47 protein-coding genes (2 of these 47 cut by a window edge) are annotated in these 57,158 nt (G+C 72.6%); 21 read left to right on the forward strand and 26 right to left on the reverse strand.

Annotation, left to right across the window (positions count from 1 at the left end):
• Positions 1-2,705 carry the 5' portion of a BTAD domain-containing putative transcriptional regulator gene (locus ABZ471_RS12040; protein ID WP_359065182.1) on the reverse strand. Its footprint begins 1,318 nt before the window's first position, so the window shows 2,705 of its 4,023 coding nt (coding positions 1-2,705); its start codon is at positions 2,703-2,705; the stop codon falls past the left edge of the window.
• A gap of 504 nt (positions 2,706-3,209) precedes the next feature.
• On the opposite strand from ABZ471_RS12040, the gene ABZ471_RS12045 reads away from it, so the two are divergent.
• Together ABZ471_RS12045 and ABZ471_RS12050 are read left to right on the forward strand one after the other, a co-directional pair.
• The gene (locus ABZ471_RS12045) at positions 3,210-5,258 is read left to right on the forward strand and encodes a phosphocholine-specific phospholipase C (RefSeq protein WP_359065184.1); all 2,049 of its coding nucleotides are present in this window, start codon (positions 3,210-3,212) and stop codon (positions 5,256-5,258) included.
• A gap of 66 nt (positions 5,259-5,324) precedes the next feature.
• Entirely contained in the window at positions 5,325-6,179 is an 855-nt protein-coding gene (locus tag ABZ471_RS12050; RefSeq protein ID WP_359065186.1) for a phospholipid scramblase-related protein, read from the forward strand.
• Positions 6,180-6,271: 92 nt separating this feature from the next.
• On the opposite strand, the gene ABZ471_RS12055 is transcribed toward ABZ471_RS12050, so the two are convergent.
• A complete protein-coding gene (locus tag ABZ471_RS12055) occupies positions 6,272-7,243 on the reverse strand; it encodes a hypothetical protein (RefSeq protein ID WP_359065188.1) in 972 nt (323 codons plus the stop codon).
• Entirely contained in the window at positions 7,240-8,034 is a 795-nt protein-coding gene (locus ABZ471_RS12060) for a phosphatase PAP2 family protein (protein WP_359065190.1), read from the reverse strand. The genes ABZ471_RS12055 and ABZ471_RS12060 overlap by 4 nt, the downstream gene beginning before the upstream one ends.
• A 240-nt stretch (positions 8,035-8,274) precedes the next feature.
• On the opposite strand from ABZ471_RS12060, the gene ABZ471_RS12065 reads away from it, so the two are divergent.
• The gene (locus ABZ471_RS12065; protein ID WP_359065192.1) at positions 8,275-8,889 is read left to right on the forward strand and encodes a TetR/AcrR family transcriptional regulator; all 615 of its coding nucleotides are present in this window, start codon (positions 8,275-8,277) and stop codon (positions 8,887-8,889) included.
• Positions 8,890-9,089: 200 nt separating this feature from the next.
• Here ABZ471_RS12065 and ABZ471_RS12070 read toward each other — a convergent pair whose 3' ends face one another.
• The 3 genes from ABZ471_RS12070 to ABZ471_RS12080 all read right to left on the reverse strand — a co-directional run bounded on the left by ABZ471_RS12070 (position 9,090) and on the right by ABZ471_RS12080 (position 12,798).
• Complete coding sequence (locus ABZ471_RS12070; RefSeq protein ID WP_359065194.1) at positions 9,090-10,145, reverse strand: DUF2510 domain-containing protein; 1,056 nt, start codon at positions 10,143-10,145, stop codon at positions 9,090-9,092.
• Between the two features lie 127 nt (positions 10,146-10,272).
• Complete coding sequence (locus ABZ471_RS12075; protein ID WP_359065196.1) at positions 10,273-11,424, reverse strand: anhydro-N-acetylmuramic acid kinase; 1,152 nt, start codon at positions 11,422-11,424, stop codon at positions 10,273-10,275.
• 3 nt (positions 11,425-11,427) lie between these two features.
• Positions 11,428-12,798: an MFS transporter gene (locus ABZ471_RS12080; RefSeq protein ID WP_359065198.1), complete on the reverse strand. Its 1,371-nt coding sequence runs from the start codon at positions 12,796-12,798 to the stop codon at positions 11,428-11,430.
• A gap of 181 nt (positions 12,799-12,979) precedes the next feature.
• Here ABZ471_RS12080 and ABZ471_RS12085 point away from each other — a divergent pair, with 181 nt between their 5' ends.
• Positions 12,980-15,664 carry an AAA family ATPase gene (locus ABZ471_RS12085; RefSeq protein ID WP_359065200.1) on the forward strand — a complete coding sequence of 895 codons (2,685 nt, stop codon included), beginning with the start codon at positions 12,980-12,982 and terminating at the stop codon, positions 15,662-15,664.
• Positions 15,665-15,836: 172 nt separating this feature from the next.
• Here ABZ471_RS12085 and pcaD read toward each other — a convergent pair whose 3' ends face one another.
• The 6 genes from pcaD to ABZ471_RS12115 all read right to left on the reverse strand — a co-directional run bounded on the left by pcaD (position 15,837) and on the right by ABZ471_RS12115 (position 21,210).
• Positions 15,837-17,015: a 3-oxoadipate enol-lactonase gene (gene pcaD, locus ABZ471_RS12090; RefSeq protein ID WP_359065203.1), complete on the reverse strand. Its 1,179-nt coding sequence runs from the start codon at positions 17,013-17,015 to the stop codon at positions 15,837-15,839.
• Positions 17,012-18,352 carry a 3-carboxy-cis,cis-muconate cycloisomerase gene (gene pcaB / locus ABZ471_RS12095; RefSeq protein ID WP_359065205.1) on the reverse strand — a complete coding sequence of 447 codons (1,341 nt, stop codon included), beginning with the start codon at positions 18,350-18,352 and terminating at the stop codon, positions 17,012-17,014. The genes pcaD and pcaB overlap by 4 nt, the downstream gene beginning before the upstream one ends.
• Positions 18,349-18,951, reverse strand: coding sequence for a protocatechuate 3,4-dioxygenase subunit alpha (gene pcaG / locus ABZ471_RS12100; RefSeq protein ID WP_359065207.1), 603 nt, complete (start codon positions 18,949-18,951; stop codon positions 18,349-18,351). The genes pcaB and pcaG overlap by 4 nt, the downstream gene beginning before the upstream one ends.
• Before the next feature lie 8 nt (positions 18,952-18,959).
• A complete protein-coding gene (gene pcaH, locus ABZ471_RS12105; RefSeq protein WP_359065209.1) occupies positions 18,960-19,733 on the reverse strand; it encodes a protocatechuate 3,4-dioxygenase subunit beta in 774 nt (257 codons plus the stop codon).
• Positions 19,734-19,810: 77 nt separating this feature from the next.
• Positions 19,811-20,455 (reverse strand): CoA transferase subunit B, encoded by a 645-nt coding sequence (locus ABZ471_RS12110; RefSeq protein WP_359065211.1) that lies wholly within the window; start codon positions 20,453-20,455, stop codon positions 19,811-19,813.
• Entirely contained in the window at positions 20,455-21,210 is a 756-nt protein-coding gene (locus ABZ471_RS12115) for a CoA transferase subunit A (RefSeq protein WP_359065213.1), read from the reverse strand. The genes ABZ471_RS12110 and ABZ471_RS12115 overlap by 1 nt, the downstream gene beginning before the upstream one ends.
• A gap of 186 nt (positions 21,211-21,396) precedes the next feature.
• Here ABZ471_RS12115 and ABZ471_RS12120 point away from each other — a divergent pair, with 186 nt between their 5' ends.
• On the forward strand, positions 21,397-21,864 hold the full coding sequence (locus ABZ471_RS12120) for a MarR family transcriptional regulator (protein ID WP_359065318.1): 468 nt from the start codon (positions 21,397-21,399) through the stop codon (positions 21,862-21,864).
• 12 nt (positions 21,865-21,876) lie between these two features.
• Here the strand turns inward: ABZ471_RS12120 and ABZ471_RS12125 are convergent, their stop codons facing one another.
• A complete protein-coding gene (locus ABZ471_RS12125) occupies positions 21,877-22,779 on the reverse strand; it encodes a DUF3048 domain-containing protein (RefSeq protein ID WP_359065320.1) in 903 nt (300 codons plus the stop codon).
• Positions 22,780-23,082: 303 nt separating this feature from the next.
• Here ABZ471_RS12125 and ABZ471_RS12130 point away from each other — a divergent pair, with 303 nt between their 5' ends.
• On the forward strand, positions 23,083-24,042 hold the full coding sequence (locus ABZ471_RS12130; protein ID WP_359065215.1) for a hypothetical protein: 960 nt from the start codon (positions 23,083-23,085) through the stop codon (positions 24,040-24,042).
• Here the strand turns inward: ABZ471_RS12130 and ABZ471_RS12135 are convergent.
• Positions 24,039-25,118: an ATP-dependent DNA ligase gene (locus ABZ471_RS12135; protein ID WP_359065217.1), complete on the reverse strand. Its 1,080-nt coding sequence runs from the start codon at positions 25,116-25,118 to the stop codon at positions 24,039-24,041. The genes ABZ471_RS12130 and ABZ471_RS12135 overlap by 4 nt on opposite strands.
• A gap of 74 nt (positions 25,119-25,192) precedes the next feature.
• On the opposite strand from ABZ471_RS12135, the gene ligD reads away from it, so the two are divergent.
• Positions 25,193-26,212 carry a non-homologous end-joining DNA ligase gene (gene ligD, locus ABZ471_RS12140; protein WP_359065219.1) on the forward strand — a complete coding sequence of 340 codons (1,020 nt, stop codon included), beginning with the start codon at positions 25,193-25,195 and terminating at the stop codon, positions 26,210-26,212.
• A gap of 133 nt (positions 26,213-26,345) precedes the next feature.
• On the forward strand, positions 26,346-27,395 hold the full coding sequence (locus tag ABZ471_RS12145; protein WP_359065221.1) for a LacI family DNA-binding transcriptional regulator: 1,050 nt from the start codon (positions 26,346-26,348) through the stop codon (positions 27,393-27,395).
• Positions 27,396-27,453: 58 nt separating this feature from the next.
• Here the strand turns inward: ABZ471_RS12145 and ABZ471_RS12150 are convergent, their stop codons facing one another.
• Positions 27,454-28,245: a VOC family protein gene (locus ABZ471_RS12150; protein ID WP_359065223.1), complete on the reverse strand. Its 792-nt coding sequence runs from the start codon at positions 28,243-28,245 to the stop codon at positions 27,454-27,456.
• Between the two features lie 333 nt (positions 28,246-28,578).
• Here ABZ471_RS12150 and ABZ471_RS12155 point away from each other — a divergent pair, with 333 nt between their 5' ends.
• Positions 28,579-28,824, forward strand: coding sequence for a WhiB family transcriptional regulator (locus tag ABZ471_RS12155; RefSeq protein ID WP_359065225.1), 246 nt, complete (start codon positions 28,579-28,581; stop codon positions 28,822-28,824).
• A 101-nt stretch (positions 28,825-28,925) separates the two neighbouring features.
• Here the strand turns inward: ABZ471_RS12155 and ABZ471_RS12160 are convergent, their stop codons facing one another.
• The 3 genes from ABZ471_RS12160 to ABZ471_RS12170 all read right to left on the reverse strand — a co-directional run bounded on the left by ABZ471_RS12160 (position 28,926) and on the right by ABZ471_RS12170 (position 32,725).
• Positions 28,926-29,900, reverse strand: coding sequence for an acyl-ACP desaturase (locus ABZ471_RS12160; RefSeq protein ID WP_359065227.1), 975 nt, complete (start codon positions 29,898-29,900; stop codon positions 28,926-28,928).
• 229 nt (positions 29,901-30,129) lie between these two features.
• Positions 30,130-30,906, reverse strand: a complete 777-nt coding sequence (gene ddaH, locus ABZ471_RS12165) for a dimethylargininase (protein WP_359065229.1) — start codon at positions 30,904-30,906, stop codon at positions 30,130-30,132.
• Positions 30,907-31,087: 181 nt separating this feature from the next.
• Positions 31,088-32,725 carry an ABC-F family ATP-binding cassette domain-containing protein gene (locus ABZ471_RS12170; protein WP_359065231.1) on the reverse strand — a complete coding sequence of 546 codons (1,638 nt, stop codon included), beginning with the start codon at positions 32,723-32,725 and terminating at the stop codon, positions 31,088-31,090.
• Between the two features lie 333 nt (positions 32,726-33,058).
• Between ABZ471_RS12170 and ABZ471_RS12175 the strand changes: the two genes are divergently transcribed.
• Positions 33,059-33,892 (forward strand): isocitrate lyase/phosphoenolpyruvate mutase family protein, encoded by an 834-nt coding sequence (locus ABZ471_RS12175; RefSeq protein WP_359065233.1) that lies wholly within the window; start codon positions 33,059-33,061, stop codon positions 33,890-33,892.
• Between the two features lie 38 nt (positions 33,893-33,930).
• On the opposite strand, the gene ABZ471_RS12180 is transcribed toward ABZ471_RS12175, so the two are convergent.
• Positions 33,931-34,347, reverse strand: a complete 417-nt coding sequence (locus tag ABZ471_RS12180; protein WP_359065235.1) for an SsgA family sporulation/cell division regulator — start codon at positions 34,345-34,347, stop codon at positions 33,931-33,933.
• 186 nt (positions 34,348-34,533) lie between these two features.
• Between ABZ471_RS12180 and ABZ471_RS12185 the strand changes: the two genes are divergently transcribed.
• On the forward strand, positions 34,534-35,637 hold the full coding sequence (locus ABZ471_RS12185; RefSeq protein WP_359065237.1) for an oxidoreductase: 1,104 nt from the start codon (positions 34,534-34,536) through the stop codon (positions 35,635-35,637).
• A 60-nt stretch (positions 35,638-35,697) separates the two neighbouring features.
• The gene (locus tag ABZ471_RS12190; RefSeq protein WP_359065239.1) at positions 35,698-36,024 is read left to right on the forward strand and encodes a plasmid stabilization protein; all 327 of its coding nucleotides are present in this window, start codon (positions 35,698-35,700) and stop codon (positions 36,022-36,024) included.
• A gap of 16 nt (positions 36,025-36,040) precedes the next feature.
• On the opposite strand, the gene ABZ471_RS12195 is transcribed toward ABZ471_RS12190, so the two are convergent.
• Complete coding sequence (locus tag ABZ471_RS12195) at positions 36,041-36,337, reverse strand: YciI family protein (RefSeq protein ID WP_359065241.1); 297 nt, start codon at positions 36,335-36,337, stop codon at positions 36,041-36,043.
• A gap of 61 nt (positions 36,338-36,398) precedes the next feature.
• Here ABZ471_RS12195 and ABZ471_RS12200 point away from each other — a divergent pair, with 61 nt between their 5' ends.
• Positions 36,399-37,106, forward strand: coding sequence for an endonuclease V (locus tag ABZ471_RS12200; RefSeq protein ID WP_359065243.1), 708 nt, complete (start codon positions 36,399-36,401; stop codon positions 37,104-37,106).
• On the opposite strand, the gene ABZ471_RS12205 is transcribed toward ABZ471_RS12200, so the two are convergent.
• Positions 37,070-37,258 (reverse strand): hypothetical protein, encoded by a 189-nt coding sequence (locus ABZ471_RS12205; RefSeq protein ID WP_359065246.1) that lies wholly within the window; start codon positions 37,256-37,258, stop codon positions 37,070-37,072. The two genes, ABZ471_RS12200 and ABZ471_RS12205, sit on opposite strands and share 37 nt — an antisense overlap.
• A gap of 182 nt (positions 37,259-37,440) precedes the next feature.
• On the reverse strand, positions 37,441-38,619 hold the full coding sequence (locus ABZ471_RS12210; protein ID WP_359065248.1) for a saccharopine dehydrogenase NADP-binding domain-containing protein: 1,179 nt from the start codon (positions 38,617-38,619) through the stop codon (positions 37,441-37,443).
• A gap of 211 nt (positions 38,620-38,830) precedes the next feature.
• Between ABZ471_RS12210 and ABZ471_RS12215 the strand changes: the two genes are divergently transcribed.
• The 3 genes from ABZ471_RS12215 (at position 38,831) to ABZ471_RS12225 (ending at position 43,529) form a co-directional block, all read left to right on the forward strand.
• On the forward strand, positions 38,831-40,006 hold the full coding sequence (locus ABZ471_RS12215) for a CaiB/BaiF CoA-transferase family protein (protein ID WP_359065250.1): 1,176 nt from the start codon (positions 38,831-38,833) through the stop codon (positions 40,004-40,006).
• Positions 40,007-40,080: 74 nt separating this feature from the next.
• On the forward strand, positions 40,081-41,295 hold the full coding sequence (locus tag ABZ471_RS12220) for an acetyl-CoA C-acetyltransferase (protein ID WP_359065252.1): 1,215 nt from the start codon (positions 40,081-40,083) through the stop codon (positions 41,293-41,295).
• Positions 41,296-41,345: 50 nt separating this feature from the next.
• A complete protein-coding gene (locus tag ABZ471_RS12225; RefSeq protein ID WP_359065254.1) occupies positions 41,346-43,529 on the forward strand; it encodes a 3-hydroxyacyl-CoA dehydrogenase NAD-binding domain-containing protein in 2,184 nt (727 codons plus the stop codon).
• Here the strand turns inward: ABZ471_RS12225 and ABZ471_RS12230 are convergent.
• Positions 43,515-44,222: a MerR family transcriptional regulator gene (locus ABZ471_RS12230; protein WP_359065256.1), complete on the reverse strand. Its 708-nt coding sequence runs from the start codon at positions 44,220-44,222 to the stop codon at positions 43,515-43,517. The genes ABZ471_RS12225 and ABZ471_RS12230 overlap by 15 nt on opposite strands.
• Before the next feature lie 245 nt (positions 44,223-44,467).
• Between ABZ471_RS12230 and ABZ471_RS12235 the strand changes: the two genes are divergently transcribed.
• Both ABZ471_RS12235 and ABZ471_RS12240 read left to right on the forward strand, forming a co-directional pair.
• The gene (locus ABZ471_RS12235) at positions 44,468-45,934 is read left to right on the forward strand and encodes an amino acid permease (RefSeq protein WP_359065258.1); all 1,467 of its coding nucleotides are present in this window, start codon (positions 44,468-44,470) and stop codon (positions 45,932-45,934) included.
• Between the two features lie 201 nt (positions 45,935-46,135).
• Positions 46,136-47,053, forward strand: a complete 918-nt coding sequence (locus ABZ471_RS12240; protein WP_359065260.1) for a PfkB family carbohydrate kinase — start codon at positions 46,136-46,138, stop codon at positions 47,051-47,053.
• Between the two features lie 12 nt (positions 47,054-47,065).
• Here ABZ471_RS12240 and ABZ471_RS12245 read toward each other — a convergent pair whose 3' ends face one another.
• Positions 47,066-48,562 carry a M1 family metallopeptidase gene (locus ABZ471_RS12245; RefSeq protein WP_359065262.1) on the reverse strand — a complete coding sequence of 499 codons (1,497 nt, stop codon included), beginning with the start codon at positions 48,560-48,562 and terminating at the stop codon, positions 47,066-47,068.
• 172 nt (positions 48,563-48,734) lie between these two features.
• On the opposite strand from ABZ471_RS12245, the gene ABZ471_RS12250 reads away from it, so the two are divergent.
• On the forward strand, positions 48,735-50,699 hold the full coding sequence (locus tag ABZ471_RS12250; RefSeq protein WP_359065264.1) for a Xaa-Pro dipeptidyl-peptidase: 1,965 nt from the start codon (positions 48,735-48,737) through the stop codon (positions 50,697-50,699).
• Between the two features lie 89 nt (positions 50,700-50,788).
• On the opposite strand, the gene ABZ471_RS12255 is transcribed toward ABZ471_RS12250, so the two are convergent.
• Complete coding sequence (locus tag ABZ471_RS12255) at positions 50,789-51,697, reverse strand: FAD-dependent oxidoreductase (protein ID WP_359065322.1); 909 nt, start codon at positions 51,695-51,697, stop codon at positions 50,789-50,791.
• Positions 51,698-51,787: 90 nt separating this feature from the next.
• Here ABZ471_RS12255 and ABZ471_RS12260 point away from each other — a divergent pair, with 90 nt between their 5' ends.
• On the forward strand, positions 51,788-52,816 hold the full coding sequence (locus tag ABZ471_RS12260) for an oxidoreductase (RefSeq protein ID WP_359065266.1): 1,029 nt from the start codon (positions 51,788-51,790) through the stop codon (positions 52,814-52,816).
• A gap of 74 nt (positions 52,817-52,890) precedes the next feature.
• On the forward strand, positions 52,891-54,531 hold the full coding sequence (locus ABZ471_RS12265; protein ID WP_359065268.1) for an ABC-F family ATP-binding cassette domain-containing protein: 1,641 nt from the start codon (positions 52,891-52,893) through the stop codon (positions 54,529-54,531).
• A 305-nt stretch (positions 54,532-54,836) separates the two neighbouring features.
• On the opposite strand, the gene ABZ471_RS12270 is transcribed toward ABZ471_RS12265, so the two are convergent.
• On the reverse strand, positions 54,837-57,158 hold the 3' portion of the coding sequence (locus ABZ471_RS12270; protein WP_359065270.1) for a Tex family protein. Its footprint extends 135 nt past the window's final position; only the last 2,322 of its 2,457 coding nucleotides appear in the window; its start codon lies beyond the right edge, outside the window; the stop codon is at positions 54,837-54,839.

The following is a 57,158-nucleotide window of genomic DNA, read 5'->3' on the forward strand; positions in this document are numbered from 1 at the left end:
ACGCCGATCACATCGATGAAGTGGCAGTCCACCAGCCGCTCGACGGCCTCCTCGGCCTCGTCCGCGCCGATGTCGAGCAGCGGTGCGGCGATCCAGGCGGCGAAGTCGGGCAGGTCCAGCAGGGCCAGCCGGCGCAGCGCCTGTCGCTCCTGCGGATCGAGGTCGGCGTAACCGAGTTCGAGGCTGGAGCGCAACTCCAGGTCTCCCGCGCTGAGTTCGTTGAGCCGGCGCCGCTCGTCGCGCAGCCGGCCGGCGAGCCGGCCCGGCGCCCAGTGCGGGCGGGCGGCGAGCCGCGCGCCGGCGATGCGCACCGCGAGCGGCAGCCGGCCGCACAGCGCGACGATCTCCGCGGCCCGCTCCGGCTCGGCGCTCGTCCGCTCCGGTCCGGCCACCCGCCGCAGCAGTTCGAGCGCGTCCTCCTCGCCGGGCACGGTCAGGTCCAGGTGGGCCGCGCCCTCCAGCGCCACCAGCCGCCGTCGGCTGGTGACCAGCACGGCGGAGCCGGCGCCGGGCGGCAGCAGCGGTCGTACGTGTGCCTCGCCGGCCGCGTTGTCGAGGATCAGCAGGACCCGGCGGTGCCCGACGTGGGTGCGGTACAGGCCGGTCAGCTCCGCCAGGCTGCCGGGCAGCGTCTCCGGCTCGGCACCCATGGCCCGCAGCAGCCGGGCGAGGGCGTCGGCGGGCTGCAGCGGGGTGGCGTCGGCGGCCCGCAGGTCCAGGAACAGCCGTCCGTCCGGGAAGAGTTCGGCGGTACGGTGGCCGACGTGGACGGCGAGCGCGGTCTTGCCCGAGCCCGAACGCCCTGAGATCACTCCGATCGGCGGCGCGGTCCGCCCGGCGGCACCGGCGCCCTCCAACAACCCGGCCGCCCAGGCGATCTGCTCGGACCGGCCCACGAAGTCGGCGATGTCGGGCGGGAGATGGGAGGGGACCGGGGGTGTGCGCGGGGGCGGGACGGTGAGGGTGCGGGAGTGCAGACGGTCGGTCGGCCCGCTCTGCGGTGGCGCGCCGGATCCGGCGCGCGGACGGGTGCCGGGCCCGGCTTGGGGGTGGACGTCGTACGGGGCCGGTGCCGTGCCCTCGGCGGTCTTCGGACGGGCGGCGGAGGGGGCGTGGCCGTGCGGGCCGGGGCCGCCCGGGGGCCGGGCGCCGGAAGCGGCCTCTGCGCGGCCGTCGGACGCGGCGCCCGCCTCGGGCCGGGGTCCCTCGGCCAGCAGCCCGACCCCCGGCACGGCTCCCGCGCCACCGCCGGAGCGCCGGCCCGGACGAGGCCCTGTCCGCGCCGCGTCCGCCTCCGGCTCGGTCTGCCGGTCGGCTTCCCTGCCCGTCTGTCGGTCGGGGGCCCGGCCCGCGTCTGCGGCCTGTTCGGTGTGCCGGTCGGGACCCTGGCCTGCGTCCGTCATGGGTTCGGTCCGCCAGGGGAGGCCCCCGCCCACGTCCGCCGTCGGTCCGGCCTGCCGTTGGGGGACCCTGCCCGCGTCCGCCGTCGGCTCGGTCTGCCGGTCGGAGCCCGTGTGCGTCTGCCGGTTGGGGCCCTGGCCCGCTCTCGCCGTCTGTTCGGTGTGTCGGTCGGGGGCCGGGCCTGCGCCCGCCGTCGGCTGGGTCTGCCGGTCGGGGCGTCTGCCCGTCTGCCGGTTGGGGTCCTGGCTCGGGTCCGCCGTCGGCCCGGTGTGCCGGTCGGAGCCCGTGTCCGTCTGCCGGTCGGGGCCCTGACCTCCGTCTGCTGCCTGTTGGGTGTGCCGTTCGGGGCCCTGGCCTGCGTCCGCCTCCGGCTCGGCCTGCCGTTCGGGGCCCCTGCCCGTCTGCCGGTTGGGGCCCTGGCCCACTCTCGCCGCCGGCCCGGTGTGCCAGTTGGGACCCCGGTCCGCCCCCGTCCCCGCCCGGGTCCGCCGGTGGAGGCTCCGGTCCGCGCCCGGCAGGCTCCGGGCCTTGGGCGCTGAGGGTGTGTCCAGAGCGGTGGTGGGGTCGTCGCTGAGCGCGGCCCGGTGCAGTGCGCGCAGCTGTGGGCCGGGGTCGATGCCCAGTTCGTCGCGCAGGACCGCGCGGCCCTCCCGGTAGGTGCGCAGGGCGTCGGAGACGCGGCCGGTGCGCAGGAGGGCGGTCATCAGCTGGCCGCGCGGCCGCTCGCGCAGCGGGTGGGCGGCGACGTGCGCCAGCAGCGGGGCGATCGTCTCGTCCTCGCGGCCCAGTTCGAGCCGCAGCCCGAAGGACTCCTCCAGGGCGACCAGCCGCAGCTCCGCCAACCGGGCCGACTCGATCCGCGCGAAGGTCTGGCCGAGCCCTTCCAGCGCTTCCTGCCCCCGCCACACGCCCAGCGCCTTGCCGAGGACGTCCACCGCCCGAGCCGGGTGTCCGGCAGCGGTCTCGGCCCGGGCGGCCGTGAGGAGTTGCTCGAATCGGCGGGCGTCGACCTGGGCCGGGTCGAGGTCGGCGACGTAGCCGGGCGGGCGGGTGCGGATGACCTCGGCCGAGCCGATCCGGGCCAGCGCGCGGCGCACCGCGGAGACATGTGTGGCGACCAGCGCGCCCGCCGTCGCCGGGGCCCGCTCGTCCCAGACGAGGTCCACGAGCCGCTCGGTGGAGACCACTTCACCGAGGTGCACGACCAGGGCACCGAGCACGGCGAGGGGCCTGGAACCGCCGAGCGGAGCGCGCCGGCCGCCCTCCCACGCCTCCACCGGCCCGAGCAGACGTACCTCGAACATGGATGGCACCCCGATCGCCGTACCGTCCGCCCCCTCGCGGATGGTGACAACGATATCCGTGCACGCCGTCCGGGCATGCCGAAAGCCGGGCCGTCCTGTCCGGATCCGGCCCCTGCGCCCGAACGGCCGGAACCCTCCTGGACGCCCGGCGCCCGGAACGGAGTCCCAGTCCGTGTCCGGCGGGGAAGCGCGGGCCGCTGCTCCTCCTTCCGTCCGGCAGTTGGCCGGATCTCGCGGCCGCGGGCCGTGCCGCCCGTACCGGAGACGGGACATCGGGGGCTCTCGTATGACTGCCGGCGGGTCAACCGGCCGCGGAATCCGCAGCGGTGAGGACACGGGCAAAGGCGGCATGAGCCCCACCCCCCGGCGTACCGACGACTTTCACATCCGCGCCATCAGACCCTTCCCTGACGTTTGCTGCTCTTGGAACACTCGCTGCGCGCAGATTCCGTCATCCGACGGCATCGCGTACGTCAGGAACGCAGGACGAGAGGACCCTCACTCATGACCGAAGTGAACCGGCGGCGATTCCTTCAGCTCGCGGGCGCCACGACGGCGTTCACCGCGCTGTCCAGCAGTATCCAGCGCGCTGCCGCGCTGCCCGCCCTCCACCGCACGGGTTCGGTCGAGGACGTCGAGCACATCGTCGTCCTGATGCAGGAGAACCGTTCGTTCGACCACTACTTCGGTTCGCTCCGGGGCGTGCGGGGCTTCGGCGACCCGCGTCCGGTGACGCAGAACGGCAGGTCCGTCTGGAAGCAGTCCGACGGCACGAAGGACATCCTCCCCTTCCACCCGGACGCCGACGACCTGGGCCTGGCGTTCATCCAGGACCTCCCGCACGGCTGGAACGACGGGCACGCCGCGTTCAACGGCGGCAAGTACGACAAGTGGGTACCCGCCAAGTCGTCGACGACGATGGCGTACCTGACGCGCGAGGACATCCCCTTCCACTACGCGCTCGCCGACGCCTTCACCATCTGCGACGCCTACCACTGTTCCTTCATAGGCTCCACCGACCCGAACCGCTACTACATGTGGACGGGCCACACCGGCAACGACGGCAAGGGCGGCGGCCCGGTCCTCGGCAACGACGAGAAGGGCTACTCCTGGACGACGTACCCGGAGCGCCTGGAGCAGGCCGGCGTCTCCTGGAAGATCTACCAGGACGTCGGCGACGGGCTGGACGCGAACGGCGGCTGGGGCTGGATCAACGACGCCTACCGCGGCAACTACGGCGACAACTCGCTGCTCTACTTCAACCAGTACCGGAACGCCAAGCCCGGCGACCCGCTCTACGACAAGGCCCGCACCGGCACCGACGCGCGCAAGGGCGAGGGCTTCTTCGACCGGCTCAAGGCGGACGTCGAGGCGGGCACGCTGCCCCAGGTCTCCTGGATCGTCGCCCCCGAGGCCTTCACCGAGCACCCCAACTGGCCCGCCAACTACGGCGCCTGGTACGTCGCCCAGGTCCTGGACGCGCTCACCTCGAACCCCGAGGTGTGGGGCAAGACGGCACTGTTCATCACCTACGACGAGAACGACGGCTTCTTCGACCACGTGATCCCGCCCTTCCCGCCGGCCTCCGCCGCCCAGGGCAGGTCCACCGTGGACCCCGCGCTCGACCTGTTCAAGGGCGACGCCGGCCACCCCGCCGGCCCCTACGGGCTCGGCCAGCGGGTGCCGATGCTGGTCGTCTCGCCGTGGAGCAAGGGCGGTTACGTCTGCTCCGAGACCTTCGACCACACCTCGATCATCCGGTTCGTCGAGCGTCGCTTCGGTGTCCAGGAGCCGAACATCTCGCCCTGGCGCCGTGCGGTCTGCGGCGACCTGACCGCCGCCTTCGACTTCTCCCGCAAGGACACCGCGCCGGTCACGCTGCCGTCCACGGCCGGCTACCAGCCGCCGGACCACAACCGGCACCCCGACTACGTGCCCGTCCCGCCGGCCAGCCCCGCCCTGCCCGGGCAGGAGCGCGGCTGCCGCCCCACCCGTCCGCTGAAGTACGCCCCGGTGGTGGACGGTGCGGCGGACACGGCGGCCGGGAAGTTCACGCTCTCCTTCGCCTCCGGCGCGCAGGCGGGTGCCGCGTTCCTGGTCACCTCGAACAACCGCACCGACGGCCCCTGGCCCTACACCACCGAGGCCGGCAAGACCCTCTCCGACACCTGGAACTCGGCCTACTCCGGCGGCTCGTACGACCTCGCCGTGCACGGCCCGAACGGCTTCCTGCGCCTCTTCAAGGGCCGCAGCAAGGTCGCCGGACCCGAGGTCACGGCCCGGTACGTCGGCGACGACGTCGAGCTGACCTTCACCAACAAGGGCTCCGGCACGGCGCAGCTGAAGCTCGTGAACCGCTACGGCGGCAGCCCGGTCGGTGTCACCGTGCGGCCCGGCGCCACCGTGAAGCAGACCGTCGGGCTCACGGCGAGCAAGCGCTGGTACGACCTCACGGTCACCTCGGACGGCGACCCGGCCTTCCTGCGCGGCTTCGCCGGCCACGTCGAGAACGGGCGCGCCGGCGTCAGTGACCCGGCCATCATCACGGGGTGAACGGGCGATGAACACCGCTCCGTGCGGACTGGTCAGGTACCGGTCACATCAGGGTAGTGTGCCCCGGTGACCACGCAATCGAACACCCCTGCAGGCTGGTACCCCGATCCGCACGGGGCTGCCCAGACGCTCCGTTACTGGGACGGCGCGCAGTGGACCGACCACACGAACCCGGCCCAGCAGGCCGCCGGGCAGGTTCCGCAGCAGCAGGCCGCTCCCCAGCAGCCGGCCGCACACATCCCGCAGCAGCAGGCCGCCGACCCCAAGGTGCAGCGCCAGGTGCAGCAGCAGGCGGGCGTCGCGGCCGGCGGTGCCGGCGGCGGCACCCTGTTCACCGAGCCGGTCCTGGTCGTGAACCAGAAGGCCAAGCTGATCGAGCTGACCAACGAGTACAAGGTCATGGACCAGGGCGGCCGCGAGATCGGCTCGGTCGTCCAGGTCGGCCAGAGCGCGCTGAAGAAGATCCTGCGCTTCGTCTCCAGCCTCGACCAGTTCATGACGCACAAGCTGGAGATCCGCGACGCCTACGGTCAGCCGCAGCTGGTGATGACCCGGCCCGCGAAGATCTTCAAGTCCCGGGTCATCGTGACCCGACCGGACGGCTCGCCGGTCGGTGAGATCGTGCAGAAGAACATGATCGGGAAGATCAACTTCGCGATGAACGCGAACGGCCAGCAGGTCGGCGCGATCAAGGCGGAGAACTGGCGGGCGTGGAACTTCGCGATCGTCGACCACGCGGACAACGAGGTGGCCCGGATCACCAAGACCTGGGAAGGCCTCGCCAAGACGCTGTTCACGACGGCGGACAACTACGTCCTGCAGATCCACTACCAGCTGCCCGAGCCGCTGCTGAGCCTCGTGGTGGCGACGGCCCTGACCGTCGACACCGCCCTCAAGCAGGACTCGCGGGGCTGGGGCTGAGCAAGGCCCCGACGGCCCTTTCGAGGACGTACGGCCACGGCGGCCGGTGCATGCGGAGAGTCCGCGCGCACCGGCCGCCGACTTTTGTCCGCTCAGAGCGCGGTGAGATGCCCGGGCTGTTCCGGCTGCCGTGGCACCAGCGCCGGTTCCGCCGCGGCCGTGCCCGGCTCCAGCGCCAGGACGGCGGCGACGGGGTGCTCGTCGTGCTTGTCGTGCTCGTCGAGCCCGTCGGCGCGGCCGGGTCCGGGCGTCGCCCGGGTCAGCAGGACCACACCCCAGGCGGCCAGGCCCGCCCCGGCCAGCGCCAGCAGCACGCCGCCGGTGCCGCCCTGCAGCCCCTGCCCGAGCAGGGTCAGGCCGATGAGCGCGGCGGCGACCGGGTTGGCCAGGGTGACCACGGCCAGCGGGGCGCCGAGGCCGCCGCGGTAGGCCGTCTGCGACAGCAGCAGCCCGCCGGTGGCGAACGCGGCGACCAGGACGGCGACCACGACCACCTCGACGCTCGGCGCCGGACCGGTGCGGTCCGTGGCCGCCACCGTCACCGTCTGGGTGAGTGCGGAGGCGACACCCGAGGCGAAGCCGGCGGCGGTCGCGTGCCTGAGGCCCGGCCGGGCGCCGGGCCGGGAGAGCAGGCCGATCAGGGTGGCGGTCGTACCGGCGACCGCCAGTGCCTCGGTCAGGCTCAGCACCCGAGCGGGCGCCGGGCCCGAGGCGGTGACCAGCAGCGCGCCGAGACCCAGCAGCGTGAGCGCCGTACCGCGCCACTCCACCGCGCTGACCCGCCGCCCCGCCGCCCGTGCCCCGAGCGGCACGGCCGCGACCAGGGTGAGCGCGCCCAGCGGCTGGACGAGGGTCAGCGGACCGTACTTGAGGGCCACCACGTGCAGCAGCGCGGCACCCGCGTTCAGGCCGACGGCCGACCACCAGGCGCCGGTGCCGAGCAGCCGCACCAGGCCCGCGCCGGAGCCGCGGGAGGCGAGGCGTTCCTGCGCGACGGCGGCCGTGGCGTAGGCGACGGCCGAGACCAGTGACAGGCCGACGGCGATCAGGGCGGCGGCGCTCATCGGCCCGCCCCCACCAGGACGGACTCCTTCGGGTCGAGCCGTCGCGCGCCGCGTCCCGCCGTGCTGGAGGTGCGCCGTGGCGGAGGGACGACCGCGAGGGCGATGGCGAGCATGGCGGTCGCCACGATCGCGTCGAGCCAGTAGTGGTTCGCCGTGCCCACGATCACCAGCAGGGTGATCAGCGGATGCAGCAGCCACAGCCGGCGCCAGCGCGACCGGGTGGCCGCGATCAGGCCGATCGCCACCATCAGAGCCCACCCGAAGTGCAGCGACGGCATCGCGGCGAACTGGTTGGAGAGGTGGTCGCTGGAGGGCGGGCCGTAGACGGAGGGGCCGTAGATCCGGGCGGTGTCCACGAGGCCGGTGCCGGTCAGCATCCGCGGCGGGGCCAGCGGGAACGTGAACGGCAGCACCAGTGCGGCGGTGGTCACCGCGGCCAGCACCCGGCGGGCCCACACGTAGTGCGCGGGCCGCCTGACGTACAGCCACACCAGGAAGGCCAGCGTGGCCGGGAAGTGGACGGTCGCGTAGTAGGTGTTCGCCAGGTGTACGAGGGTGTCGCCGTGCAGCAGTGCGGACTGCACGGCGGTCTCGTCGGGAAGATGCACGGCACGCTCGAAGTTCCACACACGGCGGGCGTTGCCGAAGGCGTCCGCGGTATGGCCGGTGGCCAGCTGCCGCCCGAGCTTGTAGACGAGGAACAGCCCTGCGACGAGCAGGAACTCACGGAGGAGCGGCGGGCGCGTTATCGCGTCCGGCTCCGCTTCTGCAGGCTCGGTTCGGGCATTCATCCCCCGGCCCCTTCGGTGACGGTCGTGCGTGTGCTGGTGCGTGCCGAGACCGGGCCGAGGCCCGGAACTCATCGATACGTCATCGTACCGATACGCCAGTGTACCGATACGCTTGGGTACCGGTACACTGGCGTATCGATTGATGTGCGCCACACTGGAGACAGGTTCCGCGGCCGCGCTCGAGCGCGGCTTCAGCGGGCCTGGTACGAGAGCCGCTTGACGAGTGAGGAGAAGTCACGCATGACGTCGCAGGCCGCGGACGGACCGGACACGGTCGCCGCTTCGAGCCGCTCCAAGATCACGCCTGAGCGTGAGCGGGAGTTCTTCGACGCCGTGCTGGAGCAGATCCGCGAGTGCGGCTACGACTCCGTGACCATGGAGGGCGTCGCCGCCAGCACCCGGTGCAGCAAGTCCACGCTCTACCGGCAGTGGAAGACCAAGCCCCAGTTCGTCGCGGCCGCGCTGCGCGCCAACCGCAAGGTGCGCTTCGTCGGCATCGACACCGGGTCGCTTCCCGAGGACCTGCGCCAGGCGGCGCGGGCCGCGGGCGACTGGTCCAGCAAGGACGCCCGGCTCATGCAGGCGCTCGGCCACGCGGTCACCGCCGACCACGAGCTGGCCCAGGCGCTGCGCGAGGCGTTGGTCCTGCCCGAGATCGCCGCGCTCCAGGAGATGCTGGCCCGGGGCGTGGCCCGGGGCGAGGTGCCGGCCGACCACCCGGCGCTGGAGTACATCCCCGCGATGATGTTCGGCGTCCTGCGCGTCCGCCCGGTGCTGACCGGCCAGAACGCCGACGCCGCCTATCTCGTCCGTTTCGTGGAGGCCACGGTGCTGCCCGCGCTCGGACTGACCTGAGAACCCAGGCCGCCGTTCACGGGATGACTGAACGGTGACCTGCTCGCGCCGCACCGTGGGGACGGGGGCGGCGCGCACCCCCCGGCCGGGTGGGGCTCCTCTTGAGCGGAGGGGCGCCCCACCCGGCCGACTTCTGTCTCCGGAGGTCTTCGGACCTCGGAGGTCTGCGGGCGCCGACGGTCGTCGGACGCCGGCGGTCGTCAGACGTTCTGGCCGTTCCCGCCGCCCGACGAGACCTTGATGCCCTTGAGGATCTCGTCGATGACGGACACCTTCTGCCCGACGTCCACGCCGAAGCGCACCACGACGATCTGCTTGGCGTCGTTGGGCGAGGGAAACGCCACCGACTCGACGTAGCCGTCCGCGCCCTTGCTGGTGACCGCCTTCCAGCGCACCAGGTAGCCCTTCTGCCCGGCCACCGTCACGGCCCGGGAGGCCAGCACCTCGTGCGAGGTGATGCTGCCGTAGGTGGAACCGCCGTAGGACTGCTTGGCGTTGGCCGCGATGTCCGCCTCGGCGACCGCCTCGGCCGTGTCGCCTTTCGTGCCGAGCACGAGAGCGGGCGCCGTGTAGGCGCCGCCCGCGGTGCAGGTCTGGGTGCTGCTGCCGGGGCACTTGTAGGAGTCGTCGGAGGTCACCTGGACACCGACGCTGATCGTCTGCCCGGTCCAGCCGTCCGGCACGGGCAGGCTGATCCCGTTCACCGGATCCGGCACCGTGCCGCCCCCCTCGACCTTGGGCGCCGCGGACTGCCCCGGGGACGGCGACCCGCCCGGGCCACCGGACCCGCCCGATCCGCCCGAGCCACCGGACCCGCCCGATCCGCCGCCGGGGCCGCCGTTCCGGCCGCCGTTCCGGTCGCCCTGCCCTTGCTGCGAACCGGCGCGGTCGCCGTCGCCGCCGCCCTTGGCGAGGGCGTACACGCCGACCCCGATGCTCACCAGGACCGCGACCGCCACCGCGACGGCTATGCCCGTACGCAGACCGCGCCGGGGCGCGGCCGGCGGCTGGGCCGGATACGCCGGATAACCCGGGTACGCCGAGTACCCCGCGTACCCCGGGGGAGCCGGCTGTGCGGCACCGGCGGGCTGCGCGGCGTCGGCCGGCTGCTGCGCCGGGGAACCCCACGTGGCGGCCGTCCCGGCGGGGCGGGTCTGGTCCGTCCAGGCCTTGCCGTCCCACCAGCGCTCGGTGGGCGGACCGTCATGCGTCTGCCCGGGGTCGGGGTACCACCCGGGAGGAGTCACCTGCGTCATGCCCCCACCGTATGAGGCATCGGTGAAAGCGGGATGAGAGGATCCGTCGCCAACCGGGCGGACCGGACATTTTCACCGAGGATTTCTGTGCTGCGTCCGTCACCCGGTGCCCACCCGGCGGGCTTCCTCACCCCTCCACCGCCAGGCGCACCGGCCCGCCCCGCGGGGCGGACGGCAGGCGCAGGCCCGCCCGCCCCGGTGTCACCGACCCCAGCACGCTCGGGTGGCCGGCGCCCGTGCTGCGGGGGTCGGTGCCGGGGAGGCCGTGGGCGGTGAGGAAACCGAGGACCGCGAAGGCGTACGCCTCCTTCGCGGCGGCGGGCAGACCGAGCCCGTCCGAGGTGCGTACGGCGGTCTGCGGAAGCAGCTGCCGGAGCCGGGACATGAGCTGCGGGTTGCGGGTGCCACCGCCGGAGGCGACCACCTCCGTGGCGCCGACGGACCGTACCGCGTCGGCGACCGTCCGGGCCGTCAGCAGGGTGAGCGTCGCCAGCACGTCCTCCGCGGACAGGCCGTCCGTCCCGGCTGCCCGCAGATACCCGGAGTGGAACAGCTCCTTCCCGGTCGTCTTGGGCGGCACCAGCGCGTAGTACGGATCCGCGAGGAGCCGGTCCAGCAGCGGCAGGTCCGGCCGGCCCCGCGCGGCCAGCGCCCCGTCGACGTCGTGGGTGAGCCGCCCGCCGCTGAACTCCCGGGCCGCCGCGTCGAGCAGCGCGCACCCCGGCCCGGTGTCGAAGGCCGTCCCGTCCGGCGCCGTCAGGTTGGCGATGCCGCCGATGTTCAGCGCGACCGGCGTGCCCGGCCTGCTCCGCAGCCACAGCAGGTCGACCATGCTCACCAGGGGCGCGCCCTGCCCGCCCGCGGCCACGTCCCGGGCCCGGAAGTCGGCGACCACCGGCAGCCCGGTCGCCTCGGCGATCCACGCGGGCTGCCCCAGCTGGAGCGTGCCGTGCACCCGGCCGCCGTCGGCCCAGTGGTAGACGGTCTGCCCGTGCGAGGCCACCAACTCACCCTGCCCGCCGCACAGTTCACGGTCGGCCCGGACCGCGGCCGCGGCGAACGCCTGCCCGATGCGGGTGTCGAGCCGGCACACCTCGGCGAGCGGGACGGCGGCCGGCGGCAGCGCCGCGGCGAGCGCCTCGCGCAGCCTGTCGTCGTACGGCGTGCTCACCATCCCCAGCGGTTTCAGCAGCAGCGTGTCGCCGTCGAGGCACAGATCCGCGGCGGCCGCGTCGACCGCGTCGTGCGACGTCCCCGACATCATCCCGATCACTCGCATCGCTCAACTCACCATCCTCGAAGACCGTTTGAGAAGCGCCAGCGCACTCACCGCGCACACCGCGGCCGCGTAGTAGGCGGGCACGTCCACGTTCCCTGTCCGCCGCACGGCCTCGGTGATGATCAGCCCCGCGCAGCCGGAGAACACCGCGTTCGACAGGGAGTAGGCCAGCCCGAGGCCCGTCCAGCGCACCCGCGCCGGGAACATCTCGGCGAGCAGCGCGGGCCCGGGCCCGGCCATCAGCCCCACCACCGCGCCCGCGGCACACGTGGCCACGCCCTTGACCACGGCCGAAGCTCCGGCGTCCTGAAGCAGATGGAACAACGGCACCGCCAGCGCGGCCACCAGCACCGCGCCCGCCAGCATCACCGGCCGCCGCCCGACCCGGTCGCTGAGCAGCCCCGCCGGAAGGATCGCCGCCGCGAACCCGACGTTGGCCGGCACGGTGGCGATCAGCGCCTGCCGGACGTCCGCGTGCAGCGAGGCCTGGAGGTACGAGGGGAGGACGACCAGGAACGTGTAGCCGGCCGCCGACCAGCCCATGACCCGCCCCGCGGCCAGCAGCACCGCCGACGCGACCACCCCGGCACCGCCCGGGCGGGCAGCGGCCTTGTCCCGAACCCGCGACCCGGATGATTGCCCCGGCTCCCGCGACCGGGACGATTCCTCCCGCTCCCGGAACTCCGGTGATTCTTCCAGCCCGACCCGCAGCCACAGCGCCACCAGCCCCAGCGGCAACGCCAGCACAAAGGGCAACCGCCATCCCCAGTGGGCCAGTTGGGCCTCGGTGAGCACGGTGGCCGTCGCCGCCGCGACCCCCGCACCGCCCAGCAGACCCAGGGCCACCGTGAACGACTGCCACGCGCCGTACAGTCCGCGCCGTCCCGGTGGCGCGAACTCCGTCATCAGCGCCACCGCCCCGCCGAACTCCCCGCCCGCCGACAAACCCTGAAGCGCCCTCAGGAACGTCAGCAGCCAGGGTGCCAGTGCACCTGCCGTGGCGTACGTCGGCAGCGTGCCGATCAGCGTCGTCGCGGCCGTCATCAGCACGATCACCCCGATCAGCACCGGCCGCCGCCCGATCCGGTCGCCCAGCCGGCCGAACAGGGCCGCGCCGACGGGCCGGAAGAAGAAGGCCAGCGCGAAGGAGGCGTACGTCCGCACCAGCCCCTCGGCCGCGCCCCCGCCGACCGGGGTGAAGAACCGCTCGGCGAGGACCGTGGCCAGATAGCCGTAGACACCGAACTCGTACCACTCCACGAGGTTGCCCACCGACCCCGCCGCCACCGCCCGCACCGTCGGCGGCGCCGGGGCGCGAGCCGCCGTACCGCCGCGGGATCCACGATCACTGCCGTTTCCGAAAATCAGCTTCATTCCAGGCCCTGTTGACGCTCCGTCGGCTCTTCACCGGCTGGTCGGACCGGGTGCGCGTCGCCCGGCCGTCTTCACTTTCACCCGGCGGGGCAACACCTGCCCGGACCGGCCACCACACATCCCATCGGACGGCTACGCTCGGGGTCTGTACGTCATTCGGGCGACCTGGGGAGGTAACGGGATGACGGAGGGACGGCCGCCGGCGGCTGCCACGGCTTCCCTGTGGGAGCGGGACGCGGAGATCGCCACCGTCACACGGGCGCTCGACGTCCTGTGCGCCGACCGGTCTTCCGCGGGCAGCCTCCTGGTGTTCCGGGGCGAGGCCGGACTCGGCAAGACCGCACTGATGAACGAGACACGCCGCATCGCCGAGCGCCGCGGCTGCGCCGTGTGGTCCGCCCGCGGCGGCGAGACCCTGAAATCCGTGCCGTTCAACGTGGTGCGGCAACTGCTGCAGCCCGCGCTGGTCACCCTGCTGCCGGAGGAGGCCCGCGAGTACCTCGGCGACTGGTACGACATCGCCGGCCCCGCCCTCGGGATAGTCGACCCGGGAGAGGGCAGCGTCGACCCGCAGTACGTCTGCGACGGACTCGTCGCGGCCGTGCGCCGGCTCGCCCGCCGCGAGTGGCCGCTCGTCCTGCTCGTCGACGACGCCCACTGGGCCGACCAGGAGACCCTGCGCTGGCTCGCTGCGTTCGCCGAACGCCTGGACGACCTGTCCGTGCTCGTCGTGGTCGCCCGCCGGCCCGGCGAGGTGAGCGGCGACAGCGCCCGCCACCTCGACGCGGTGGCCGCCGCGGCCGGCCGCCCCGTCAACAACCTCAGCGCCCTCACCCCGGAGGCCACCGCCGGACTCACCCGTGCCACGGTCGGCCGGCACTCCGACGACCCGTTCTGCCGCGAGGTCTGGGCGGTCACCGGCGGCAACCCGTACGACACCGTCGAACTCCTCGCCAAGGTGCAGGACAGCGAAGTCCAGCCGGTCGAGGCCCGGGCCTCCGAACTGCGCGCCCTGAACCGCGCCGCCCGCGGCGGCGGCCTCGTCGATCGCCTCAAAGGGCTCGGCATCGAGGCCACCCGGTTCGCCTGGGCCGCCGCCATCCTCGGCACCGGCATCTCCGTCGACCTCGTCGCACGGCTCTCCAGCATGGACACCGACATCGCCGAGCGCTGCGCCGAACTGCTGGTCAACGCCCGCATCCTCACCGAACCCGACCCGGCGGCCGGCGCCGAGACCGAGGAGGGCGAGCTGGAGTTCGTCCACCCGCTGATCGCCTCCGCCGTCTACAACTCCATCCCGCCCGGCGTGTGCACCGCCATGCACGGTGTCGCCGCGCAGATCCTCACCGAGACGGGACACGGCGCCGCCGAGGCTTCCCGGCACCTGCTGAAGGTGCACCCGGACGACGACGAGGAACTCGTCGGGCAGCTGCGCGAGGCGGCCCGCGAACACCTGGCCGTCGGCGCACCCGACGCCGCCCGCCGCTGCCTGGAACGCGCCCTGGAGGAGCCGCCCCGGCCCGAGGTCCACGCGCACGTTCTCTACGAACTGGGCCACGCCACCCTGCTCACCGCACCCGCCGTCACCATCGAGCACCTGCAGCGCGCGCTCGCCATGCCCGGCCTCGACGGTGGCCAGCGCGTCGACGCCGTGGTCCGGCTCTCCCAGGCACTGCTCCACAACGACCAGCTGGAGGAGGCCGTCCGCACGGTCGAGGCCGAGGCCGCCCGGCACGAGGCGGGGCCGGTCCGGCTGCGACTGCAGGCCGTGCAGTTCATGTGGGAGGGCATCCACGGCGAGACCGTCTCCCAGGAACGCTCCCGGCGCCTGGCCGAGCTGGCCGGCACCTGCACCGGCCGGGACAACTCCGAGCGCGCCCTGCTGATCCTGCGCGGCTTCGACGCGATGACCCACGGCGAGAACGCCGAGGAGGTCCTCCAGCTGTGCGACCGCGCCCTCGTCAACGGCCGCCTCGCGCCCGGCCTCGGCTGGATCGACGGCGAGTGGGGCATCGAACTGCTGATGATGCTCGGCAGCGCGTACACCTACGCCGACCGGCTCGACCGCGCCGAAAGCCTCTTCGCCGAGGCCCTGCGCACCTACACCGGCGCCGGCTGGCGCGGCGGCCACCTCTCCCTCGCCAACGCCTTCCTCGGCCTCGCCTACCGCAGGCAGGGCCGCCTGAAGGACGCCGAGTCCACACTGCGCGAGGCGCTCGCCCTGGCCGAGCGCGTCGGCCGCGGCCTGCCGCTGTACTGGTCGGCGACCTGCGGACTCGTCGACACCCTGCTGGCCCGCGGACAGGTCGGCGAGGCCTGGTCGATCGCCGAGCAGTACGGCTTCGCGCCGCCCTACCCGTCCACGATCGTCCTGCCCGACATCCGCTCCGTACGCGGCAGGCTGCTGCTCGCCGTCGGCCGCGCGGAGGAGGGCATCAACGAACTGGAGGCCGCCGAGAAGACCGCCGCCTCCCGCGGCGGCCACAACCCCGTCCTCGCACCCTGGTCCATCGACCTCGCCAGGGCGCTCGCCACACAGGACCCCGCCCGGGCCGCCCAACTCGCCGCGGACGCCCGCCGACAGGCCGAGCGGTTCGGCACGGACACGGCCATCGGCGAGGCCCTGCGGTGCGCCGCCGTCCTGGAGACCGGCCAGCGCTCGGTCCGGCTCGCCGCACAGGCCGTCGCCTATCTGGAGGCCTCGCCCTGCCAGTACGAGCACGCGGCGGCCCGGGTCGAGTACGGCATCGCGACCCGCTCGGTCGCGGAACTCAACCGGGGCCTGGCGCTCGCCCGCTCCTGCGGAGCGGACGGGCTGGTGGCACAGGCGCGGGAGGTGCTGGAGACGGGGCGGGGGCTGCGGTAGGGGATACGGTCGGCGGTGGACTGCTTGCTGTGGAGGGTGGACCGTCTACCGTAGACGGCGGACTGCATACCGCGGACGGAGGACTGTATACGGTAGCCCGTGGACTGCATGCGGTGGCCCGTGTACTGCATGGCGCGAGGCGCTGCCGAAGCTACGACCAGCAGGGCCACCCTCAGCCGGACTCCTCCTTCTCCGCCACCCTCACGTCCTTCTCGTCCTTCTCGGTCTTCCCGTCCTTCTCTTCCTCGGCCAGCACCCGCTGGGCCGTCGCGAACGCCGAGTTGGCCCCGGGCACCCCGCAGTACACAGAGGTCTGCAGCAGCACCGCCCCGATCTCCTCCGGCGTCAGCCCGTTGCGTCGGGCCGCCCGCACGTGCAGGGCCAGCTCGTCGTAGTGGCCGTGCGCGACCAGCGCGGTCAGTGTGATCATGCTGCGCTCACGGCGCGAGAGGGTCGGGTCGGTCCAGATCTCCCCCCAGGCATAGCGGGAGACGAAGTCCTGGAACCGCGCGGTGAACGGCGTCTGCCGGGCCTGCGCCCGGTCGACGTGCGCCTCGCCCAGCACCTCCCGGCGTGCCGCCATCCCGCTGGCCGGGGCCCCGTTCAGCTGGGTGCGAAGGGCCGTCAGGACGTCCTGCGGGCACTGGGCGGGCGCCAGGTGCGAGGCCCCGGGCAGCTCCACCAGCGCCGCTCCGGGCACCGCGTCGGCGATCTCCCGCAGATGTGCGGGCGGCGTCGCGGGATCCTGCCGTCCGGCGACGAGGAGGGTCGGTACGGCGATGTCGGCGAGCCGGTCGCGCAGGTCGAAGGCGGCCAGCGCGTCGCAGCAGGCGGCGTATGCCCCGGGGTCGGCCTCCCGGAGGTCCTGGATCAGGCGCGGCACGGTGAAGCCGGGGGTGAACCAGCGCGCGTCGGCGCTCTCCAGCAGCCACTCCATGCCCTCCCGGCGCACGCGTTCGGCGCGCTCCCGCCACGGCGCGCCGCCGCCGAAGTGCGCGGAGGAGCAGATGACGGCCAGGGAGGTCAGCCGTTCGGGGTGGTGCACGGCCAGGTGCAGGCCGACCGCGCCGCCGAGCGACACGCCCGCGTAGGCGAACCGCCCGATGCCGAGGGCGTCGGCGAGCGTCAGCACGAGGGCGGCGAGGTCGCCGACGGTGGCGTCCGGCCCGACCAGGTCCGGTACCGAACCGCCGTGTCCCGGCAGGTCCCAGCGGACCACGTGGTGGGTGATCGACAGTTCGGGGGCGACCGCGTCCCACAGGGCGTGCGAGGTGCCGAGCGACGGGCCGAGCAGCAGCGGGGGAGCGGAAGCCGGGCCTTCTTCCAGATGGTCGAGGAGTGTCATGGTCAACGTCGCTCCAGGGCACGATCGGTGAGGGCACCGGCGAATCCGGTGTAGCGGGCCGGGTCGGTGAGGTCGTCCAGGTCGACGTCATTCAACTCGGCTCCCTCTGCTAGAAGTTCACGAAGTGACCGGGTCTCTTCGTTCGCGCGGTGGGCCAGTTCGGTCAGCAGTTCCCTGGCGCGCTCACGGCCGAGGACGGGTGTCAGCGCGGCGGACAGCCGTTCGGAGACGATCAGACCCCGGGTGGCGTCGAGGTTGCGGCGCATCGCGGCGGGGTGTACGCGCAGCCCCTCGGCCAGCTCGGCCGCGTGCGCGGCCACGCCGCCCACCAGCCGGAGCAGGTCGCGCAGCGGGGACCACTCGGCGTGCCAGGCGCCGGCCGGCCGCTCGTCCTCGGCGGCCAGGGAACCGTACAGAGTGGCCGCGAGCTGCGGGGCGCGCCGCGCGGCGGCCGCGAGGAGCGTGGCGTGCACCGGGTTCGCCTTGTGCGGCATGGCGGAGGAGCCGCCGCCGCTGCCCTCGCTCACCTCGCCGATCTCGGTGCGCGACAGCGTGAGCACGTCCGCCGCGGGCTTGCCCAGCGCCCCGGCCGTGAAGGCCAGGCAGCCGGCCAGGTCGGCGACCGGCGTACGCAGCGTGTGCCAGGGCAACACCGGTGCGGTGAGGCCGAGTTCACGGGCGTACGCGTGCGTCAGCGCGGCCGCGTCCTCGGCGCCGTACGCCCGGAACGCGGCCAGGGTGCCGGTCGCACCGCCGAGTTGGGCGGGCAGCGAGTCCCGTACCCGGGTGATGCGGTCGCGTGCGTCCAGGACCAGCGAGCGCCAGCCTGCTGCCTTCAGCCCGAATGTCGTCGGTACGGCGTGCTGGGTGAGTGTCCGCCCGGGCATCGCGGTGTCGCGGTGCCCGGCGGCGAGCCCGGCCAGTGCCCGCTCGGTGCGGCCGAGGTCGGCGAGGACCGGTTTCAGGGTGCGTACGGCGATCAGCATCGTCGCCGTGTCCATGATGTCCTGGCTGGTTGCGCCCCGGTGGACGTAGGGGCCGTACTCCGCGCCGACCGCCGCGGTCAGGTCGGCGACCAGCGGGATGACCGGGTTGCCGCCGGCCGGGGTGCGGGCCGCCAGGGAGCGGATGCCGAAGTTCGCCGGGACGGCCGCCTCGGTGACGGCCGCCGCTGCCGCGGCCGGGGCGAGCCCCAGCGCGGCCTGCGCCCGGGTCAGCGCGGCCTCTGCGTCGAGCAGGGCCCGCAGGTACGCGTGGTCGCTCGTCTCGGAGGCGGCGCCGGACAGGCCCCACTCGGGGGCGAGCAGGCCGGTGTCGGCGTACGGGGGAGACGCAGATGTCACTGGAACTCCAGGAAGACCGTCTCGCCTTCGCCCTGAAGGCGGATGTCGAAACGGTAGGTGCTGCCGCCCTCGTCGCCCGCGATCAGCGTGTCGCGCCGGTCGCCCACCCGGGTGAGCAGCGGGTCCGCGGCGAGCGCCGCTTCGTCGCCCGGCAGGTAGATCCGGGTGAACAGGTGCATGAGCAGGCCGCGGGCGAAGACGCACACGCTCAGGTACGGGGCGCTGTTCCCGCGTGCGCCGGGCCGTAGCGTCCGCCCGTACCAGTGGCCGTTCGTGTCGGTCTGGATGCGTCCCCAGCCGGTGAACTCCACGCCGTTGCGGCCCAGGTAGGCTCCGGTGGCGGGATCCCGCCGGATGGAGCCGTCCACCTGCGCGACGGTGCCGTCGGGGCGTGGTCCCCACAGCTCGACGAGGGCGTCCGGGAGCGGTCTGCCGTCGCCGTCGACGACGTATCCGTGCACGGTGACCGTGTCGGGGTGGCCCAGGGGCGCGATGTCCTCGCCGTCGCGGAACGGCAGCGCGTACCCGTAGAAGGGGCCGACCGTGTGGGACGGGGTGGGCAGCACGTTCTCCGGGCTGCTCGTGTCGGTCTTCGTCATCGCTCGGGTCAGCGTCCTTCCTCGATCCAGGTGGCGGCGGGGCCGTCGAGCACGATGTCCCAGTGGTAGCCGAGGGAGAACTCCGGCACCGACAGGCCGTGGTCGTAGGTGGCGACCAGCCGCTGCCGGGCCGCGTCGTCCGTCACGGACTGCAGGATCGGGTCGTACGGGAAGAGCGGGTCGTTCGGGAAGTACATCTGGGTCACCAGCCGCTGGGTGAACGCCGTGCCGAAGAGCGAGAAGTGGATGTGGGCCGGGCGCCAGGCGCCCACGTGGTTGCGCCACGGGTAGGGGCCCGGCTGGATGGTGGTGAAGTGGTAGCGGCCCCCGGTGTCGGTGAGGGTGCGGCCGACGCCGGTGAAGTTCGGGTCCAGCGGGGCGTCGTGCTGCTCGCGCAGGTGGGCGTAGCGGCCGGCCGAGTTGGCCTGCCAGATCTCGATCAGCTGGCCGCGGACCGGGCGTCCGGCGCGGTCCAGGAGCCGCCCCGACACGGTGATCCGTTCGCCGGTCGGCGGGCCGGTGTGCTGCCGGGTGAGATCGTTGTCGATCTCGGTGAGGTCGCGTTCCCCGAAGGCGGGGGAGTGCAGTTCCACCAGTTCGGGGTCCTGGCCGGTGTCGATGGTGACCAGGGGCTGCTTGGGGTGGCGGAGGAGGGAGGACCGGTAGGGCGCGTAGTCGCGGCGGGGGTGGTGTGCGACGGGCGCGCCGTCGGCGACCCGCTTCTCGTACGCGGCGTGCTCGGCCGCGATCTCCCGGTCGATGTCCTGCTGGGTGAGAGCCATGGGATACCTGATGCTTCCTTACCGTTCCAGGACCAGGGCGAGGCCCCGGCCCGCGGCGTCGACGAGGTACACGGGGTTCACAGCACGTTCTCCCCGATGGTCAGTTCGGCGTCGGTCCTGACGACGACGTTCTCGACGGTCACGCCCGGCGCGGTCTCCACCAGGACGAGCCCCGCATCCGTGACGTCCAGCACGCCGAGATCGGTGATGACCCGGTTCACACACGCCTTGCCCGTGAGCGGCAGCGTGCACTGCTCCAGGATCTTCGGGGAGCCGTCCTTGGCCGTGTGCGTCATGACGACGACGACCGTCCGGGCACCGTGCACCAGGTCCATCGCCCCGCCGATTCCGGTGACCAGTCTGCCGGGGACCGCCCAGTTGGCCAGGTCGCCGGCCGCGGACACCTGCATCCCGCCCAGCACGGCCACGTCGATGTGCCCGCCGCGGATCATCGCGAAGCTCAGCGCCGAGTCGAAGAAGGAGGCGCCCGGCAGGACCGTGACGGCCTCCTTGCCGGCGTTGATCAGGTCCGGGTCGACCGCGTCGGCGGCGGGGTACGGGCCGGTGCCCAGGATGCCGTTCTCCGACTCCAGGACCACCTCGACGCCCGGCGGCAGATGGTTCGGGATCAGCGTCGGCAGACCGATGCCGAGGTTGACGTACTGGCCGTCCTTCAGTTCGCGGGCCGCGCGGGCGGCCATCTCCTCGCGTGTCCAGGCCATCAGGACCTCACCGTCCGCTGTTCGATCTTCTTGTCGGCCGCCTGCTCGGGGGTCAGTGCCACCACGCGCTGCACGAAGACGCCGGGAACATGCACCGCGTCCGGGTCGATCTCGCCCGGCTCCACCAGCTGTTCCACCTCGGCGACGGTCACCCGGCCCGCCATGGCGGCCAGGGGGTTGAAGTTCCGGGCGGACCTGTTGAAGACGAGGTTGCCGTGCCGGTCGCCCAGGGCGGCGCGGACCAGCGCGAAGTCGGTGCGGATGCCCCGCTCCAGGACGTGATCCACGCCGTCGAACTCCCGCACCTCCTTGGGCGGCGAGGCGAGCGCGACCCCGCCGGTGCCGTCGTACCGCCAGGGCAGTCCGCCCTCGGCGACCTGGGTGCCGACGCCTGCCGGGGTGTAGAAGGCGGGGATGCCGGCGCCGCCCGCGCGCAGCCGTTCGGCCAGCGTGCCCTGCGGGATCAGCTCGACCTCCAGCTCGCCGGCCAGGTACTGGCGGGCGAACTCCTTGTTCGCGCCGATGTAGGAGCCGGTCACCCGGGCGATGCGGCCGGCGGCCAGCAGCACGGCGAGGCCGGACTCCCTCGCGCCGCAGTTGTTCGACACGACGCCCAGACCGGTCGTCCCGCGCTCGTACAGCGCCTCGATCAGTACGTTCGGCACACCGCTCAGCCCGAATCCGCCGACCGCGAGGGACGCGCCGTCCGGCACGTCGGCCACCGCATCCAGGGCCGTGGCGACCACCTTGTCCATCGGTGAAGCCTCATCTCTGCGTAGTAATCAGTGCACTGAGTATTTCGACGAGATGCCCTCACGCTGCCATCGGGCGACGCAACCGTCAATACCTGGCATGACGAGGGTTTCTGAAGGCAGACAAGTGGGCCTCCTCCCGGGTATCGTTCAGTGCACCGACTGATCGACCTGACCTGGGGAGCGCACATGGCCGCGGTGGACCTCGCCACCCATCCCGGGCACCTGGCCCGGCGGCTCCAGCAGGCGCACCACCTGCTGTGGAACACCATCGTCTCCGAGGAGATCACCTCGCCGCAGTTCGCGGTCCTGAACACGCTCGTCGCCGAGCCGGGCCTCGACCAGCGGACCGTGGGGGAGCGGGTGGGCCTGGACCGGTCGACCATCGCCGAGGTCATCAGCCGGCTCGACCGCCGCGGGCTGCTGCACAAGGTGCGCGACCCGCAGGACGGCCGCCGCTTCCTGCTGCGCCTGACCGAGGAGGGCCTGCTCACCCACCGCAAGCTGAGCGTGCGCACGGCCCGGATGAACCAGGTCTTCCTCGCCCCGCTCTCCGCCGGGGAACAGACCGTCTTCTTCGACCTGATCCGCCGCGTCGCGGACGCCGCCGAGGCCCTGCGCAACCCGGCCGAGCCGCTGGTCTCCCGGCAGAGCTGAACAGCGGCCCGGTCAGGAGGGGGCCCCGGCGAACACCACCCACACCTGGCCGTCGGCGAAGTTCACCCGGGCGCCGTCCGCCGCCGTGAACGCCGTACCGTCCGTGGCGGCCGGCCGGGACCAGGTGGCGTCGTAGGACCGCCCGCCCCGCAGCACCTCGGCCCTCCCGGAGCCGACGGTCTCGGTGTACGGCGTGTTGGTGCCGAGCACGTCGTGGTACCGGGACGGGCGTATCTTCACGTACTGCACGACGACCGTCGCCACCACCACCCGCCGTCCGTCGGGCGTCACCGTGGGCGTGCCGTCCATCGAGACCAGCCAGCCGTCCCGCTGCGCCGACCAGGTGAAGGCGAAGCGCGCGGACGGGTACCGCACGGTCCGTGCCGTCTCGGGTGTGCCGCCGGAGGGAGCGGGGCCGTAGCGGAAGCCGCTGGACAGTGCGGCCCTGCCCGGCACGGTGGGCAGCAGCCGGGCGGGGTGCAGATAGAGGTTGTGCGGAGCGGCCTTCCCGGTGCTCCGGTAGTAGGCGCCGGCGGCCTCGTCGGGCGACTCCGCCCGCAGCGGGGCCCGGCGGATCAGCGGGAGCAGCTTCTGCTGCGCTCCGGAGTACGCCAGCGTCGGCTCGTCGAACTGGCGCAGCAGTTCCAGGTCGGACTCGCGGGCGCTGCGCACCGGGCCGACCGTCTTCGGGAGGGTGCTCGCGTACACCGCCATCAGGCGGCTCAGACCGCCCTCGACCTGCTCCGCGTACACGACGTCCGCCGCGTCGAGTCCCGTCTGCGGGCGGGCCGCGGGCACGTTGTCGATCTTCACGGCGAGCAGCGAGCCGGATGCGGCCGAGGGGGTCTCGTACGGGGCTCGGCCGTCGTCGCCGGGTCCGTGCCGTGTGCAGCCCGCAGTCAGGGCGGCCGTCATCGTGGCGGCGACCACTGCCGCCGTCAGCGCGGCGTGCCGCGTGCGCGCCCTGTGTCCTGTCCTCACCGATGCCCCCTCTTCGTATGCACCGATTGTGTGCTCATCGGACCTGCGGGGGGAGGGGTCGGCTCTCGGCTGGACCTGTGCACCTTCCGTACAACCTGCGTACAGGCCTCGTGCAACCTGCGTACGGCCCTCGTGCAACCTTTGTGCGGCGATCTTGGTCGCATCTGTGAGCACACGGCCCGGTGGCCTGGTTCCGCGAGGGAGGCCCACCGGCGTTCCACGACGTACGGAGGGTCAGTGCCCCGTCGAGAGAACCGCGCCCCTGGCCAACTGCCCGGCCGCGCAGCGCTGCCGGCCCTGGTGGCCGGTCTGCTGCTGGTCCTGGGGACGGCGCGCCCGGTCGCCGCCGAGGAGGACAAGCTCCGCTTCGACCGGGCGGTCGAGGAGGTCAGCACGAAGCCGGGAGCGACGTTCGGGCTGCCCGGAGGGTTCACCAACGGCACCGGACGGACGCTCGACACCGTCTATCTGACGGTCCGCCTCGACCGCTACCTCTCCTTCACCGAGGAGTTCGGCAACTGCCGGTACGCGGAGGACGACGAGACTCTCCAGGTCGACAGCATGACCTGCCGGCTGAACGGCACGATACGGCCCGGCCGGTCCTACGACCTGGACCTCGGTGCGGCGAGGGTCGACAGCGCTGCCGGGGGCGGGCGCATCTTCTACGGCGTGAGCACCGGCCGCGGCCACGCCGAGCCGCCGCAGGACGCACGCCGGGGCACGGGCCGGACGCTGACCTTCACCGAGCGCGGCCGTCCCGACCGGTATGTCCAGCCGGCTGCGGCCGACCCGGTCCTCGGGGTGACCACCACCGTCGATGTCGCCAATCCCCATGACCTCGCGGTCAACGGGGTGACCCTGCGCGGCAAGCCCGGAGACGTCGTCAAGGCCGACTTCTTCTTCGTCAACAACGGTCCCGCAGGTTTGTGGGCCGTCTTCGACGACGAGGAGGACAACGAGCAGGCGACGGTGGTGGAACTGACCGTGCCGCCGGGACTGACGGCCGTCGAGGTCCCCGACTTCTGCAGGGGTGTACAGCGCGGGCGGACGGACAAGGGCGCCCCGGGTGCCGCCCGTTACACCTGCTGGCAGGACCGTCTCGACAAGAGCCGGACCATGTCCCCGGGACAGTTCGAGCACTTCCCCTTCGCGTTCCGTGTCGACAACACGGCACCGATCGAGGTGGAGGTGCCCTAGGAGCCGTCCTGCCCGGTGCCCAGGATCTCCGCGAGGTCGTACCGCACCGGCTCCTCCAGCTGGGCGTAGGTGCAGCTCTCCGGTGTCCGGTCGGGGCGCCAGCGGCGGAAGCGGGCCGTGTGCCGGAAGCGGGCGCCGTTCTCCATGTGGTCGTAGGCCACCTCCGCGACCCGCTCCGGCCGTAGCGGCACCCAGGACAGGTCCTTCTTGCCCGACCAGCGGCTCGGCGCCCCCGGCAGCCGGGCCGTCTCATGGGCCGCCTCGTCCCCCCAGGCGGCCCACGGATGCCCGGTGACGTCGTCCATCCGCAGCGGCTCCAGCTCCTCGACCAGTTCGGCACGCCGTTTCATGGCGAAGGCCGCCGACACACCCACGTGCTGCAGGGCACCCCGGTCGTCGTAGAGGCCGAGCAGCAGCGATCCCACCACCGGTCCGCTCTTGTGGAACCGGTAGCCCGCCACGACCACGTCCGCCGTCCGCTCGTGCTTGATCTTGAACATGGCCCGTTCGTCCTGCAGATAGTGCAGATCGAGCGGCTTGGCGACGACCCCGTCGAGGCCGGCGCCCTCATACTGCTCGAACCACCGCTGCGCCACCTCCACCTCGGTCGTCGCCGGCGCCAGATGGACCGGTGGGCGCACCCCGGACAGCACCCGCTCCAGCAGGGCCCGCCGCTCGGTCAGCGGTACGTCGAGCTGGGCGCGGTCGTCCAGCGCCAGCAGATCGAAGGCGACGAAGGAGGCCGGGGTCCGCTCGGCCAGCATCCGCACCCGCGAGTCCGCCGGATGGATCCGCTCGGTCAGCGCGTCGAAGTCCAGCCGCCCCTCCCGGGCGATCACGATCTCCCCGTCCAGCACGCACCGCTCGGGCACCCGCTCCCTCAGCGCTGCCACCAGCTCCGGAAAGTACCTGGTCAGCGGTTTCCCGGTACGGCTGCCCAGTTCGACCTCGTCCCCGTCACGGAACACGATCGCCCGGAACCCGTCCCACTTCGCCTCGTAGTGCATACCCGGCGGGATCCTCGCCACCGACTTGGCGAGCATCGGCTTCACGGGCGGCATCACCGGCAGATCCATGCGTCCGATTCTGCTCGCATCCCACCGCGGCCGCCCGGTATGCGTGGTATGCCGGGTGCGCCTACCGTGGCCGCATGGGTGATGCGGTGGAACTCGACGTGGCCGGACGGACCGTACGGCTGTCCAGCCCGGACAAGGTCTTCTTCCCGGAGCGCGGATTCACCAAGCTGGACGTCGCCCGGTACTACGCCGCCGTCGGCCCCGGCATCCTGCGCGCCCTGCGTGACCGCCCCACCACCCTCCAGCGCTACCCGGACGGCGTCGACGGCGAGTGGTTCTACCAGAAACGCGCACCCAAGGGCATGCCCGACTGGATCCCGACCGCCCACATCACCTTCCCCAGCGGCCGCAGCGCCGACGAGATGTGCCCCACCGAGCAGGCCGCCGTGGTGTGGGCCGCCCAGTACGGCACCCTCACCTTCCACCCCTGGCCGGTGCGCCGCACCCACGTGGACCACCCCGACGAACTCCGCATCGACCTCGATCCGCAGCCCGGCACGGACTTCGACGACGCCGTCCGCGCCGCCCACGAACTGCGGGCCGTCCTCGACGAGTTCGGCGGCCTGCGCGGCTGGCCCAAGACCTCCGGCGGCCGCGGCCTGCACGTCTTCGTGCCCATCGAACCGCGCTGGACCTTCACCCAGGTGCGGCGCGCCGCGATCGCGGCCGGCCGGGAGCTGGAACGCCGGATGCCCGACCGAGTGACCATCAAGTGGTGGAAGGAGGAGCGCGGCGAGCGCATCTTCCTGGACTACAACCAGACCGCCCGCGACCGCACCATCGCCTCCGCCTACTCCGTACGCCCCCGTCCGTACGCCCCCGTCTCCGCACCCCTGCGCTGGGAGGAGGTCGGCGAGGTCCACCCCCGTGATTTCGACCTCGCCACCATGCCGGCCCGGTTCGCCGAACTCGGCGACGTGCACGCCGACATGGACGACCACGCCTACTCCCTCGACGCCCTCCTGGAACTGGCCCGCCGCGACGAACACGACCACGGCCTGGGCGACCTGCCGTACCCGCCGGAGTACCCGAAGATGCCGGGCGAGCCGAAACGGGTCCAGCCGAGCCGGGCCCGGCGGGAGGAGACCTCCTGAGGTCCGTGCCCTGAAGGCCCGTGCCCTGGCACACAGCGGTGCCGGCAACCCTGTCTCCGGCCCCTCCGGTCCCTCCGGCCGCTGCGCACCGCGGTTATCCTGAGCGCCAGCCGCCGATGAGGAGTGTCCCGAAGTGACCGAGGCAGTGTCGCGTCCCACGCTGGAGGCCGTGGCCGCGCGGGCCGGGGTGTCCCGGGCCACCGTGTCGCGGGTCGTCAACGGCGGGGACGGAGTCAGGGAGTCCCTGGTCGCACGGGTCCGGCAGGCGGTCGAGGAACTCGGGTACGTGCCCAACCAGGCCGCGCGCAGCCTGGTCACCAAGCGGCACGACGCCGTCGCCGTCGTCATCGCCGAGCCCGAGGCCAGGGTCTTCGCCGACCCCTTCTTCGCGCTCCAACTGCGTGGCATCAGCAAGGAACTGACGGCCCATGACAACCAGCTCGTGCTGCTGCTGACCGAGGGTCGCGCCGACCATGCGCGGGTGGCCCGCTATCTCGCCGGAGGGCACGTCGACGGCGCGCTCGTCTTCTCCCTCCACCTCGACGACCCGCTGCCCGGCCTGATCCGGAGCGCGGGTGTGCCCACCGTGTTCGGCGGCCGCCCCGACTGGAGCGACGGCAGCCCGGGTCCGGTGTACGTCGACAGCGACAACCGGGGCGGCGCCCGTGCGGCCGTACGCCATCTCGTGGACCTCGGACGGACCCGGATCGCGCACATCACCGGCGCGCTGGACCAGACGTCGGCGGTGGACCGGCTCGACGGCTACCGGGACGTCGTGGGCGATACGGACCCCCGGCTCGTCGTGGAGAGCGACTTCACCCCGGGCGGCGGCGAACGCGCGATGCGTGAACTGCTCGACCGCTGCCCGGACGTGGACGCGGTGTTCGCGGCCAACGACCTCACCGCGCTCGGCGCCCTGCGCGTGCTGCGCGAGCGGGGCCGGCGAGTGCCCGAGGACGTGGCGGTGATCGGCTTCGACGACGTGCTGCCCGTCGCCGAGGAGGCCGACCCGCCCCTGACCACCGTCCGTCAGGACATCGAGGAGATGGGCCGGCTGATGGCCCGTCTCCTGCTGCGCGGTCAGGCCGGCCGGGGACGCGGCGCGGACCTCGCGGACCCCGCGGACACCACCGTCTCCAGTGTCATCCTGCCGACGACCCTGATCCGGCGCGCCTCCGCCTAGGACCCGTCCGGCAGGACCCGCCGGACAGGCCCCGGGGATCCCGCCGCCGGTTGACGCCTCAGCCCTGCGGCGGCTCGCTCTTGATCACCGCGAAGCGGACGCCGTACGGGTCGGCGAGCTTGGCCATGCGGCCGACGCCCTCCATGCTCGTCGCCGGCATGCGCACCGTGCCGCCCAGCTGCTGTGCCTTCTCGACCACGGCATCGGTGTCCTCGACCTCGAAGTACGGCAGCCAGTACGGGCCGGCCTCCGCCTCCGTCGGTTCGTCGGCCAGCGGGACCATCCCGCCGAACATCGCGTCCTCCCCGGCACCGCCCGGATTGACGCACGTGTACGTGCCGCCCGGGAACGGCATGGCCGAGGTCTCCAGGTCCAGGACCTTCCGGTAGAAGGCGGCGGCCGCCGCGATGTCCGGCGTGTACAGCTCGACCCAGCACAGCGCGCCCGGTTCGTTCGCCACGTCCACGCCCTTGGTCTGCCCGGGCTGCCAGATACCGAACGACACGCCCGCCTGGTCGGCGAGGACCGCCATGTGTCCCTGGCCCATCACGTCCATGGGCTGGAACAGCACGGTGCCGTGCGCCTGTTCGGCCGCCTTGGCGGTGGCCTGCGCGTCCTCGCTCTGGAAGTACACCGTCCAGGCGGGCGGACCCTGGTCCGGGCCGGTCTGCATCGCGCCGGCGACGGTCCTGCCGTCCAGCTGGAAGAAGCCGTAGCCGCCGGCGTCCGGGCCCGCCGACCGGAACTGCCAGCCGAAGAGACCGCCATAGAAGGAGAGGGCGCCGTCGAGGTCGGGGGTGCCGACGTCGATCCAGTTCGGAGCGCCGTTCACGAAACGGGTGGTGAGCATCTTCGCCCTCCTTGAAGGGGGTTTGGAAGGGTCCCGTCCTCTGCACTGCCGAGTCTGGCACCGCCCACTGACAATCGCTGCCGGAGCGCCACCGCGCGCCCGGCCGACGCCCCCGCTCCCCCCGGGCGCCGCGCCGGGTTCTCGGGGTCTTCACCCTGCTCCCGTTTTCTCTCTGCTCCCGCGCGCCGCCGTGCGCGCGCGTCGGCACGCGGAGCATGATCGGGGCGGCCCAGGGCTCCGGCGGAGCGTCGGCGGGCGGGCGGTCCGGGGTGCGGCCGCGCCGTTGATCCGGCGTTGATCGAACGTTTTTCGCCGCGCGGCACGATCCTGGTCATGCACATCGAAACGATCATCCCGGCCGACACCGCCTGGCAGGCCCAGGCCCTGTGCGCGCAGACCGGGGCGGACTTCTTCTTTCCCGAGCCCGGCAGCTCGGTGCGCGAGGCGAAGCGCATCTGCGCCATGTGCGAGATGCGCCCCGCCTGCCTCGACTACGCGCTGGAGAACGACGAACGCTTCGGCGTCTGGGGCGGTCTGTCCGAGAAGGAGCGTCTGGCTCTGCGCCGCACCTCCCACTGACACCCGCCTCGGGCGACCTGCGGAAACGGCAGGAGCACTCGCCCCTCGTCCGCGTTCAGCTGCATGCCCGGCCCCCGTTCAGCTGCTTGCCCGGTACCTGTTCAGTTCCCCGCTCGCGCCGCCATCCGCGCCTTGCGCGCTGCCAGCCGCTCGTCGAACTTGGAGGCCTCCGCGTCCAGGCCGCCCATGAAGAGGCCGAGTTCTTCCTGTGCCTGCAGGCCCTCCGGGCCGAGGCCGTCGATCTCCATGATCTTCAGGAAGCGCTGCACGGGCTCGAGGACGTCGTCGTGGTGGATGCGCAGGTTGTAGACCTCGCCGATCGCCATCTGCGCGGCGGCCCGCTCGAAGCCGGGGATGCCGTGGCCGGGCATGCGGAAGTTGACCACGACGTCCCGGACCGCCTGCATGGTCAGGTCGGGGGCGAGTTCGAAGGCGGCCTTCAGAAGGTTGCGGTAGAAGACCATGTGCAGGTTCTCGTCGGTCGCGATGCGCGCCAGCATGCGGTCGCAGACCGGGTCGCCGGACTGGTGTCCGGTGTTGCGGTGCGAGATGCGGGTCGCCAGCTCCTGGAAGGCGACGTAGGCGATCGAGTGCAGCATCGAGTGCCGGTTGTCCGACTCGAAGCCCTCGCTCATGTGGGACATGCGGAACTGCTCCAGCTTGTCCGGGTCCACCGCGCGCGAGGTGAGCAGGTAGTCCCGCATCACGATGCCGTGCCGGCCCTCCTCGGCCGTCCAGCGGTGCACCCAGGTGCCCCACGCGCCGTCGCGGCCGAACAGCGAGGCGATCTCGTGGTGGTAGCTGGGGAGGTTGTCCTCGGTCAGGAGGTTGACGACGAGGGCGATGCGGCCGATCTCCGTCACCTTGGAGTGTTCCTTGTCCCAGGCCTCGCCGTCCTCGAACAGGCCGGGGAAGTTACGGCCGTCGCTCCAGGGCACGTACTCGTGCGGCATCCAGTCCTTGGCGACCTTCAGATGCCGGTTCAGTTCCTTCTCGACCACTTCCTCCAGCGCGTACAGCAGCCGCGCGTCGGTCCACACGGACGGGCTGCCGAGGTGAGGGGAGGTGATCGTCACGGGAACTCCAGGGGGACGCCGAACAAAGGGGGCGAGAAGGGGGACGGTCCGGCGAGCGGTGCCGGAAACCTACGAGATCGTAGGCTACGAATCCGTAGGTTACGAAGCCGTAGGTTAAGTTCGCTGTAAAGATCGCTGATCAGCACCCCTGGCACAGCCATTCGAGGGCATGCCGAAGAGCCCCGGAACCCGCAGTTCCCGGGGCTGTTGGAGGCGGGTGATCACCCGTTCAGGCGTACAGCTCCCGCAGCCGTACCGAGAGGCAGGTCACACAGCCCTCGAGCTTCTCGAACTCGCTGATGTCCACCGTGACGACCTCGTATCCGAGGTCGGTCAGCAGCTCCGCCGTCTTCGGGGCGCTCGCCGCCATGAGCAGCTTGTGGCCGCCGAGCAGCACCACGTGCGCGCCGGACTCCTCGGGCACCGACAGGAAGCCCGGGAACAGCGACGGCCGGTCCACCATCGGGATGTGCCCGAGAACCGTCCCGTCCGGCAGCGCGGTGACCGCCGACTTCAGGTGCAGCACCTTGCTCACCGGTACGGCCACCACCCGTGCGCCGAGCGGCTCGAACGCGGCCCGCAGCTGCTGCACGCCGGCCGCGTTGGTGCGCCCGCCCCGGCCGACGTAGACGGTGTCGCCGACCTTCAGGACGTCACCGCCGTCCAGGGTGCCCGGCTCCCAGATCCAGTTCACCGAACAGCCGAGCCGGGCCACGGCCTCCTCGACACCGGCGGTCTCGGCACGCCGGGACTCGGCGCCCGGCCGGGTGATCAACGCCACGTTCTTGTACATGACGACGGTGTCCTCGACGAACACCGAGTCCGGGCAGTCGTCCTCCGGGTCGACCTCGACCGTCTTCCAGCCGTGCGCGCGGAGGGCCTCGACGTACGCCTCCCACTGTTCCACGGCGAGGTCCACGTCGACCTTCTCCCGCTCGATGTGCGTCACCAGGCCTTCGGCGAGGCGCGGGCCGGGGCGGCGGACGAGGGCCTTCTTGCTGGGCACGACGGGCCTTTCGTATCGGTGGTGCGGTTCCGGCGCCCGTGATGCGGCGCCGGTCCGCCATCATGCAGGGCTCCGGGGCCAGGACAAAACCCTCGCCGCGCCCCGTTGTCAGGCTGTGCCCCTCCTGAGACCCCGGGCGGGGGCAGGCCCGGCCGGGTCGCCCCGGCCCCGGCCGCCCCGGCTAGCCCGGATGCCCGAGCGTCCCGGGTGTGGTCTCCTTCAGCTCTCCTTCCTCCATCAGCAGCCACCGGGTGATGCCGATCGACTCCAGGAACGGCAGGTCGTGGCTGGCGACGAGCAGGGCCCCTTCGTACGACTCCAGGGCCGTGGTCAGCTGCCGGACGCTCGCCATGTCGAGGTTGTTGGTCGGTTCGTCCAGCAGGAGCAGCTGGGGCGCGGGGTCGGCGAGCATCAGCGCCGCCAGGGCCGCCCGGAAACGCTCGCCGCCGGAGAGCGTCGCCGCTCGCTGGTCGGCCCGCGCGCCCCGGAACAGGAAGCGGGCCAGGCGTGCCCGGATCCGGTTGTTGGTGGCGCCGGGCGCGTACCGGGCCACGTTCTCGGCGACCGTCAGCTCGTCGTCCAGCACGTCCAGGCGCTGCGGCAGGAACCGCAGCGGGACGTGTGTCATCGCCTCGCCGGACACCGCTGCCAGCTGACCGGCGACGGTCCGCAGCAGAGTCGTCTTGCCCGCGCCGTTGCGTCCGACGAGGGCGATCCGCTCCGGGCCGCGCAGATCGAGGATCCCCTCGACGCGCGTCCCGTAGGCCAGCTCCAGGTTCTCCAGGGTGAGCACCTGCCGGCCCGGCGGTACGGCCGTGTACGGCAGGTCGACGCGGATCTCGTCGTCGTCCCGTACGGCGTCGACGGCGTCGTCGAGCCGGTCCCTGGCCTCGGCGAGCCGTTCCTCGTGCATGATGCGGTGCTTGCCCGCGGACTCCTGTGCGGCTCGTCTGCGCGCGCCCATGACGATCTTCGGCTCGCGCTTCTGCTCGAACATCTTCTGTCCGTACCGCTTGCGACGGGCGAGCTTGACCTGGGCGTCGGCGAGTTCGCGCTTCTGCTTGCGCACGTCCGCCTCGGCCACGCGCACCATCCGCTCGGCCGCCTCCTGCTCCACGGCGAGGGCCTCCTCGTAGGCCGAGAAGTTGCCGCCGTACCAGGCGACGTCGCCGGAGCGCAGCTCGGCGATCTGGTCGACCAGGTCCAGGAGTTCGCGGTCGTGGCTGACGACCACGAGCACGCCCGGCCAGGCCGCGACCGCCGCGTACAGCCGGCGGCGTGCGTACAGGTCCAGGTTGTTGGTGGGTTCGTCCAGGAGCAGGATGTCCGGGCGGCGCAGCAGCAGTGCGGCCAGGCGCAGCAGCACCGACTCGCCGCCGGACACCTCGCCGACGGTGCGGTCCAGGCCGATGTGGCCGAGACCGAGTTCGCCGAGGGTGACCAGGGCGCGCTCCTCGACGTCCCAGTCGTCGCCGACGGTCTCGAAGTGCTCCTCGGCGGCGTCGCCCGCCTCGATGGCGTGCAGGGCGGCGCGCCGCGCGGCGATGCCGAGGGTCTCGTCGACGCGGAGCGTGGTGTCGAGCGTGACGTTCTGCGGCAGGTACCCGACCTCGCCGGTCACCTTGACGGTGCCGTCGGCGGGGCCGAGTTCACCGGCGAGCAGCTTCAGCAGGGTTGATTTCCCCGATCCGTTGACGCCGACGAGCCCGGTCCTGCCGGGGCCGAAGGCGATGTCGAGAGCGTCGAAGACGGCGGTGCCGTCGGGCCAGGCGAAGGACAGGGACGTGCAGGTGAGGGACGACCTGGGGGAAGTTGACATGAGGGCCTCGCGGTTGCTGGGTGCGGTCTGGCGGGCGCGTGTGAGACACCGCGAGGCGGAAACCGAAGGGCCTGGGGCACAAAAAAGGCCTGTGCCTGAGGACGGCTCGAACGCCGAGGTCGAACGCCACGCACACCTCACCGGTGTGAACGCGGTGTCTCAGGACCTCAGACGAGCAACGTCCTTCTCCAATCGACGGCAACAGAACCTTGTACACCGTACGAAGGGGCCGGGAGGCATGTCAACGCGAATAAATTCCGCCACCGGGCCGGCCGACGCTCCTGTCGGATTTCTGCCAGCCTCCGCCCCGCCGGCCCTGTTTGACTTGCCCGCATGAAGCCTCAGCACCCGCTCACGGACCCCGCCCTCGCCTTCCGTGCACTGCACGTGCCCGGCCGTCCGCTGGTCCTGCCGAACGCCTGGGACCCGGTGAGCGCCGCCGTCGTCGCGGAGGCGGGCGCTCCCGCCGTCGCGACCACCAGCGCCGGGCTCGCCTGGGCGCTCGGCACCGCCGACGGCGACCGGCTGGAGCGTGACCGCGCGCTGGCGGCCGTCGCCCGCATCGTGGCCGCCGTACGGGTTCCGGTCAGCGCCGACATCGAGGGCGGCTACGCCGCGGACGCCGACGGGGTCGCCGACACCGTCCGAGCGGTGATCGCCGCGGGCGCGGTCGGCGTCAACATCGAGGACGCCCGCCACGAGGCGGGCGGTGAGCCGCTGCGGCCGGTCGCCGAGCAGGCGCAGAGGATCGCCGCGGCTCGTGCGGCCGCCGAGGAGGCCGGCGTGCCGCTGTTCGTCAACGCCCGGATCGACACCTTCCTGCGGGGTGCCGCGGGAGTGGACCTCACCCTGGAGCGGGCCGCGGCCTTCCTGGCCGCGGGCGCCGACGGCGTCTTCGTCCCCGGGGCCGTCGACCCGGAGACGGTCAAGGCGCTCGTCGCGGGCATCGACGGGCCCCTCAACGTGATGGTGGGCCCCGGAGCGCCGGCGGTCGCCGAGCTGGCCGCGCTCGGCGTCGCCCGGATCAGCGCGGGCTCGGGCCTCGCCCAGGCCGCCCACGCCCTGGTCCGCCGCGCCGCGCGGGAGCTGCTGCGGGAGGGGACGTACGGGGGGCTGGCCGGCGGGTACGACTACGGCGAGCTGAACGCGCTGTTCACGCGCGCGTAGGGAACACGCCGCTGTTCACGCGCGCGCAGGGAACGCGCTCAGCAGGCGTCCCGCATCAGTTCGGCCAGGTCGTGATCGAGGTCCAGCTGGAGGTGCTCCAGGCCGACGGGCACCAGGTCGCCGGTCGCCTCCAGGAACCGCCGTATCTCGCCGGAGCGCACGTGCACGATCGCGGTGCCCTCGGGCGCGTGGAACTCCAGGACGGTGCGGTCGTAGCCGTACGGCCGTACACGGACGTCCCCGTGGCCCTCCGGGCCGTGCAGCCCGGCCGCGAGCAGTTCGCGGGAGAAGGTCCAGCAGACCTCGACACCCTCCAGGGTGGCCGGGGCCGGGAAGGTCATGCGGACGGCGAACGGGTCGCTCCGGTCGTAGCGCAGCGTGGCGGGAATGCTCGGCATGCGCGGTGCGGCGGCGACGAGGCGGGCCTCTACGGGCTGCTCGATGACGGTGGACAACGCCTTGCTCCCTCGTGACGGCTGAACGAACTTCCGGGCGGGTGAGGCCTGGCACTGGAAGAGACGCAGGAATCGGCCGATCCGTGCACACCGGGAACGAGTGACCTCGGTCACCGCGTTCGGCGCGGGCGGGCTGCCGTGAGGCGCTCTGGACGGCGGCGGGCCGGTGGGCTAGCTTCGCCCGCCATGAGGCGCTTGGGGAGCACGCGACGCAGGGGACGGGCGGGCCGGCTGGTGGCGGCGGGGGTGGCGTGCGGGGCAGCCCTCGCCGCGCTGACGGTCCCGGCAGCCGAGGCAGGTCCGCTGGGCAGGGAGACCGCGCACTGGGAGGCGAAGGACAGCGGCGCCCCGCAGGTCCGCTTCCGCGGCCTGTCCGCCGTCGACCGCGACACCGCCTGGCTGGCCGGTACGGCGGGCACCGTGCTGCGCACCACCGACGGCGGGGCGAGCTGGCGGAACGTCTCTCCGGCCGGCGCGGCCGACCTGCAGTTCCGCGATGTCGAGGCGTTCGACGCGCGACGCGCGGTGGTCCTGGCCATCGGGGAGGGCGAGGCCTCCCGGGTCTACCGCACCGACGACGGCGGAGCGACCTGGACGGAGTCCTTCCGCAACGGCGACCCGAAGGCCTTCTACGACTGCCTCGCCTTCTTCGACCGCCGGCACGGCCTCGCCATGAGCGACCCCGTCGACGGCCGGTTCCGCATCCTGTCCACCAGCGACGGCGGCCGCTCCTGGCGGGTGCTGCCCGCCGACGGCATGCCGGCGGCCCTGGACGGCGAGGCCGGTTTCGCCGCGAGCGGCCAGTGCCTGGTCACCTCCGGGCCGAAGGACGTCTGGCTGGCGACCGGCGGCGGCGCGCACGCGCGCGTGCTGCACTCCGCCGACCGCGGACGGACCTGGACGGCCGCCGACACGCCCGTCCCCGCGGGCGATGCGGCCAAGGGCGTCTTCGCGCTCGCCTTCCGCGACCGCACCCACGGCCTCGCGGTCGGCGGCGACTACCGCCCCGACCAGTCGTCGCCGCAGGCCGCCGCCGTCACCTCCGACGGCGGCCGTACCTGGCGCCCCGTCGCCACCCCGCCGCCCGCCTACCGCTCCGGCGCCGCCTGGCTCCCGCACAGCCGCAGCGCCGCGCTCGCCGTCGGCCCCACCGGCACCGACCTGACCAACGACGGCGGCCGCACCTGGCGGACCATCGACACCGGCTCGTACGACACCATGGACTGCACCTGGGACCTGAGCTGCTGGGCGGCCGGGGAGCAGGGGCGGGTGGCCCGGCTGGAACGCTGACGTAGGGTCCCGGAACGCGGGTACTCGTCGCCTGCCGTGAAAGCGACGAAGGGAGCGATCATGCCCGCCGGTTCCAGCTCCAAGCGTGAGCGCCAGTACGAGCACATCAAGAAGAGCGCGCAGGACCGGGGCGAGAGCGCCGATCGCGCCGAGGAGATCGCCGCGCGGACCGTGAACAAGGAACGCGCCCGCGCCGGCGAGTCCAGGACCGCGAGCCGCAGCTCGATCGAGGACATGTCGTCCGGTGAGCGCGGCGGCCGGCGGTCGCACAGCGGCTCCCAGGGGCCGACCTACGACCAGTTGTACAACGAGGCCAGGCAGCGCGGCGTCGAGGGCCGTTCGCACATGAACAAGGCGGAGCTGCAGCGCGCGCTGGACGCAAGGTAGGGCTGAGTCCCCGGGCTCAGCCCAGTGTCTGCCGGTGGCGTTCCAGCTCGGGGGCCGTCTTCGTGGCCAGGAACTCGGTGATGCGGTAGGTGCACACCCCGGCGGCGACGAACGGGTCTCCCGCGGCTATCTCCTCGATGCGGGCGCGGTCCTTTGCGACGGCCAGGATGACCCCGCCGTCGCGGGGGTTCTTGCGCCCGGAGGCGAGGAAGAAGCCCTTCTCGTACTGCTCGTCGAGCCAGGCCACATGCGCCGGAATCACGGCGTCCACGGCGTCGAGCGGGGCGGTGTAGGACAGCTCCAGTACGAACATGATCGCGAGCCTACCCCCGGGCCCCGTCGGGGCGTGGGCGGGCCGTACAGTCTTGGCCATCATGACGACCGTAGGCGTACCCGCGGGCTGGCCCGCGACCGAGGATGAGGCCCGCGCCGTCCAGGACCGGCTGCGCGGGCGGGTGGTGCTCGACGAGCCGGGGCCGCCGCCGGGGACGGGACATGTCACGGGCGTCGACGTCGCCTACGACGACGACCGCGACCTCGTCGCCGCGGCCGCCGTCGTCCTGGACGCGGCCACCCTGGATGTCGTCGCGCAGGCGACGGCCGTCGGCCGGATCTCCTTCCCGTACGTGCCCGGGCTGCTCGCCTTCCGTGAGATCCCGACCGTGCGGGCCGCCCTGGACGCCCTGCCCTGCGCGCCGGGCCTGGTCGTGTGCGACGGCTACGGCCTCGCCCACCCGCGCCGCTTCGGCCTCGCCAGCCACCTCGGCGTGCTCACGGACCTGCCCACCATCGGCGTCGCCAAGAACCCGTTCACGTTCACGTACGACGACCCCGGGCCCGCGCGGGGCAGTGCCGCACCACTCCTCGCCGGTACCGAGGAGGTCGGCCGCGCCCTGCGCACCCGGGACGGCGTCAAGCCGGTCTTCGTCTCCGTCGGCCACCGGGTGAGCCTCGACAACGCCCTGGCACACACCCTGGCCCTGACGCCCGCCTACCGTCTGCCGGAGACCACCCGCCGGGCGGACGCGCTGTGCCGGCGGGCGCTTCAGGAGGCGTCGATGCGCCAGGCACCGACCTCCTGATACCGCGAGTCGTGGACGGCGGCGCCGTCGCCGGGTCCGAGGGCGTAGTGGCGGAGGTTGCCGCCCCAGTAGCGCAGGATCCGCCCCAGCTCGCCGGCCCGGTCCGCCGCCGACGCACCCTCGTCCACGGTCACTTCGAGTACGAACTTCACTTCTGTTCCGCCTCCTTCGGCCTGAGCCTCCAGCGTCTCATTGAAGATCCCGGTGAAACTTCGGGCGCAGGGCCGCAGGCGACTGCTCCTCAGCGGCTCGGAAAGTCTCAAAGGGCAGAGAAGGGCGGCAGGGCGCGGGAGTACGCCGGCCGAGCGGGCCGCCCTGGTCCTCGCCGTGCCGCCTAGCGCTCCGCCGCCACCCGGAAGGTGATCCCCGCCGCGCGCAGCCGCTCGGTCAGCGCGTCGCCCATCGCGGCGGCCGGGGTGACCTGTCCGGCGGTCGGCGGCAGCTCGTCGAAGGCCAGGCTGAGGGCCGCCTCGGCGAACATCTTCGCCGTCTCGTCGTAGCCCGGGTCGCCGCCCGCGACCTCGGTGAACACGCGCCGGCCGCCGCCCTCGCCGACGAAGCGCACCCGGAACCAGCTCTTCGCGCGCTTCTCCGGGCCCGGTCCGTCCCCGGGCCGCAGCCGGTCCGACAACCAGCGCCGGGCGGGCGGCAGTTGGGCGGCCACCGCGAGCGCGCCGACGGCTGCGGCGCCGCCCGCCGCGACCGGCAGGTGCCGGACCGCCGCGTAGTGCCGGTAGCGGAAGTCGGGTCCGTACCGGTCCAGGGCCCTCGCCGAGCGGCACACGACCTGTGGGTCGATGGTCGGCAGCGGCAGTGCCCAGGCGCCGACCTCCTTCGCGAACCGCGGCACGCCCGCCGGTGCCGCCACCCGGCGCTCCATCAGGCGCGGCTCGTACCGGCCGCGTTCGCGGGCCGCGGCCACCAGCTGCCGGGCGCGCGCGAACTGGTTCAGCGCCGAGGCCAGCGTGCCGCCGGAGAAGGCGGCGTCGGCGGTCACGAACCCGTCCACGGTCAGTGGCACCCCCTCCGGCAGCTGCCGGACCGTGAAGTAGACGCCCAGGTCATGCGGCACGGAGTCGAAGCCGCAGGCGTGCACGAGGCGGGCGCCGGTCTCCCGCGCGCGTGCGTCGTGCCGGACGTACATCCGGTCCACGAACTCGGGCTCGCCGGTGAGGTCGAGGTAGTCGGTGCCGGCGTCCGCGCAGGCGGCGACGAGTTTCTCGCCGTAGGTGACGTACGGCCCCACGGTCGTGGCCACCACGCGCGCGTGCTCGGCGAGCGCCCGCAGGGTGGCCGGTTCCCGCACGTCGGCGCGGAGCACCCCGACACCGGAACCGCCGGGGAGCCGCTCGCGCAGCTGCTCCAGCCTTTTCTCGTCGCGGCCCGCGATCGCCCAGCGCAGGTCCTCGGGGGCGTGGGCGGCGAGGTACTCCGCGGTGAGCGTGCCGACGAAGCCGGTGGCTCCGAAGAGCACGACGTCGTAGGGACGGTCCGTCGTCTTCAGCCTGCTCATGACACCCCTTGCTCGTGCAGCCCGCGCCGCTGTCGGTGGCCGAGGCTAGCGTGAGGGGTGCGCAGGCGTAACCGTCAGGTTCACGGGCGGACCGGCTCCCCGGGCACTTGGCTAAGCGCTTGCTCGTTCAGGTCTTGTGCCGGGTGGAACGTGTTCTTAGCATCACTGGTGTTACATCAGTTGTGTCACATGGGCTTGGGGGCAGGGCGGGATGACGACGGCAGGGACGCCGGAGAGGCCGGGGAACGGCCCGCTCGGCGGTGTGCGCGTGGTGGAGCTGGCCGGCATCGGTCCGGGCCCGTTCGCCGCCATGCTCCTCGCCGACCTGGGCGCCGACGTGGTACGGGTGGACCGCCCGGGCGGCCCGGGCCTCGGGATCGACCCGGCGTACGACGTGACGAACCGCAACAAGCGCTCGGTGATCGTCGACCTCAAGGCGCCCGAGGGCCCCGCGCGCGTCCTGGACCTCGCCGAGCGGGCCGACGTCCTCATCGAGGGCTACCGTCCCGGCGTGGCCGAGCGGCTCGGCGTCGGCCCCGCCGCCTGCCACGCCCGCAACCCCCGGCTGGTCTACGGCCGGATGACCGGCTGGGGCCAGGAAGGCCCCCTCGCCGACCGCGCCGGGCACGACGTGGCGTACATCGCCCTCACCGGCACCCTCGGCATGATCGGCCGCCCGGACGAGCCCCCGGCCGTCCCCGCCAACCTGCTCGGCGACTACGCGGGCGGCTCCCTCTACCTGGTCGTCGGCGTCCTCGCCGCCCTGCACCACGCGCGCGCGACCGGCACCGGACAGGTCGTGGACGCGGCCATCGTGGACGGCACCGCGCACCTGTCCGCCATGATCCACGGCATGATGGCCGCCGGCGGCTGGCAGGACCGGCGCGGCGCCAACCTCCTGGACGGCGGCTGCCCCTACTACGGCACCTACGAGACCGCGGACGGCGGGTACATGGCGGTCGGTGCCCTGGAGGCGCGGTTCTACGAGGAGTTCCTGCACCTGATCGGCCTGGACGACCTGGTCCCGGCCCGCAAGGACTGGACGCGGTGGGGCGAGCTGCGCGAACGTGTCGCCGCCCGTTTCAAGTCCCGCACCCGCGACGAGTGGACCGCGCTCTTCGAGGGCTCCGACGCCTGCGTGGCCCCCGTGCTCTCCCTCGGCGAGGCCCCGCACCACCCACACCTGGCCGCCCGCGGCACCTTCACCGACCACGGCGGCATCACCCAGCCGGCCCCCGCCCCGCGCTTCTCCGCGACCCCCACCACCGTCCGCACCGGCCCCGCCCGGCCGGGCGCCGACACCGGGACGGTGGCGCGGGACTGGGGCATACCTGACCTCGTGAACGACGACCTCGCGGACGACGATCTCGTCACAGAAGGCGACTGACTCCGCCCGCCCGACGACCCCTCCGCCCTCGGCGACCGACCTCGGCTCGGCCCACCCTCCCGAAAGGCACTCCAGTGAGCACCGAAGCGTACGTGTACGACGCGATCCGCACCCCGCGCGGTCGCGGCAAGGCGAACGGCGCCCTGCACGGCACGAAGCCCATCGACCTGGTCGTCGGCCTCATCCACGAGATCCGCGACCGCTTCCCGAGCCTCGACCCGGCCGCGATCGACGACATCGTCCTCGGCGTCGTCGGCCCGGTCGGCGACCAGGGCTCCGACATCGCCCGGATCGCCGCGATCGCCGCCGGACTGCCGGACACGGTCGCGGGCGTCCAGGAGAACCGCTTCTGTGCCTCGGGCCTGGAGGCCGTCAACCTGGCCGCCATGAAGGTCCGCTCGGGCTGGGAGGACCTGGTGCTGGCCGGTGGCGTGGAGTCCATGTCGCGCGTGCCGATGGCCTCGGACGGCGGCGCCTGGTTCAACGACCCGATGACCAACCTGGCCGTCAACTTCGTGCCGCAGGGCATCGGCGCCGACCTCATCGCCACCATCGAGGGCTTCTCCCGGCGCGACGTCGACGAGTACGCGGCGCTGTCCCAGGAGCGCGCCGCGACCGCCTGGAAGGAGGGCCGCTTCGAGCGCTCCGTCGTCCCCGTGAAGGACCGCAGCGGCCTGGTCGTGCTGGACCACGACGAGCACATGCGCCCCGGCACCACGGCGGACTCGCTGGCGAAGCTCAAGGCGTCGTTCGCGGACATCGGCGAGCTGGGCGGCTTCGACGCCGTCGCGCTGCAGAAGTACCACTGGGTGGAGAAGATCGACCACGTCCACCACGCGGGCAACTCCTCCGGCATCGTGGACGGCGCCTCGCTGGTCGCGATCGGCTCCGAGGAGGTCGGCGAGCGCTACGGCCTCACCCCCCGCGCGCGGATCGTCTCCGCCGCGGTCTCCGGCTCCGAGCCGACCATCATGCTCACCGGGCCCGCGCCCGCCACCCGCAAGGCGCTCGCCAAGGCCGGGCTGACCATCGACGACATCGACCTGGTCGAGATCAACGAGGCGTTCGCCGCGGTCGTGCTGCGCTTCGTGAAGGACATGGGGCTGTCCCTGGACAAGGTCAACGTCAACGGCGGCGCCATCGCCCTCGGCCACCCGCTGGGTGCGACCGGCGCGATGATCCTCGGCTCGCTCGTGGACGAACTGGAGCGCCAGGACAAGCGGTACGGCCTCGCCACCCTCTGCGTCGGCGGTGGCATGGGCATCGCCACCATCGTCGAGCGCATCTGAACTCCCCGCGGAACCACGAGACTTCAGAGACTTCAACGGAGACGACTGTCATGACCGAGAGCACCACCATCCGCTGGGAGCAGGACGACACCGGTGTCGTCACCCTCGTCCTCGACGACCCCAACCAGTCCGCGAACACCATGAACCAGGCGTTCCGCGACTCCCTCGCCGCGATCACCGACCGCCTGGAGGCCGAGCAGGAGTCGATCCGCGGCATCATCTTCACCTCCGCCAAGAAGACCTTCTTCGCCGGCGGTGACCTGCGCGACCTGATCCGGGTCACGCCCGAGACCGCGCAGGACCTCCTCGACGGCGGCCTCGCCATCAAGCGCAACCTGCGCCGCATCGAGACCCTCGGCAAGCCGGTCGTCGCCGCGATCAACGGCGCCGCGCTGGGCGGCGGTTTCGAGCTGGCCCTCGCCTGCCACCACCGGGTAGCCCTCGACACCTCCGGCACCAAGATCGGCTGCCCCGAGGTCACCCTCGGCCTGCTCCCCGGCGGCGGCGGAGTCGTCCGCACCGTACGCCTGCTCGGCATCGCGGACGCCCTGCTGAAGGTGCTCCTCCAGGGCACGCAGTACAGCGCGCGGCGCGCGCAGGAGAACGGCCTCGTCCACGAGGTCGCCGCCACGCCCGAGGAACTGCTCGCCAAGGCCCGCGCCTTCGTCGACGCCAACCCCGAGTCGCAGCAGCCCTGGGACAAGCCGGGCTACAGGATCCCCGGCGGAACGCCCGCCAACCCCAAGTTCGCCGCCAACCTGCCCGCCTTCCCGGCCACCCTGCGCAAGCAGACGGGCGGCGCGCCCTACCCGGCCCCGCGCAACATCCTCGCCGCGGCCGTCGAGGGCTCCCAGGTCGACTTCGAGACCGCCCAGGTCATCGAGGCCCGCTACTTCGTGGAGCTGGCCGCCGGGCAGACCTCGAAGAACATGATCCAGGCGTTCTTCTTCGACCTCCAGGCCGTCAACTCGGGTGCGAACCGTCCCCAGGGCATCGAGCCCCGCAAGGTCCGCAAGGTCGCCGTCCTCGGCGCCGGCATGATGGGCGCGGGCATCGCCTACTCGTGCGCCCGCGCGGGCATCGACGTCGTCCTGAAGGACGTCTCCGCGGAAGCGGCCGCCAAGGGCAAGGGCTACTCCGAGAAGCTGTGCGCCAAGGCCGTCGCCAAGGGCCGTACCAGCCAGGAGAAGGCGGACGCGCTGCTCGCCCGCATCACCCCCACCGCCGAGGCGGCCGACCTCGCGGGCTGCGACGCCGTGATCGAGGCCGTGTTCGAGGACACGTCGCTCAAGCACAAGGTCTTCCAGGAGATCGAGGCCGTCGTCGCGCCGGACGCGCTGCTGTGCTCCAACACCTCCACCCTGCCCATCACCGCCCTCGCCGAGGGCGTGGAGCGCCAGGCCGACTTCATCGGACTGCACTTCTTCTCGCCGGTCGACAAGATGCCGCTGGTGGAGATCATCAAGGGCGAGCGGACCGGCGACGAGGCCCTCGCGCGCGCCTTCGACCTGGTCCGGCAGATCAACAAGACGCCGATCGTCGTCAACGACTCGCGCGGCTTCTTCACCTCCCGGGTGATCGGCCACTTCATCAACGAGGGCGTCGCCATGGTCGGCGAGGGCATCGAGCCCGCTTCCGTGGAGCAGGCAGCCGCCCAGGCCGGCTACCCGGCCAAGGTGCTCTCCCTCATGGACGAGCTGACCCTGACCCTCCCGCGCAAGATCCGCAACGAGTCGAAGAAGGCGGTCGAGGAGGCGGGCGGCACCTGGTCCGCGCACCCCGCGGAGGCGGTCATCGACCGCATGGTCGACGAATTCGGCCGCCCCGGCCGCAGCGGCGGAGCCGGCTTCTACGAGTACACGGAGGACGGCAAGCGGGCCGGGCTGTGGCCGGGCCTGCGCGAGCACTTCACGAAGGCCGGGTGCGAGATCCCGTTCCGGGACATGCAGGAGCGGATGCTCTTCGCCGAGGCGCTCGACACCGTACGGCTCGTCGAAGAGGGCGTGCTGACCTCGGTCGCCGACGCCAACATCGGCTCCGTCTTCGGCATCGGCTTCCCGGGCTGGACCGGCGGTGTGCTCCAGTACATCAACGGCTACGAAGGTGGCCTGCCCGGATTCGTGGCACGCGCGCGTGAACTCGCCGACAGCTACGGCGAGCGCTTCACCCCGCCCGCGCTGCTCGTGGAGAAGGCGGAGAAGGGGGAGCGCTTCAGCGACTCAGCCCGCGCCTGACCCCGTGAGCCACTCGCTCAGCTCTTCCCGCAGGGACCGCTGGAACGTCGTCAGCAGTGCCTGCACGACCAGCGGGTGCATGTGCGCCGACAGGGACTTCACATCCCGGGCGTCACGCTCCGCCACCTCGCCACGGAAGAGCTGAGCCAGCTCATGGGCCGCGGCGCGCGAGTGCTCGATGAGCACCTTGCGCGCCGCGAGGATCGCATCCTGCGACAGCGGTACGTCGAGCAGCCGGACTCCGAGCCGGAGCAGCCCGGAGTCGACGCGGAACGTGTCCTCCTCCTCCGGGAGGACGACGCTCATCGCCGTCAGCCGCTCGATGTCCTCGGCGGCGAGCGGCCGTCCCGCCCGCCGCTCCAGCTCCCCGCGCGACACCGTCTCCCTCAGGTCCGGCGCCCATGACGCGACCACCGCGCGGTGGATCGCCAGGTCGTGCGGGGTGAGGTCCGGCGGCAGCTGCCCGAGGTACCGCTCGATCGCCGCGAGCGTCATGCCCTGCTGCTGCAACTCCTCGATCAGGGCCAGCCGCGCCACGTGCCCGGGGCCGTAGCGGCCCACCCGGCGCGGACCGATCACCGGCGGCGGGAGAAGCCCCTTGCTGCCGTAGAAGCGGACGGTGCGGACCGTGACGCCGGCCCGGGCGGCCAGCTCGTCGATGGTGAGGGTGGGCTCCTCGGCATCGGTCGTCATGTGCAGCAGTATCGCTGTCTCACCAAGAGTGTGAAACCTCGGGTGAACGCCACGTGGACCCCACATGGATCCCGCATGGACCGTGTGAGAAGCAACGCTCTGTGACATGGGACACCGTGTATCGGGTGATCCCTCTGGGAAGCTGCTGCCTTGGTCTGTACCGCGACTCACCAGGGTGGTGCGGGCCGAACTTGTACGGACACCCGGCCCACGAGGCCCGGGCGCACCAGGAAGTGGAACCCCCCGTGAGCAACGAAGCCGTGGAATCGGCCCAGGCCGCCGCCCCTACGCAGGCGACCCAGACGCCCGCGGACGCGGGCGACGCCGGCTACAGCAAGGACCTCAAGGCCCGCCACGTCAACATGATCGCCATCGGCGGCGCCATCGGCACCGGCCTCTTCCTGGGCGCCGGCGGCCGCCTGCACAACGCGGGCCCGGCGCTCGCCCTGGCCTACCTGGTCTGCGGCGTCTTCGCCTTCTTCGTCGTCCGGGCACTCGGCGAGCTGGTCCTGTACCGCCCGTCGTCCGGCTCCTTCGTGTCGTACGCGCGCGAGTTCCTCGGCGAGAAGGGCGCCTACGTCGCCGGCTGGATGTATTTCCTGAACTGGTCGACCACCGGCATCGCCGACATCACCGCGATCGCGCTCTACACGCATTACTGGAGCATGTTCACGGCCATCCCGCAGTGGGTGCTGGCGCTGATCGCCCTCGCGGTGGTCCTCGCCGTGAACCTGATCTCGGTGAAGATCTTCGGCGAGATGGAGTTCTGGTTCGCGATCATCAAGGTCGCCACCCTGGTGAGCTTCATGTTCGTCGGCATCTTCCTGCTCGCCACCCAGCACGAGGTCGGCGGCCAGAAGCCCGGCCTGAGCGTCGTCACCGACCACGGCGGTGTCTTCCCGCACGGCCTGATGCCGGTCGTCCTCGTCATGCAGGGCGTGATCTTCGCGTACGCCGCCCTCGAACTGGTCGGCGTCGCCGCTGGCGAGACCGCCGAGCCGGAGAAGGTCGTCCCGCGCGCGGTGAACTCGATCATGTGGCGTGTGGGCCTGTTCTACGTCGGCTCGGTCGTGCTGCTCGCCCTTCTGCTGCCCGGCTCGGTGTACTCCGCCGACCAGAGCCCGTTCGTCACGGTCCTGTCGAAGATCGGCATACCGGCGGCCGGCGACGTCATGAACCTGGTCGTGCTGACCGCCGCCATGTCCTCGCTCAACTCCGGCCTGTACTCCACCGGCCGCATCCTGCGCTCCATGGCCATGGCGGGCTCCGCGCCGAAGTTCACCGCCCGGATGAACCGCAGCCAGGTCCCCTACGGCGGCATCCTGCTGACCTGCGCGGTCTGCGTGCTCGGCGTCGGCCTGAACTATCTGATGCCCAGCCAGGCCTTCGAGATCGTGCTGAACGTCGCCTCCCTCGGCATCATCAGCACCTGGGTGATCATCATGGTCTGCCACCTGGTCTTCGTCCGCCGCGCCCGCGCGGGCCTGGTGACCCGGCCGCACTTCCAGCTGAAGTTCAGCCCCGTCACCGAGATCGCCACGATCGTCTTCCTGCTGGTCTGCCTCGGCATGATGTGGAACGACCCGGAGGTCGGCCGCAGGACCCTGCTGCTCATCCCGGTGATCGCCCTGCTGCTGGTCGCGGGCTGGTTCGGCGTCCGCCGCCGGGTGTCCCGCGAGACCGACAAGGAACTGGCCGACCTGTCGCGATGACGACGTAGCAGCCCAGCGCCACTGTCGGTGGCATCGCCTACGGTGGCGTCATGTCGGAGATCACTGTGTCCCGGGTGGCGCCACCGTTCCGTCGGTCAAGGGTGTCGAGGTGATCGCCCGTGTCTGCAACGACATCGGGGGTTTACGACCGGTGAAGCGCGGGATCATGGTGGCGGTGCACGACCACGGGGAGGGCGCGGGATGACCGCACAGGCAGGTGCTCACGACGTTCTGGTGCTGGGCGGAGCCGGGGTGGACACGATCGTGTACGTCCCCGAACTGCCGCTGCCGTACGCCGACAGCTACATGATCGACTCCGGGATCCGCACCCGCGCCGGACAGACCGGTGACTTCGTCGCCCTGGGCCTTGCCGCGCTCGGCCTGCGCACCCACCATCTCGACCTGCTCGGCGACGATCCCGAGGGCGAGCTGGTCCGCGCCCTGCACCGGGAGCGGGGCATCGGCCTCACCACGCTCCCGCAGCCCGCCGGGACCAAGCGGGCGGTGAACCTGGTAGGGCCGGACGGCCGGCGGCTGTCCCTGTACGACACCAGCCGCGCCCACGCCGGGGACCGTTTCCCCGAGGAGACCGTGCGCACGCTGGCCGCGGCGAGCCAGCACGTCCATGTCACCATCACCCAGCCCTGCGCCCACGCCCTGCCGGTGCTGACCGGGACGGGCGTACCTCTCTCCACCGATCTGCACGACTGGGACGGCGAGAATCCGTACCACGAGCCGTTCGCGCTCGCGGCGGACGTCGTCTTCCTCTCCGCGGCCGCGCTGACCGACCCCGAGCGGACCATGCGACGCATCGCCGAGCGCGGCCGGGCCGAGGCCGTCGTCGTCACCGCGGGCGCCGAGGGCGCGTATCTGCTGGCCGACGGCGAGCTGACCCGGATACCGGCCGTGGCCCCGCCCGCGCCGGTGGTCGACTCCAACGGCGCGGGCGACGCCTTCGCCGCCGCGTTCCTCTACGGCCGCCTCAGCGGCGAGCCGCCCCTGCGGTGCGCCCTCTACGGAGCGGTCGCCGGGGCGTACGCCTGCACGGTCCCGGCCACCCGCGCGGAGGCGATGGGCCGGGACGAACTGCTCGAGCGGGCGGCCGAGCCGAGACCGTGAGGCGCCCGGGCGTCAGTGCCCGTGCACGTCGTTCGTCGCCTCGATCTTCTTCCACGACTTCGGCTGTGCGACCGCCGCCGTACCCGTCTTCACGAGGGACGCCGTGCGTGCGGCGGCCGCGGCCGGCTTCGACGGCTGGAACAGCCAGGTGTCGAACAGCGCGGCCAGCGGCTTGCCGGACACCTGCTCGGCGTACCTCTGGAAGTCGGCCACGGACGCGTTGCCGTACGCGTGCTCCTTCGGCCAGCCCTTCAGGAGGGCGAAGAACGCGTCGTCGCCGATCTCGTTGCGCAGGGCCTGGACGGCGAGGGCGCCCCGGTCGTAGACGGCGATGTCGAACTGGTCGTCAGGCCCCGGGTCACCCGGCTCGACCGTCCAGAACGCGTCGTCGGCCGGGTGCGAGGCGTACACGTAGTCGGCGAGTTCCTGGGTGGTGCCCTCGCCCTCGTGCTCGGACCACAGCCACTGCGCGTACCGGGCGAAGCCCTCGTTGATCCAGATGTCCTTCCAGCCCTTCAGCGACACGTCGTCGCCGTACCACTGGTGGGCCAGCTCGTGCACGACCACCGAGGTGTTCGAGCCGCTCGCGAACTGCTTCGGGCTGTAGTAGACGCGGGTCTGCGTCTCCAGCGCGTAACCGGTCGTGGTGTTCGGCACGTACCCGCCGGCCGAGCTGAACGGATACGGCCCGAAGTAGCCGCTCAGCCAGTCCACCAGCTCCCCGGTGCGCTCCACGCTCGCCCGCGCGGCACCGTCGTTGTCGCCGAGGTCCTTGCTGTAGGCGTTGACGATCGGCACCCCGCCGTCGGAGGTGCTGGTCGTGATGTCGAACCTGCCGAGGGCGAGCGTGGCCAGATACGTCGCCTGCGGCTTGTTCTGCCGCCAGTTGTAGCGGGTCCAGCCCAGCTTCGAACTGGTCGACTGCAGTGTGCCGTTGGAGATGGCCTGGGTACCGTCCGGGACGGCCACCGACACGTCGTAGGTGGCCTTGTCGCTCGGGTGGTCGTTGCTCGGGAACCACCACCAGGCGGCCTCGGGCTCGTCCGCGGCCACCGCGCCGTCCGGCGTGCGGTGCCAGGTGGAGAAGCCGTAGGCGCTCTTCGCCGACGGCACCCCGCTGTAGCGGACGACGACGGTGACCGGCGTGCCCTTGGCCAGCGGCGTCTTCGGGGTGACGACCAGTTCGTGCTGGCCGGACGTCGCGAAGGACGCCTTGGCGCCGTTGACCCGCACCTCGCTCACGTCCAGCAGGAAGTCCAGGTCGAAGCTGGACAGATCCTGCGTGGTCCTCGCCAGGATGGTCGCGGTGCCCTGCAACTCGTCCGTCTTCGGCTGGTACTGCAGCCTCAGGTCGTAGTGCGAGACGTCGTAGCCGCCGTTGCCGTAGTACGGGTAGTAGGGGTCGCCGATGCCCGGCGCGCCGGGGGCGAAGCTCGCGGCCGATGCCGGGATCGCCAGCAGCAGGGAGGCGGCCGCGAGTGCGCCCGGCGCGATGATTCTGCGGTGCACGTCAGCTCCAAGTCGTCGGGACAGGAAGTCTGGTCGGAGCCTATTCAGTCGCTGTGGCCCCTGACCTGTCCATGGCCCCTGCTGTCACACGATCGCCATTCGGCCGACATGAGTCCGGCGCGCCGTCAGTCGCCCTCTTCTGCACGGGAGTTGACAGGAGTACCGTCCGCGCATGCCGACACGCACCCCGATGCGCACGCGCTTCACGATCTGGAGAACGCTCGCGACCGCGGCCGTCACAGCCCTGCTGGCCGCCTTCCTCACTCCCGCCGCCGCACAGGCGGCACCACCCCGAGAGAGCAGGCCCGTCTACTCGTACGCCCACGCCATCCGTGAGGCCGTCTGGGTGGACACGGGCCTCGACGAGGACCGCGACGGGAAGAAGGACCGCGTCGCGGCCGACATCGTCCGGCCCGCCGAACCGGCCCGCCAGGGCCGCAAGGTGCCGGTCATCATGGACGCCAGCCCCTACTACTCCTGCTGCGGACGCGGCAACGAGAGCCAGCTCAAGACGTACGACGCGCACGGCCGCGTCGTCCAGATGCCGCTGTTCTACGACAACTACTTCGTGCCCCGCGGCTACGCCTTCGTCGGAGTCGACCTGGCGGGCACCGACCGCTCCGACGGCTGTGTCGACGTCGGCGGCCGCTCCGACATCCGGTCCGCGAAGGCGGTCGTCGACTGGCTGAACGGCCGCGCCAAGGCGTACACGACCCGGACGGGCACGAGGACCGTCAGGGCGGGCTGGACCAACGGCACGACCGGCATGATCGGCAAGAGCTGGGACGCCACGATCGCCAACGGCGTCGCGGCCACCGGCGTCAAGGGCCTGAAGACGATCGTCCCGATCAGCGGCATCTCCTCCTGGTACGACTACTACTTCGCCCAGGGCGCCCCGCTGTACGACGGCGGCCCCGACGACCTGGCCGGTCTCGTCGAGAGCGAGGGCGCGCAGGCCCACTGCGCGGCCGTGCAGAAGAAGCTCGCCGACGGCAGCCCGCGCAGCGGGGACTGGACGCCGCTGTGGACCGAGCGGAACTACGTCCGGTCCGCGGCCAAGGTGCGGGCCAGCGTGTTCCTCGTGCACGGCATGCAGGACCTCAACGTGCGCACCAAGCACTTCGGCCAGTGGTGGGACGCCCTGGCGAAGCACGGTGTCGGGCGCAAGATCTGGCTCTCCCAGACCGGGCACGTCGACCCCTTCGACTTCCGGCGCGGCGCCTGGGTCGACACCCTGCACCGCTGGTTCGACCACGAACTCCTCGGCTACGACAACGGCATCGACCGCGAACCCATGGCCGACATCGAGCGCCACCCCGACCAGTGGGTCACCTCGACGGTGTGGCCGCCGCACGGCACCCGCACCACCACGCTCCGCCCGGCCCCCGGCACCCGGCCCGGCGTCGGCACCCTCGGCCTGCGTCCGGCCACCGGCACCGAGACCTTCACCGACGACCCGAGGCTGAGCGAGACCGACTGGGCCGCCCACCTCACCACGCCCACACCCGAGAAGGCCGGCTTCATCACGGCGCCGCTCACCCGCGACCTGCGCCTGTCCGGCTCCGCCCGTGTGACCGTGACCGCCACCCCGACCACCTCCTCGGCCCACCTGTCCGCCGTCCTGGTGGACCTCGGCCCGGACACCATCCGCGAGTACGCCGACGGCGCCGAGGGCATCACCACGCTCGCCCGGCGCACCTGCTGGGGCGCGAGCACGACCGGGGACAGCGCCTGCTTCAAGGCGACCGAGGCGAAGACGGCCAGGACCGACTACACCGTCTTCAGTCGCGGCTGGGCCGACCTCGGCCACTACGCCTCCCTCGGCAAGGGCGTCCCGCTCACCCCGGGCAAGGCGTACACCATGACCGTCGACCTGGCGGCCACCGACCACGTCGTCCCCAAGGGGCATCGCCTGGCGCTCATCGTCGCCGGCACGGACAGGGACCTCATCGACCCGCCGTCCACCCAGCCGGCCCTCACCCTGGACCTGTCCCGTACGACGGCCCGGGTGCCGCTGGTCGGCGGCACGACGGCGTTCGCCCTGGCCACCTCCGGCAGCGCGTCCGCCGCTCCCGCACCGCGCACCCTGGACGGCGTGCGCGCCCCGCACACCGCCCGGCACGTGCCCGCGAGCTGATCACTCGGGCAGCAGTCCTTCCCGGCCCGGTCGGTGAGCGGCCGTCCCTTGGCGGGGGCGCCCGCTCACCACCGGTGCGCCCCTCCGGCTCAGGCTCCGGCCAGCCCGGCCGCCTCCCGGGCGCAGCCCCAGGCCACCGTGATCCCGGCTCCGCCGTGCCCGTAGTTGTGCACCAGCACCCGCCCGTCCGGCAGCGCCTCCCGTTCCAGCCGTACGGCGTCCCGGGCGGGCCTGAGCCCCACGCGGTGCGCCAGCACCCGCGCCCCGGCGATCTCGGGCCGGACGGCCGCGCAGCGCGCGACGATCGCCGCGGCGGTCGCGGGATCCGGCGCCGGCGACCAGGAGTCCTCCTCCGCCGTACCGCCCAGGAGCAGCCCGCCCGGCTGCGGGAAGAAGTAGGTCGACGATGCGGAGCCGTGGCCGACGGACGTGAACCACGTCGTGATCCCCGGGTTCTCCACCACGACCAGCTGCCCGCGCACCGGACGCACCGCGGGATCGGGCACCAGCGAACGCGCCCCCAGCCCCGTGCAGTTGACCACCGCACCGGCGGGCACGGCGGCAAGCTCCGTCACCTCGCGCACCTCCACCGAGCCTCCCGCCTTCGCGAACCGCTCCCGCAGCCAGGCCAGATGGACCGGCATGTCGATCAGCGGCAGCCGCGCCGCCAGCCCGTCGGCCACCGCCCGCAGCCCCGGCACCCGGCCCGCCCACGCACCCTGCTCGTCCAGACGCATCCCCCGGTGTACGCCCTCGACCAGGCGTACGCCCGTCTCCTCGGGGCGGCAGGCCAGCTCCTCGTACACGCCCAGGGACTCCAGCGCCCACGCACCGACCAGAGGCTCGGGCTCGATCCGGTACGGCCACCACAGCCCTCCGGCGACCGCCGAGGTCGTGCGCTCGGCGGGCTCCCGGGCCCACACCCGTACCCGGCGGCCCGACTCGGCCAGCATCACGGCCGTCGTCAGCCCGGCGATCCCGCTGCCGACCACGATCACTTCGTCACCCGACTCGCGTTCCACGCGAGGACGCTAACGGAATATGTCATGCCGCGCTCACATCCGTCCCGATGTGGGGATACTCACAGCATGTCTGCCGCATACGCGACCTTCGGTCTGGCACCGGCGATGCGCGCCGGCGGTGTTCTGGCCGACGGCGGCTACCAGATCCACCGCGACTTCGTGGACTTCGTCGTGGACGGACGTCCGCTGCTGTTCCAGCTCTCCGACCTGGACGCCGTCTCCCCGCTCGCCTCCGACGTCCCACCGGCCATCTTCACCGAGCAGGTGCGCAGCCTGCTGCTGGAGGCCGAACCGCCGCTCCCGGACGGCCGGTTCGTGATCTACGGCTGTCCCGAGTGCGCGGACCTGGCCTGCGGCGCGGTCACCGCCGTGATCGAGCGCGACGGTGACGACTACATCTGGCGGGACTTCGCCTGGCAGACCGACGAGCACGCCGACCTGGAACGCAACGGCTACCACGGCATCGGGCCGTTCCGCTTCGCCGGCCCCGAGTACCGCGCCGCCCTCGCCGCCCTGATCGAGGACGCCGACGGCCCGCCCGCGCCCCGCCGCCGGGTGCTGCTGATCGGCGCGCGGGTCGCCGGCCTCGCCCGACTCGCCGCCGCGCTGCGCACCATCGGGATAGGAGCCGACATCACCCAGGACGCCCGTGCCGTCCCCGCCGAGGAACTGCGCGGCTACGGCGCCGTCGCCTTCGGACGCGCGGTGGCCGAGGCCGAACGGGCCGCCGTGCGGCACGCGTTCGAGCGTGCCGGGGTGGAGGTCGTCTATGTGGACGGCCTGGCCCCGATCATCCCGCTGCTCGTCGCGCAGATCGAGCACGCCCTGGACCGCAGCCCCCTCCCGCAGCGCCGCCTGACCGACCTGGTCGCCGCCGACGGCGCCGCCGGCATCGAGGTGACCTCCCCGTGCCGGGTCCGCATCACCGCGTACCGCCTCGACCGGCTCTACCGCACCCACACCCAGGAGGTCTTCGACGGCATCCTGGAGCCCGGCCGACACCGCATCCCGCTGGACCCGAAGGCGGTGAAGGGGGAGTCGTTCGTGGTGGCCAGGACCTCGGGGAGCGTGTTGGTGGAGCCGATGGGGAGGTGAGGGCCGGGCCGGCCCCCGGACGGCGGGAAGCCCCGCTGAACGCCACCCGTCCGGGACATTAGGATCGGCTCCTGATGACTGCCACCCTCGTCGCCAAGAATCTCGCCGCCGGGCACGGCGACCGCTCCCTCTTCTCCGGGCTCGACCTCGTCGTCGCGCCCGGCGATGTGATCGGGCTGGTCGGCGCCAACGGCGCGGGCAAGTCCACCCTGCTGCGCCTGCTCGCCGGACTGACCGCGCCCGAGCAGGGCGAGCTGCGGCTGTCCCCGCCCACCGCGACGGTCGGCCACCTGCCCCAGGAGCCGGAGCGCCGGCCGGGGGAGACGGTCCGGGAGTTCCTGGCCCGCCGTACCGGTGTCGCCGAGGCGCAGCGTGTGATGGACGAGGCCACCCAGGCGCTGGTCGACGGTGCGCCCGGCGCCGACGACGCGTACGCGACCAGCCTGGAGCGCTGGCTGAACCTCGGCGGCGCCGACCTGGAGGAGCGCGCCGAGGAGGTCGCCGACTCCCTCGGCCTGGCCGTGGACCTGGACCAGCCGATGACCTCCCTGTCCGGCGGTCAGGCGGCCCGCGCCGGCCTCGCCTCCCTCCTGCTCTCCCGCTACGACGTCTTCCTCCTGGACGAGCCCACCAACGACCTGGACCTGGACGGCCTGGAGCGCCTGGAGCGGTTCGTCACCGGCCTGCGCGCGGGCACGGTGGTCGTCAGCCACGACCGCGAGTTCCTCACCCGCACGGTCACCAAGGTCCTCGAACTCGACCTCGCCCAGCGGCAGATCAACCTCTACGGAGGCGGCTACGAGGCCTATCTGGAGGAGCGGGGCGTGGCCCGCCGGCATGCCCGCGAGGAGTACGAGGAGTACGCCGACAAGAAGGCCGCCCTCCAGGACCGCGCCCAGATGCAACGGTCGTGGATGGACAAGGGCGTGAAGAACGCCCGGCGCAAGGCGGGCAACGACAACGACAAGATCGGCCGCAAGTTCCGCAGCGAGGCCAGCGAGAAGCAGGCCGCCAAGGCCCGGCAGACCCAGCGCATGATCGAGCGGCTGGACGTGGTGGAGGAGCCGCGCAAGGAGTGGGAGCTGCGCATGGAGATCGCGGCCGCCCCGCGCTCCGGAGCGGTCGTGGCGACCCTGCGGGACGCCGAGGTGCGGCGCGGCGAGTTCACCTTCGGCCCGGTGTCACTGCAGATCGACTGGGCGGACCGGGTCGCGGTCACCGGAGCCAACGGCGCCGGCAAGTCGACCCTGCTCGGCGCGCTGCTGGGCCGTGTCCCGCTCGACTCCGGGCAGGCCGCGCTCGGCTCGGGTGTCCTGGTCGGTGAGGTGGACCAGGCCCGCAAGCTGTTCCATGGAACCGAGTCCCTGTTCGACGCGTTCGGCGCCGCCGTCCCCGACACCGAGCCGGCCGAGGTCCGCACGCTGCTCGCCAAGTTCGGCCTGAAGGCAGACCACGTCCTGCGCCCTGCCGCGACCCTCTCCCCGGGCGAACGCACCCGCGCCGCGCTCGCACTGCTCCAGGGCCGGGGCGTGAACCTGCTCGTCCTCGACGAGCCGACGAACCATCTGGACCTGCCCGCCATCGAGCAACTGGAAGGGGCCCTCGACTCCTACGAGGGCACCCTCCTGCTGGTCACCCACGACCGGCGCATGCTGGACGCGGTCCGGGTGAACCGCCGTCTGGAGGTGGCCGCCGGCAAGGTCACGGAACGCTGACCGGCCCCGGCCGGGTCGTACCGGCGTGATCGGGCGTGTCCACGGTCGGCCCGTGCAAGGGGCGGACCCGCCCGCCCCTGCGCCGACGGCTGTTCCGTCCGCACGCCCGGTGGTTCACGGTCCTGATCGTGTGCAACGAAGTGACGGCCCGCGCCCGGAGGGTGCCGTCGCCCAGCTCGGCCCGGGTGGTCTCGCTCGTGCTGAGACGTCCCGGGGCATGCCGTGTGTCGTCGGTGTGCCGGCCCTGTGATGCCGGGCGGGGCGGGGACGTGCGCGGTGTGCGGCACGCCCCCGGCCCCGGTGGCTCAGCGCCGTCCGTCCTTCGGGTTCAGCAGCCCGGCCCGCCGCAGTGCGTCCGCCATCGCGCTGTTGGCCGGCGCGGGCGCCTGACGCCCGCCCCGGTCACCGCCGCGGCCCTGCCGCTGGCCCTGGCCGCCGCCCTGGCTCTGCCGCTGGCCCTGGCCGCCGCCCTGGCCCTGCCCCTGACCCTGGCCGCCGCCCTGCCCCTGCCGCTGCTGCGGCGGCCTGCCACCGCCGCCCCGCTGCTGCCTGCCGCCCTGCCCCTGCGGTGCGGCCTCGTCGTCCAGCCGCAGCGTCAGCGCGATCCGCTTGCGCGGGATGTCCACGTCGAGGACCTTCACCTTGACGATGTCACCGGGCTTGGCCACGTCCCGCGGGTCCTTCACGAACGTCTTCGACATCGCCGAGACGTGCACGAGACCGTCCTGGTGGACACCGATGTCCACGAACGCACCGAAGGCCGCCACATTCGTGACCACGCCCTCCAGCACCATCCCGGCGGACAGGTCGGAGATCTTCTCCACGCCCTCCTTGAAGGTGGCCGTCTTGAAGGCGGGCCGCGGGTCGCGCCCCGGCTTCTCCAGCTCCTTGAGGATGTCGGAGACGGTCGGCAGACCGAAGGTGTCGTCCACGAAGTCCGCGGGCCGCAGGGAGCGCAGTACACCGGTGTTGCCGATGAGGGAGGCGACCTCCTGGCCCGAGGTCTTCACCATGCGCCGCACCACCGGGTACGCCTCCGGGTGCACGCTGGAGGCGTCCAGCGGGTCGGTGCCGCCGCGGATGCGCAGGAAGCCCGCGCACTGCTCGTACGCCTTCGGGCCGAGCCGGGCCACCTTCTTCAGCTCGGAGCGGGAGGCGAACGGCCCGTTCTGGTCCCGGTGCGCCACGATGTTCTCGGCGAGACCGGAGGAGATGCCGGACACCCGCGACAGCAGCGGCACGGACGCGGTGTTGACGTCCACGCCGACGCCGTTCACACAGTCCTCGACGACCGCGTCCAGTGAGCGGGACAGCTTCATCTCGGACAGGTCGTGCTGGTACTGGCCGACACCGATCGACTTCGGGTCGATCTTCACCAGCTCGGCCAGCGGGTCCTGGAGCCGGCGGGCGATGGAGACCGCGCCGCGCAGCGAGACGTCCATACCGGGCAGCTCCTGCGAGGCGTACTGCGACGCCGAGTACACGGACGCGCCCGCCTCGGACACCATCACCTTGGTGAGCTTCAACTCCGGGTGCCTGGCGATGAGTTCGACGGCGAGCTTGTCCGTCTCCCGGGACGCCGTGCCGTTGCCGATCGCGACCAGGTCGACCGCGTGCTCCTTCGCCAGCCGCGCCAGCTTGGCGATCGCCTCGTCCCACTTGTTGGCCGGGACGTGCGGGTAGATCACGTCCGTGGCGACGGCCTTGCCGGTGGCGTCGACCACGGCGACCTTCACGCCCGTACGGAAGCCGGGGTCCAGGCCCAGGGTCGCGCGCGTGCCGGCCGGGGCGGCCAGCAGCAGATCCCTCAGGTTCGCCGCGAACACGTTCACCGCCTCGTCCTCGGCGGCCGTGCGCAGCCTGAGGCGCAGGTCGATGCCGAGGTGCACCAGGATCCGGGTGCGCCAGGCCCAGCGGACCGTGTCCGTCAGCCACTTGTCGGCGGGGCGGCCGCGGTCCGCGATCCCGAAGCGGTGGGCGATGATCCCCTCGTACGAGGAAGGAACCGATGAGGAATCAGCGGGCTCCTCCGGCTCCAGGACGAGGTCCAGGACCTCCTCCTTCTCGCCGCGCAGCATCGCCAGGATGCGGTGGGAGGGCAGCTCGGTGAACGGCTCGGCGAAGTCGAAGTAGTCGGCGAACTTGGCGCCCGCCTCCTCCTTGCCGTCGCGCACCTTGGCGGCCAGCCGCCCGCGCACCCACATGCGCTCGCGCACCTCGCCGATCAGGTCGGCGTCCTCCGAGAACCGCTCGGTCAGGATCGCCCGCGCGCCCTCCAGCGCCGCCTGCGGATCGGCGACGCCCTTGTCGGCGTCCACGAACGCGGCGGCCGCGGCCGCCGGCTCGACCGTCGGATCGCCCAGCAGTCCCTCGGCGAGCGGCTCAAGACCCGCCTCGCGGGCGATCTGCGCCTTGGTGCGCCGCTTCGGCTTGTAGGGGAGGTAGATGTCCTCCAGTCGCGCCTTGGTCTCGGCGCCCCGGATCTGTGCCTCCAGCTCCTCGGTGAGCTTGCCCTGCTCGCGCACCGACTCCAGGATCGCGGTCCGCCGCTCCTCCAGCTCCCGCAGATAGCGCAGCCGCTCCTCGAGCGTGCGCAGCTGCGCGTCGTCGAGCATCTCGGTCGCTTC

Origin of the sequence: Streptomyces sp. NPDC005728, from assembly GCF_040630895.1 — a bacterium.
GTDB lineage: Bacteria > Actinomycetota > Actinomycetes > Streptomycetales > Streptomycetaceae > Streptomyces.

Excerpts from the sequence above, each read along its gene's own strand:
- ABZ471_RS12170 (WP_359065231.1), bottom strand. The coding sequence starts at position 32,725 with ATGTCAACTTCCCCCAGGTCGTCCCTCACCTGCACGTCCCTGTCCTTC.
- ABZ471_RS12070 (WP_359065194.1), bottom strand. The coding sequence starts at position 10,145 with ATGACGCAGGTGACTCCTCCCGGGTGGTACCCCGACCCCGGGCAGACG.
- ABZ471_RS12260 (WP_359065266.1), top strand. The coding sequence starts at position 51,788 with ATGTCTGCCGCATACGCGACCTTCGGTCTGGCACCGGCGATGCGCGCC.
- ABZ471_RS12185 (WP_359065237.1), top strand. The coding sequence starts at position 34,534 with ATGAGGCGCTTGGGGAGCACGCGACGCAGGGGACGGGCGGGCCGGCTG.
- ABZ471_RS12240 (WP_359065260.1), top strand. The coding sequence starts at position 46,136 with ATGACCGCACAGGCAGGTGCTCACGACGTTCTGGTGCTGGGCGGAGCC.
- ABZ471_RS12045 (WP_359065184.1), top strand. The coding sequence starts at position 3,210 with ATGACCGAAGTGAACCGGCGGCGATTCCTTCAGCTCGCGGGCGCCACG.
- ABZ471_RS12190 (WP_359065239.1), top strand. The coding sequence starts at position 35,698 with ATGCCCGCCGGTTCCAGCTCCAAGCGTGAGCGCCAGTACGAGCACATC.
- ABZ471_RS12135 (WP_359065217.1), bottom strand. The coding sequence starts at position 25,118 with ATGGATCTGCCGGTGATGCCGCCCGTGAAGCCGATGCTCGCCAAGTCG.
- ABZ471_RS12085 (WP_359065200.1), top strand. The coding sequence starts at position 12,980 with ATGACGGAGGGACGGCCGCCGGCGGCTGCCACGGCTTCCCTGTGGGAG.
- ABZ471_RS12080 (WP_359065198.1), bottom strand. The coding sequence starts at position 12,798 with ATGAAGCTGATTTTCGGAAACGGCAGTGATCGTGGATCCCGCGGCGGT.
- ABZ471_RS12250 (WP_359065264.1), top strand. The coding sequence starts at position 48,735 with ATGCCGACACGCACCCCGATGCGCACGCGCTTCACGATCTGGAGAACG.
- ABZ471_RS12155 (WP_359065225.1), top strand. The coding sequence starts at position 28,579 with ATGCACATCGAAACGATCATCCCGGCCGACACCGCCTGGCAGGCCCAG.
- ABZ471_RS12265 (WP_359065268.1), top strand. The coding sequence starts at position 52,891 with ATGACTGCCACCCTCGTCGCCAAGAATCTCGCCGCCGGGCACGGCGAC.
- ABZ471_RS12110 (WP_359065211.1), bottom strand. The coding sequence starts at position 20,455 with ATGGCCTGGACACGCGAGGAGATGGCCGCCCGCGCGGCCCGCGAACTG.
- ABZ471_RS12195 (WP_359065241.1), bottom strand. The coding sequence starts at position 36,337 with ATGTTCGTACTGGAGCTGTCCTACACCGCCCCGCTCGACGCCGTGGAC.
- ABZ471_RS12150 (WP_359065223.1), bottom strand. The coding sequence starts at position 28,245 with ATGCTCACCACCCGTTTCGTGAACGGCGCTCCGAACTGGATCGACGTC.
- ABZ471_RS12075 (WP_359065196.1), bottom strand. The coding sequence starts at position 11,424 with ATGCGAGTGATCGGGATGATGTCGGGGACGTCGCACGACGCGGTCGAC.
- ABZ471_RS12120 (WP_359065318.1), top strand. The coding sequence starts at position 21,397 with ATGGCCGCGGTGGACCTCGCCACCCATCCCGGGCACCTGGCCCGGCGG.
- ABZ471_RS12055 (WP_359065188.1), bottom strand. The coding sequence starts at position 7,243 with ATGAGCGCCGCCGCCCTGATCGCCGTCGGCCTGTCACTGGTCTCGGCC.
- ABZ471_RS12060 (WP_359065190.1), bottom strand. The coding sequence starts at position 8,034 with ATGAATGCCCGAACCGAGCCTGCAGAAGCGGAGCCGGACGCGATAACG.
- pcaH (WP_359065209.1), bottom strand. The coding sequence starts at position 19,733 with ATGGCTCTCACCCAGCAGGACATCGACCGGGAGATCGCGGCCGAGCAC.
- ABZ471_RS12065 (WP_359065192.1), top strand. The coding sequence starts at position 8,275 with ATGACGTCGCAGGCCGCGGACGGACCGGACACGGTCGCCGCTTCGAGC.
- ABZ471_RS12200 (WP_359065243.1), top strand. The coding sequence starts at position 36,399 with ATGACGACCGTAGGCGTACCCGCGGGCTGGCCCGCGACCGAGGATGAG.
- ABZ471_RS12225 (WP_359065254.1), top strand. The coding sequence starts at position 41,346 with ATGACCGAGAGCACCACCATCCGCTGGGAGCAGGACGACACCGGTGTC.
- pcaG (WP_359065207.1), bottom strand. The coding sequence starts at position 18,951 with ATGACGAAGACCGACACGAGCAGCCCGGAGAACGTGCTGCCCACCCCG.
- ligD (WP_359065219.1), top strand. The coding sequence starts at position 25,193 with ATGGGTGATGCGGTGGAACTCGACGTGGCCGGACGGACCGTACGGCTG.
- ABZ471_RS12210 (WP_359065248.1), bottom strand. The coding sequence starts at position 38,619 with ATGAGCAGGCTGAAGACGACGGACCGTCCCTACGACGTCGTGCTCTTC.
- ABZ471_RS12175 (WP_359065233.1), top strand. The coding sequence starts at position 33,059 with ATGAAGCCTCAGCACCCGCTCACGGACCCCGCCCTCGCCTTCCGTGCA.
- ABZ471_RS12230 (WP_359065256.1), bottom strand. The coding sequence starts at position 44,222 with ATGACGACCGATGCCGAGGAGCCCACCCTCACCATCGACGAGCTGGCC.
- ABZ471_RS12215 (WP_359065250.1), top strand. The coding sequence starts at position 38,831 with ATGACGACGGCAGGGACGCCGGAGAGGCCGGGGAACGGCCCGCTCGGC.
- ABZ471_RS12125 (WP_359065320.1), bottom strand. The coding sequence starts at position 22,779 with ATGACGGCCGCCCTGACTGCGGGCTGCACACGGCACGGACCCGGCGAC.
- ABZ471_RS12115 (WP_359065213.1), bottom strand. The coding sequence starts at position 21,210 with ATGGACAAGGTGGTCGCCACGGCCCTGGATGCGGTGGCCGACGTGCCG.